Here is a 46,342-nt window from a genome sequence, read left to right as displayed (position 1 = left end):
TGAATCGCCACGGGTTTAACAGACACCTCGGAGTCATTTAAGATGACTTAAAGAGAGGTGCCCATGAGCGGTAAACGTTATCCCGAAGAGTTTAAAATTGAAGCAGTCAAACAGGTTATTGATCGCGGTCATTCTGTTTCCAGCGTTGCAACACGTCTCGATATCACCACCCACAGCCTTTACGCCTGGATAAAGAAGTACGGTCCGGACTCATCCACTAATAAAGAACAGTCAGATGCTCAGGCCGAGATCCGCCGACTCCAGAAGGAGTTGAAGCGGGTTACTGACGAACGAGACATATTAAAAAAAGCCGCGGCGTACTTCGCAAAGCTGTCCGACTGAGGTACGCCTTTATTCGTGACAACTCCCGTTGCTGGCCTGTTCGTCTGCTCTGCAGGGTGCTGGATGTTCATCCCAGTGGCTTTTACGCCTGGTTTAAGCAACCGTATTCTCAGCGCCACCAGGTAGATCTAAGACTGACGGGACAGATCAAACAGTTCTGGCTGGAGTCCGGTTGCGTTTATGGTTATCGCAAGATCCATCTGGACTTGCGGGATAGCGGTCAACAGTGCGGAGTGAACAGAGTCTGGCGACTGATGAATCGTGCCGGGATAAAGGCTCAGGTCGGGTACCGGAGCCCGCGGGCACGCAAAGGCGAGGCCAGTATCGTATCGCCCAACAGGCTCCAGCGACAGTTCAATCCGGATGCTCCGGATAAGCGTTGGGTAACGGACATAACCTACATCAGGACCCACGAAGGCTGGCTGTATCTTGCTGTGGTTGTTGATCTGTTCTCACGCAAAATTATCGGCTGGTCAATGCAATCCCGGATGACAAAGGACATTGTCCTGAACGCACTGCTGATGGCTGTATGGCGGCGTAATCCCCAAAAACAGGTGCTGGTTCATTCGGACCAGGGCAGTCAGTACACAAGCCATGAGTGGCAGTCGTTCCTGAAATCACACGGCCTGGAGGGGAGCATGAGCCGTCGCGGTAACTGTCACGATAATGCGGTTGCAGAAAGCTTTTTCCAGTTGCTGAAACGCGAACGGATAAAGAAAAAGATCTACGGAACGCGGGAAGAAGCCCGCAGCGATATTTTTGATTACATCGAAATGTTTTATAACAGTAAGCGTCGGCATGGTTCGAGCAATCAGATGTCACCGACAGAATATGAAAACCAGTATTATCAACGGCTCGGAAGTGTCTAGATTATCCGTGGCGATTCAAAAATTATCGTACGTAAAGGTTGATTTTTGTACTACTAGGCTGCGATAAGGGAGATAGACCACGTTGATAGGATGCTTTGAGCGAAGTGCAGACATTTTACTCATGGCAGTGGAGCGTTCCCGATTAATTAGACAGCACTTTCCAGTAACAAATTTAATTTGTATTTTTCGATCCCGGACAAGCAATACTTGTTGCAATTGATGATCGATGAATTCTTTTTTGAGTGCCTGCAACGATTAACATCATTGGTAATCACGGAAAGTAAGATGTCTTAATACTTGCATATCTTTAACAGAAAATTCATGTAGTTGATGACTATGATGGTCATCGCCTTTAATGAAATATCTACGTCCCAAAATCCCGTTCTAACCGCGAGTAAAATATCCGGCGTGGGGCATCAGGGAACAACGGCTGAAATTATCCCGCATTACGCTGGCGCCAGCTTAGCCCTGGCCACCAGCTTGAAGGGAGTTTCCGCTATTGATTTCTGAAGAACGCGGTCCTTGAAAGGGTCATTTGCGTCTGGCAGTCGACCATTTTCTTGACTTCAGCATCTGTTCCCTGCATTGAAACTTTACCGCACATAGCGTCCTTAGTTTTGATCCACTGGCGCTGAGAAGGCAGCAACTCTTTTTTCTTCTCTGGTGTTAATGTGCTCCAAGCGGTATTCAAATCAGAGTCAGCATTCGCAAAAGCCATTCGGGACTGATCAAGGTTGTCAGCTTTTTGTTGCTGAGGCTGCTGGTAGGATTGTTGTTGAATGGTTTGCTGAACCTGCTGCTCCGCCTCATATTTAGCCTGTTGCTGCGCCCTGAGTTGTGCCTGTTGTTCCGCTTCAATTTGACTTTGCTGGGCATCCTTAGCCTGCTGGATTTTCTGCTGCTCAACGATCGGGTTGATGATGGAAAGCGATGTCAGTGCAGCGGCACCCACTGATATTGGGTTATCAGAAGAAGCTTTCACAAAAACGTTTTTCTGATCGTCGGTTGCCTGTGCGGTGTAGGAGATGCGTTTTGAAAAGGCGTTTGCGTTGTTATCCAAAGACAGGCTTTCCATTTGCTTGTCGAGATTACGGTTAAAGTTCTTTCTGTAAGCATCAGAAAGCTGTGCGTACTCGTTCGCAGGTAGGGTCATCGTCACGGTTCCTTCACAAGTTTTCATTGTGCTGCCCGTGTCACTTGAAGTTGTGGAGATTTCAGAGATGGTCAGTTTAATCTTGTCCAAAGCGCTTCGTTTGGTCTGATTAGTGACGTCAGGGTATTTGTCGACCTGTTCAGAGAGACCTTCATAAGCAGATTTTTTTATTAAATCCATGAGAGCTGACTGGGTCATTTCAGAGGAACAACCGATCACGTCTTTTTTGTTATCACAGCCTGTAATGGCAACGGCGAGTAAGAGTGCTGAGTATTTTAATCTCATGAGTTCCCTTTAGAGTAAGGATTGGCTTTTAAGAGGCGGTCTGTAATCAGTCTGGAGGGCTATAGCAAACAGCGCTGAACACTGAACGCATCACAAGCAAGAACCAAGGTGGTATCGGCAAAGACTGTGGAATCTTTAATTCAACTGATGAGAACGGTATGCACAAGGTTCAGTATCGATTATCCCGATGCAGGAAACCTGCAAGGCAGGTTTTGCTGCTGAACTTAAAAAAAGCTAGGTAAAGTCGGTACTGGCGTACCATTTATGACCTTTCACCTCCGCGGTGCACGAAAAAAATTCCGCAGAAATTCGTTCTTGGCTCATGTGTTCTGCTCCCTTCAAATTAATGCAGACCAAACTTAGCAACTTCCGCTCCTGGCACGAAGCCGACTATACGCCTGAAGTATCATAGCTTAATTGGTTCGCTACACTCGCCACTGGGAGCGACTACCTACGTTCTCTTCCCCCGTCCCATCTTCAGTACCTCATAAAAGGTCCCTCGCCCAAGCCCGTCTGACAACAATTCTCGCTCCTGAGCCAGCGTTTTCAGCTTTCGAAGTATCCGATCCGAAGCCGGCTTATCAGACGTCCCGTAACGCCCGTCAGTCTCCTCAACCAGAAGCTGAACCAGTAGCCAGCAGAGTCGGGCTGTATTCTCCCGCGCTTTGTCACGCTTATGCATCCCACGCTGGGAAGGTTGTGCTGAAGCAGTGAGATCCGGTAGCGCATCGTCGCCGAGTGTCTTCAGCCACTTGCGGCCACGGCTGTTGCGTGACAGTTTCATCACCGCCTTAAGGCTGCGGGCCTTAATTTCTGGCGGCGTGAGTTCGTCATCAATAAGCCGCCAGGCCAGGGCAAACATTTCATCGGCATAGAACATGCGTTTATTCGCCGGGGCGCTGATCATGCCCGTTGCTTTGATGGTGCGGCTGATGGCGTCGTGCAGGATACGGTAATTTTCCTGATGTTCTTCCGGCAGGGCGTTTGCAGGTTGGGAAGCATCGAGGCCGAGAAGCAGAAGGGCGAGATGCCGCGCTTCCAGCAGCGGCATATCACATTCCCGTTCAAACAGATTCTGACTAATGGGGCTGGTCACATTATTCTCCTTTCACGATCTGCAGCGGTTCTTCTGCACCGAGCAGCGCCTGTCGTCTGGCAGCATCAACGTAGTTTCCCCACCACTGCATCAGCGGTCGCCTTTGTTCCAGGTAATCGCTGCGGTTATAGGCCGCTTCGATCTCGTCTTCTTTCTGGTGTGCCAGCGCAGATTCCAGAACTTCACGGGGGAAATGACCTGCGCCTGCGGTCCTGGCGATGCTGCGCATGCCGTGGGCGACCAGTTCACCGCCAAACCCCATACGGATAAGCGCGGCGTTCGCGGTCTGTTGGTGCATATGCTCCAGTGGTTTGCGAATGCTGGGGAAAACCCACGGACGATGGCGGCTGACTGGCTCCATGATCTGAAGAACGCGCAGTGCCTGTTTGCTGAGCGGCACCGTATGCGAACGGTTCATCTTCATAAAGGTGTCAGGGATACGCCATTCTGCTTTTTTCATATCGATGTCACACCAGCGGGCGCTAACGGCTTCGCCGGGGCGAACCCAGGTCAGTAGCTCCCATTCGATAAGGCAGCGGGTTTCCTTGCGGATAGAGGCGTTCTGTAGCGCCAGCATCAGCCTACCCAACTCGCTGGGGTGGAGTGCGGGCATGTTCTGCTTTTTCGGTTTCTTGAAGCGGGCGACCAGGTTGTCAGCCGGATTGAACTCGATGAGCTCTTCGGAGATGGCAAAGCGGAAGATTTCATTGAGCCGCGAGATAACCCGCCGCAGCGTTTCGAGGATGCCCTGTTCTTCCAGCGGTGTGAGGTGTTCCTTGAGTATTTTCGGGCGGATCTCGGTGACGGGCGTATGGCCCAGAGAAGGAAAGACGTGCATCTCCAGCGAACGCCAGATATCTTTGACGTGATCTTCGCTGAGTCCACAGGTCCGTTTTTTCTCTTCCAGCCACTGTCCGGCTACCTTTTCCAGCGTGCATTCATTCTGGATGCGTTTTTCTTCGGCTATTTCAGCTAAGTGTTGACGAGGATCGATGCCCTGCCAGAGCAGCCGTCTGTACTGCGTGCGAGTTTCGCGGGCCATCGCCAGTGTAACGACCGGGTAAGGGCCAAGGCTGGTTTTGGTGCGCTTTTTGGTGACGGGATGATAATACTCGAAATGCCAGGCCTTCCTCCCTGAAGTCTTAACCAGCAAGTACAGGCCTTCACCGTCCCGTAGTTCATAATCTGTGCTACGGGGCTTCGCGCCAGCGATCTCCACATTTGTTAATGGTTTCAGTTGCTTAGGCATGTTTTAGCACCACGCTTTTTTAGCCCCACGATACCGTGGTGCTAAATATGGTGCCAAAAGGTCAAGATTCATACAGAGATCATGACCACACATGCAACAAAAAAGCCTGCAACTCGTTGAAGTTACAGGCTTTTTTAAGGTTCATGATGCATCATGAATGAATGTTTGGTGGAGCTGGCGGGAGTTGAACCCGCGTCCGAAATTCCTACATCCTCGGCACTACATGCTTAGTCAGTCTTTACATTCGCCTGGCACCTGCGGACAGACACGCCACTACCAGACTAGCCTGATTAGTTTTAACGCTTCAACCCCAGGCAGGGCCTCCACGCGATCTCTTTTGGGTTTGACCTCTCTTTGATCCCCGTCTTAAGAGCGGAAGCTAGGGAGAGAGGGCTCAGAGCAGGTTATTAAGCTGCTAAAGCGTAGTTTTCGTCGTTTGCGACTATTTTTTTGCGGCTTTTTACGAGGCCAACCGCCCCTCGGCATGCACCTTGGGTTTCGCGAATCCCGTCGAATCCAGAATCAGCCCCAATGTGTTAGAGCAAGTATAACAGACTTGTGACACGCGTGACCAGCCCCCGCAACCCCTAATCCTCAAGGATTTAGCGCTCGCGTAGCGCTTCTTTTGCGCGATTAAACGGTTTGATTAAATAGTCGACGATGGTTTTTTCACCTGTTTTTATATCCACTGTGGCAATCATGCCAGGTACGATGGAGAAATGGCGTCCCAGTTTGTTCTGTAAGAAGTCCTGATGTGTGCGGATAAACACGCGGTAATAGAAGATTTCCGGTTTCACTTTGTCCTGAATGGTGTCCGGAGAGATGGTTTCGACTACGCCTTCCAGTCCGCCGTAAATGGCGTAGTCATAGGCGGTTATCTTTACCAGCGCCCGCTGGCCGGGATGGATGAAAGCGATATCACGCGGCGACAGGCGGGTTTCTATCAGCAGATGATCGTCCAGCGGCACAATCTCCATCATCTCGCCGTTGGGCGGGATAACGCCGCCGATGGTGGTGACCTGGATGTTTTTCACAATACCGCGCATCGGCGCGCGTACGGTCAGGCGGGTGACGGAATCCTCACGTCCTTTTAAAATCGCCGCCAGCATATCCACTTCGGCGTTGGCCTTTGACAGCGCTTCCCGCGCCTGCACGAAATATTGCGAGCGCAGATCGGTGATTTTTAATCCCAGATCGCTTTTTTGTCGTTGCAGGCGCAGCACTTCTACGTGGCTGGCAGCACCGCTTTTCTCCAGCCGTTGGGTGATGGCCAGTTCTTTATTTACTGAGATCAGTGCATCCTGAAGTTCTGCCATTGAATCCGCAAGCTGCGCGCGGCGGCTTTTATACAGGCGAGTTTCGGAGGCGATGAGATCCGGCCAGGCGCGCAGTGAATCGGGAAAGACCAGCGGCAGATCGTTAACTTCGGCATTAAGCCTTGCGCTGGAAGCCAGTGAGGCGCGATAACGGGCTGCACTCTCCCCAACGTTGGACTCAGAACGGGTGGGGTCGAGGCGGGCGACTATTTGATTGGCCTGCACTTTATCTCCCTCGCGTACCGTAAGCTCGGCGAGAATGCCGCCATCCAGCGACTGCAAGACCTGCTCTCGCGAGCTGGGGATCACTTTTCCGCTGCCGGTTGAGACTTCATCCAGCTTGCCGAAATATGCCCAGATACCCAGGACGGCAAACAGCAGCGTGCTGAGCAGAATAATACGGCTGGCCCCGGAAAAACGGTGCTCGCGGCGGATATCGAGGTCGTCCATGGCGGCATCATGCGGATTGGTTTTCATTTTTCCACTCCCGACCGTGAGTTGGGGCGGGTGCCCGGCTCGCATTTAATGCCTGCGCTTTCGGGGCATCCATGACCAGTTGACCTTCTTTTAATACCACCACGCGCTCGACCAGCTCCAGAACCGGTACGCGATGGGTGGCGACAATCAATGTGCGGTTGCCCAGCCACTGGTTCAGGCGCTGAATAAACTCCCGCTCGGTATGTTCATCCAGCGAGGCGCTGGGTTCGTCGAGCAGCACGATATTGGGCGATCGCAGCAGCATTCTTGCCAGCAGGATCGACTGCCGTTGTCCACCGGACAAACCGTTGCCGCCCTCCATAATGGGGTGCGCCAGCCCTTTGGCGAGCTGTTTAACGAAAGCTGCCGCGCCGCTGACCTCCAGCGCTTCGAAGATCTGCGCGTCGCTGGCATGCGGTGCGCCGAGGGTCAGGTTCTCGCGCAGGGTGCCGAAAAACAGCCGAGCGTTCTGGCTAAGAAAACCGATGTTGCGGCGTAAATCAGCCATATCGATCTGCGCCAGACTCAGGTTGTCGAGCCGGACATCGCCCTGGATAATCTCCACACCACCCGCCATGGCCTGCAGCAGGGTTGATTTCCCTGCACCGTTACGCCCGAGGATTGCCACGCGCTCGCCGGGCATGACCTCCAGGCGCGAGATGCGCAGCGGAACGCGCTGATCGTCGCTGTGGTAGCGAAATTGTGCGTTCTCAAACAGATAATGACCGTGAAAAATCTCCTGATGCACCCGGTCTTCATCGTACTCTGTTTCAGTGGGGAGCTGCATGATGCTATCCAACCCCATCTTCGCCGCCTTAACCTGTTGCCAGCGGGCTAGCACGCCGCACAGATTAGCCATTGGGGCAATCATTCTGGAACCGAGCATCGAAGCGGCCACCACGGCCCCGGTGGTCATCGTGCCTTCAATGACCATCGGCGCGCCGAACATAATGATGGCGGCGTAGACCAGACTTTGTACCGACATGCCCCAGCCAATCAGCCCCTGAGTCAGCCTGCGCGTGCGCAGCCCGGACTCTCCGGTAATGCGGATGTAGCTGTTCCACTGCTGTAAAAAGCGGTTTTCCGCCTGCATCAGCTTGATGTCTTCCAGCCCCTGAACGCTCTCGACCAGCACCGCGTTGCGCAGGGTGGATTCATGGGCAGCCTGGTTGGCGAGCACCGCCAGCTTCTTCTGTAACAGCAAACCGGGCAGGATCATCAGCAGGGCCGCGACGGGCGCTATCCATGCCAGCGGCGGGGCGATAAAAGCCAGCACTACGATAAACAAAAAGAAAAACGGCAGATCGACAATGGTCGACATGGTCGAGGAGGTGATCATCTCGCGAACCTGTTCCAGCTCGCGCAGTTGAGAAATGAAGCTCCCCGTCGAGCGGGGGACGGCGCTGTTGCGCAGGCGCAATGCATGGCTGAACACGCGATCGGAAATGCGCATATCGGCGCGTTTGCCGAGCAGGTCCATTATGTGGGTACGCGCTTCGCGCAGCAAAAAGCCAAACAGCACCGCCACCAGAACGCCAGTGGAGAGAACATACAGCGTTGGATAAGACTGGGCGGGGATCACCCGGTCATAAACCTGCATGGAAAAGATAATCCCGGCGAGCGACAGAACGTTAATCAGAAAGGCGGCAATCATGACCGGCAGATAAGGACTAATGTCTTTTAACACCAGTTCGCGCATCCAGTCGGGCTTGAAGCGCGAAATATAGCGGTCTACCCGACTGTCCTTCAGCGCCGACAGCGGGCGCATCGCGGTAATACTCACGATCTCCGGCAGAAGCTCTGCGACCGTGAGCCGGTTACGCTGGCCCTCTTCGGCGATGATAAACACATCCAGTGCATCTTCGCCGTTGAAATGTTCTATCACCATTAGCTGGCCGTCGCGCAGTTCCGCCACCACCGGCAGACGCCACTGACCGAACACCTGCGTGGCGGTATCCAGCGCATGAAATGACAGTCCCGCCTGACGCGCCAGTTGCGACAGGGCCGTTGCCCGGCTTTTTCCCGCAAACCACGGGGCGTTGGCCTGGATTGCGCCGGGAGAACAGGCCACGCGATAGTGATTGGCAATATGCGTCATCGCCTGCGCCCACTGGCTAAGAGCGTGTTCGCTAATCGCATCTTTTGCATGTGAATCGAGGTCGCTCATAGCTTGATCTCCACCGATTGAATGCTGCGATTATTTAAGGCGAACGCCTGGCGAAGCGAGCCAGTGTTATAGAGGCAGTTCAGCTGGAGCTGGCGCAGCTGGTTTTGAGTCTGGAGTTCGGCAAAACGGGCCTGATACACCTCTTGCTCGGCGTTAAGCACGTCGAGCAGCGGGCGCGAACCGAGGTCCAGATACTGCTGTTGATAAAGCTCGCGCGTTTGTTCACTCAGTCGCTGCTGGCGGCGCAGAATCTGCAGGGCGGTGGCGAGGCTCATTGCCTGGCTGCGGGACTCCAGTAATTTTTGTCGTACTTCGAGTCGGGTGCGCTGGATGGAGTATTGTGCAGACTCTACCGCATGGCTGGCGGCGTTGCGCCTGGCGGTGAGTCCGCCCCCCTGATACAGCGGCATCTCAACTTTTACCCACGTGGAGTACTGGGTTTTGTCGAGCACCTCATGGCTGGGGTATTTGTCGTTGAGATAATGCTGAACCGACGGTTCCAAAGAGATGGTGGGCGTCATCTGCGCGTTGGCGTAATCGAGATTTGCCTGTGCCACATTCGCTTGTGCCCAGGCCGCCAGAACCGCGGGAACCAGTTTATCTTCCGGTTTGACCACATCGCAGCTGCTGTCCAGTTTGGCCGGGAATTCGTTGCTGATGCCGTTAAGTGAGTTCCAGCCGAGAAAACTCATCAATGTGGCCTTACTGCTGTCGAGATTAGCCTGATACTGCGCCAGCTGAGAACGTGCAGACTCGATACGCGCATCGGTTTGCACCACGTCGGACAGCGAGGTTGCCCCTTCATCATTGCGTTGTCGGGTCAGTCGACCAATGTCGTTTAAGGCGGTGAGCTGTTCTTCGGCGGCGTCCACCATTTGCTGCCACGTCTGCACCTGGACTATCGCGTTGGCGGTTGCGTGGGCGATGGTATCAATACTGAGTAACACATTCGCCTGCTGTTGTGCGGCTCCGGCTGTCTCGGCGCGGACCTGGCTTGCCACTTTGCCGAAGTCGTACAGCATTTGTGACACCGAAATAACCAGCGCCGGGCTAAAGCCGTGGTCGGTATAGGTATTGCTGTAACCGTTATTCATTCCGGCAGAAACCTGCGGGTAATATTTCGATTTCGCCACGTCGATCTGTTCGTTTTGCGAAAGCAGTTTGCCGATCGATTCACGAATAGAAGGATGCCAGCTCACGGCACGACTTACCGCGTCGTTGAGCATCAGGTTGCCGGGGGCGGCAGCGCTCAGCGGCAGATCGGCAACCGCGCCGTCCAGCGAGGGAAGCATCTGGCTGGTGGCCAGTCCTTCCGGCGTAATAATTTGCGGTTCATCTTCGGCATTCACCCGCAGGGTACAGAGCGTTAATGCCAGAAGTAATGCAACAGGCGCGACATTTCTCATAGTTTATCCCTTACAAAATACGGCAGCGACGACTGTTATTGCCCCGGACGTCATGGCATCCGGGGCTGTAGTTATGGCGCTTTAACGCATTGCGTTAACGTCAGGGCACGATGTGATTTTGTTGCACCAGCTCATCGAGCGTGGTGTGTACGTTCTCCAGCGTTATGAGATTGGTTGAGTGATATGTGTTGCCCGTACCGTCGCGGTCGATGGCAATCACCGTGTTGTTACCGCTGGTGGTTACGGTGAGGTAGTTGCCGAGCGTAGCGTTCTGCCCGTTCCAGCCCACCAGCAGGTCGCCGATATCGATTTTGTCACCCTGGGCCAGTGAGAAGTTGGTCCAGGTGTCGGTAGCACCATTGCTAATGTTGCCGCCGGTAGCGTCGTTGGCGTTGAGCAGGTGATAAATCAGCGTATCGCCGTAGGCGCTGCCAGTCAGGCGATCGGCATCGACGGTACTCACCACTTGCGGATTCATATTGATGGTCAGCGTAGCGGTATCGGTATGGCCATTCTGGTCGTTAAGGGTGTAGGTAAATGTCTCTTTGGTGACGATGGTGGAGAGCGAGACATCGCTGTTGAGGGCATAGGTGTAATGACCATCAATGCCAATGGTCAGTTTGCCGTACAACCCGTTAATGATGGCGCTGGTCGTGCTACTCAGCGGATCAAGCGTGACGGTACTGCCGCCCGTGCCGTTCACCGTCAGCAAGGTATGCACGCTGGCAATATGATCTCCGTCATAAATATTGCCGGTGATACTGTTCGCTGTGGAAGTCTCGAAGTTTTGCAGGTCGATTATCGTACCTTTCACGCTGGGGGTGATGGTGATATTCCCCAGCCCCAGCCCCCCGACGCTTCCGGTATAGTCGAGGCGATAGTTGCCGGGGTGCAGTACGATCCCGCTCAAGGCTATATCGATATTGCCACCAACCAGCAATCCGCCATTGAAAGAGTTACCGGCAATCTTGATGTTGTTGCTGTCATACAGCGCCCAGGTGACGGTCAGCCCGCCCAGCGTCAGACCTGACGCGACGTTAAAATGCAGTATGGCGTTTTGCACTGCCGTTCCCGTAGCGATTTCAATGACGCCAGTACCACTTTTTGAGGTGGGTGAAAGGAGTTGGGCACTCCAGCTGGCGTTCCCGACGCTGTCGTCGGTAAACGACCGGGAAGTATCCGCCTGGGTACTAACCGCCATCGTGCTGCTGACGTCATTTACTGCATCCAGCGCCTGTGGGGTTGGTTTGATATTCAGCGATGCACTGCCGGTATCGCCGTTTGGCGCTTTGACCTTATACACGAAACTGTCCGGCGTATTGATACCGTCTGCGCCCAGTCCGCTTCTCAGCGTGTAGGTATAGTTCCCTTTCGCATCAATAGTCAGCGTGCCGTACTGCCCGTTAATGGTGGTAGTGCCCGTTCCGTTTACGGTGACACCGTTAACTTCGGTGATAACGGTATTGGCCGGAGCTGAGTCGTTGACCAGCAGGTTTCCATTGGTTGTCGCACTCAGGCTGTCGACGGCGTAGGTGTGATCGGCCTGGATATTCAGGGTATAGCTGGTCAGCAGCGTCAGACCGCCGGAGGCGTTAAGCAGGAACAGATAGTCACCGCCAGGCAGGGTGATGGTGTAATCCGTCGAGCTACCTCCTAGCAGCGCCGTGACCCAGTTGGGCTTCACGCGGAACTGCTCATACTGCTGAATGGACTCGTTGAAGCGATAAACATAGAGGTCAAAACCGCCAACCGTGACGCCGAGAACGCTGGCCTTGACGGTGAGCGTGCGGGTTGCGCCATCATCCACATTAAATTTGATCGGATTGGTTAAACCGTTAACCAGACTGACATCCAGCACATTACCCAGTCCGACGTTGGCGAGGGTGAAGCCGGTTTGCTGTGATGTGCCATGATCAACCGCGATGACCTGCGTCCCGTAAGTCAGCGCAGCCACATCGTCTGCCGCGGTTACCGTACTGGTGGTGGGCGCCTGACCGAACGTTACCACCAGTTTTGCCGAGGAGTGATCGCTGCCATGCGTCAGCGTGTAGGTGAAACTTTCGGAACGGCCATACACCGAGATTGACGTATCGGTCAGGGTATAGGTGTAGCTACCGTTCTGATTGATATGCAGGATGCCGTATTTCCCCTGCACATCAATGCCGCCCGACGGGATGTTCACGACGTTGCCGTTACCGTCGGTGATGGCGGTAACCAGTGTGCCGAAAGGGGCATTATCCTGCCCGTTGGCGGGATCGATATCGGTGATGATATTGCCAGACTCAGTAGTACCGCCGGTGATGGTTCCTGCGCTGGCTTTTACCACTGAGACATCAAGGCTGGTGTATGCCCCGGTCGCCAGCAGGTTGGTGTTGTAGCTGACCACGCGGTAATCACCACCAGTCAGTCCGCTGTAATTGAGCGTTACGCCTGAGGCGCCCAGAGTGAGGAGGCTGGCAAAGTCTGGTTTTCCGGTATCCACCACCGTCACCCAGGCATTCAGCGCGGTGTCAAAGCGCTGGATGACGACTTCAAGCGTGTTTAGCAGCGACAGCACTACGCCGGTCGCTGCGGCATTGATTGTAATGGATCCGCTGCCGCCAGAAGCGATGCTGAAATTCACGCTTGCCGTATCGTTCCCCAGCACGTTGGCGACATTTCCCAGCGCATTGACCAACAGGAAACCATAATCGCTTTGATGCTCGGTGCTGACAGTGACATCGGTTTGTAGCGGCAGGCTGGTGACATTGTCTTCAGCCAGCAGCGGCAATACTGGTGCGAGAGCGCTTGTCGGCGATGAGGTATTTCCCGCCGCATCGGTCGCCGTGGCGGACAGCGACTGCCCTTCAATCTGGCGAACCGGCAGGTTGACGCTGTAGACACCGCTGCTGTTGGCGATTGCCGTCACGCTGGTGCCGCCGGGCAGAGAAATGGTGACCGTGCTTCCCGCTTCGGCGACGCCGCTGACGGTACCGCCATCGGCGTTGATCAGGAGCGTTGGCGCGGTCGGTGGCGTGGTGTCCACAATCACGCTGAACGAACCGGATAACCCACTTGCGCCGTTGGCGTTGGTTGCCGTGGCGGTAAACGCATGGTTACCTTCGCTGAGTGCACCGGATGGGGTAAAGCTCCAGATCCCGTTACCGTCTGCGGTCGTGAAGCCCATTAGCACGCCGTTGTTGTACAGATTGATGACGGCGTTAGCCTGCGCCGTTCCGCTGAGCGTTGGCAGGGTGTCATTGGTGGTTTTACCGGGAGCGACGGGTCCCATGATAGTGCCGACGTCATCGAGCACGCTGGCAATAACAGGCGCAGGCGGTACGCCGGTAAACGGTGCCAGCACGTTACCCGCCGTACCGATGTTGCCTGCGGCATCCTGTGCGCTGACCAGCAGAGTTTGCCCACTGATTTGCGGTGGGTTCAGAGTGAAGGTGAAATTACCGGAGGCGTTGGCGGTTGCCGTGCCGAGCACCGTTCCGCCGCTGGAGGTAATAATGACCGTGCTGTTTGGTTCGGCTACGCCGGTGAGCGCGGTGCCGTTGGCGTTTACCGCCAGCCCGGTTGGGATACCCGGGGCAACGGTATCGACCACGATCGCTGCCGCAGACGATATGCCACTGGTATTACCCGCACTGTCCGTTGCAGTGATGGTAAACGAGTGGGTACCTTGTGCCAACGCGGTAGTCGGGGTGTAGCTCCAGTTGCCGCTGCCGTCCGCCGTTACGCTGGTGACAAAGCTGCCGTTATCATAAATATCAACTCGCGCGTTGGCTTCCGTGATGCCGTTTAACGTTGGGCGCGCGTCGTTGGTCGGCTGATTGCTGCCAATCGGCCCGGTGTTTGGCCCGACATCGTCAATAATGCTGCTGATTGAAGGCTGCGTCGGCGCCGTGGTGTCAACCACCACGCTAAAGCCTGCCGTCGCGCCGCTGGTGTTGCCCGCCGCATCAGTGGCGGTGACTGTGAAGGTGTGCGATCCATTAGCCAGCGGTGTGGTTGGGGTAAACGACCAACTGTTATTGCTTTGCACCAGCGCGGTACCCAACAGGGTGCTTCCGTCATAGATGCTGATGGTGCTGCCTGCCTCGGCGGTGCCGTTCAGCGTCGGGCGTGCATCGTTGGTCAGCTGTCCGTTGCTGAGCGCTGCATTGAACACGCCGCCTGCGATATCATCCACCACAGAGACCAGCAGCGGGATGGATGGTGCAATGGTGTCGACATTAATCGTAAACCCACCTGAGACAGGACTCACGTTCCCGGCGGCGTCGGTGGCGATGGCGGTAAACACATGCTGACCGTTGCCAAGTGTGGTGGTCAGATATTCCCAGGTGCCGTCTATCGCCGCAGTCACCGTTGCCAGCAGCGTGCCATTATCGTAGATGGCTACCCGGGCACCGGCTTCCGCTGAACCGCTGAGTACGGGACGGGTGTCGTTGGTGAAGGCTCCGTTCGATAGCGTTCCGGTTCCCGGCTGCACGTCATCAAACGCCTGGATAATCGTTGGCGCAAGCGGGGCGACGGTATCAACAACGATGTTAAATCCCGCAGACGTCGGGCTGACGTTTCCAGCCGCGTCGGTGGCTGTTACCGTCAGCGCGTGGTTACCGTTGCTAAGTGGGGTTCCCGGTGTGAAGGTCCAGGCGCCCGTACCATCTACAGGAGCAGATCCGATCAGCGCTCCGTTATCGTAAATTTTCACCATGGAATTGGCTTCTGCCGTACCGCTAAGCGTCGGAAGTGGATCGTTCGTGGCCTGACCGTTGTTCAGATTTCCAATCAGTGGGCCGACATCATCCGCAACCTGAGTAATCACTGGTGCTGTCGGTGCCAGAGTATCGACGGTGAAGGTAAAGCCACCAGAAGGCAGGCTGGTATTGCCTGCGCTATCTGTAGCCGTGACGGTCAGAGTATGCTGGCCGTTACCCAATGCCGCAGAGGGCGTAAAACTCCAGCTTCCGCCTGCGCCGACGATGGTGGTGCCAATCGGCTGACCATCGCTCAGCACGGTAATAGTTGCGCCAATTTCACCGGTACCGCTAAGCGCCGGGCGACTTTCGTTGCTGATTTGCCCATTGGAGATAGGCCCGGTTGTCGGCGCGGTATTGTCCTGCACCGAACTGATGACCGGTATTGACGGGGCAATAGAGTCCAGCTCAATAGTAAACGATGATGATACTCCGCCTGTGTTTCCCGCCTGATCTGTGGCAACGACGGTGAAATTATGTTGCCCCTGTCCCAGCGGGGCATCCGGAGTGAAGCTCCAGTTACCTGACTCGTCCACCTGAGTTGTACCTATTTCAGCGCCGTTATCACGGATCGTGATGATGGCGCCAATCTCGCCTTTGCCGTTCAGGGTAGGCTGCGCATCGTTTGTAAGCTGTCCGTTGGTCAGCGCGGTATTGCCGGGCTGATCGTCAATTACTGAGGTAATGCTCGGTGCGGCTGGCGCCAGCGTGTCGACGACGACCACAAATGGTGGCGTTGTCGGGCTAATGTTACCCGCGTTATCTGTAACACTGGCAGTCAGCGAGTGGCTTCCTTCTCCGAGAGCTGGGGCAGGCGTAAAGCTCCAGTTGCCATTTTCGTCGCTGGTGGTTGTGCCGATTACCGTGCCATTATCGCGGATGGTAACAACCGAATCCGCCTCGGTAACGCCAGCAAGCGTTGGGGTATTATCATTGGTCAACTGCCCTGAGGTCAGGGGCTGGATCGTACCAACGTTGTCCGTGACCGTCACAATAGATGGCGCATTCGGTACCAGGGTATCGACAATGATCCGGAAATCACTGGATGGATCTCCCTGGTTGCCAGCGGCGTCCGTTGCGCGGGCGGTAAAGAGATGATCGCCTTCTCCCAGCGGTGCTGTCGGGGTAAAGCTCCAGAATCCGTTACTGTTTACGGTCGTTGTGGCATAAGCGACACCGTTATCGTAGAGGGTAATGGTTGCCCCGGGTTCGCCAGTTCCGTTGAGCGTCGGACGTGAATCATTTGTAATTTGCCCTTTATCCAACGATCCAGTGCCGGGGGCAACATCGTCGATAATGCTGGTGATCGTTGGCGCTTGTGGTGCCGTCGTGTCGATGGTGATAGCGTAGTTGGGCGATAAACCGCTGGTGATGCCGCCTACAGTTTGTGACACCGTGAAGTTATAGGTTGTGCCGTTAGTCAGCGGGGTGGGTAACTGATAACTCCATGCGCCAGAGACGGCATCGGCGGTTACCGTGATGGGGGGCGTTCCGCCATCTATATAAATTTTAACAGTCGCCCCGGCAGTGGCCGTCCCTTGCAGCAGCGGTAAGGTGTCGTTGGTGGTTTTACCGTTGCCAATCACCCCCATGATGGGCGCAATGTCATCAACGATCTCAAGCGTTGGGGGATGCGGAACGCTGGAGGTAGCAGCGTTAAACGTTGTCGGGTCGCTTTGATTTCCGGCGGTATCCTGAGCGATGGCGTTGAGCGCCTGGCCGGCTGTTTGTGCCGGTGAAATTGTGACAGAGAAATTACCTGAACCGTCTGCCACCCCCTGGCCGAGAATGGTGCTACCGCTGCGAATGATGACGGTACTGCCTGCATCGGCGGTGCCGCTAACCAGCGTCCCGTTAGTGTCTACATTGGTAACCGTTGGTGTTGCAGGTGGCAGGGTATCGACAAACAACGTCAGCGGGTTATCTGCTGCCAGTGAGTTACCTGCGTTATCTACGGCGCCGAAAGTCAGTGTGTGAGTGACGTTGGGCGTGAGGGGAACATCCACACTCCAGATGCCGTTTGCGGCAACGGTAGCCGTCGCAATGGCGATGGGATTGTTGCCATCGTAAATTAACACCGTACTGCCCGGTGTGCCGGTCCCGCTAATGGTTGGCGTTGTATCGTCCGTGACGCTGCCGCTGGTTAGCGAACCGGTAAAGACGCCAACGTTATCCTGGATATCCGTTACCTGCGGCAGTGTCAGCTTCGTGCTGTTAACCGTAAACGAAATGCTGTTTGAATTGTTGCTGACGTTACCTGCGGGGTCTGTTGCGGTAGCGCTTAATGTGTAGTTCCCGTTTGCTAGTGCAGTCCCGGGAGTAATACTCCAGGTGCCGCCAGCCACCGTTGCAGTACCGATCACCGTACCGCCGTTATACAGAGTGATGATGTCCCCATCGATACCTGTACCGCGAATGGTTGGCGTGGTGTCATCGGTCACGGCGTTGGGCGCAAGGTCGCCCATGACATCGCCGACATTATCGTTGGCGGCGATAATCACCGGCGGCGCAGACGGCGTCGTGTCGATGTTCAGTGTGATGGCATTCGACGGCTGGCTGACGTTGCCCGCCGGATCGGTTGCGGTAAGGGTTACCTGGTAAGCACCAGGAGCAACTGGTGCTGGCGGAGTAAAGCTCCAGGTTCCGTCTGCACCTACTGTTGCGGTTCCCTGTAAAGGGGGAGTGCCGTTCAGATAAACGGTAATCAAATCCCCGACATTCCCCGTGCCGCTAAAGGTTGGCGTGGTATCGTTGGTGTTGCCGTTAGTGACCACACCCGTTACCGGAGCCACATTGTCGGTAATGATTGGCGCGGCTGGTTGTGCGGGAGGCGTATTGTCTACCGTCAGGGTAAAGCCGGCTGATGGGATCCCCGTGTTGCCCGCGACGTCGGTCGCCGTGGCGGTGAATTTATGCGACCCGTCGGCGAGTGAGGTTGGGGTAAATGTCCAGGTGCCGTCTGGTTGTACGGTGACGGTGCCAATAGGACCACCATTATCATAAATCGTAATCTTCGCGCCGGGCTCGCCGGTTCCGGAGAGTTCGGGATTCGAGCTCTTGGTACTGCTGCCGTTATTCAGCGTTTGTAGGTTTGTCCCTATCAGACCTTCTGCGGAGCTGATAACCGGGGCTGCTGGTGGAGTGGTATCAATCGTTAGCGTAAAGTTTCCGGCATTGCTGGCGTTGCCTGCAACGTCCGTGGCAATAGCGGATAAATTGTGTGTTCCTTCACTGAGCGGTTGGTCGAGTTGAATACTCCAGGTGCCTCCGGGCAAAACAGTCGTGCTTCCAATTGGCGTAGCTCCATCATAAAGAGTGATCTTAGAACCGTCTGTTCCGGTTCCTTTCAGCTCTGGCAAGGTATCGTTTGAACGGCTTCCGGTAGGCAGATCGATCAGTGCATTCCCAACGTCGTCGGTAGCAGCCAAAATGACAGGAGCGCCTGGCGGTTGGGTATCTACGGTAACGCTGACCACTGTGGGTGAGGTGATGACATTACCGGCGGCATCAGTTGCCGATACCGTAAACTGATGGGTGCGATCGCTGAGCACCTGATTCCCCGGAACGGTATAACTCCAGGTACCCGAGCTGTCGACAAGAATAACCGTCAATAACTGAATGCCATCGTACAGGTTTACCAGTGAACCTGGCTCACCGGTACCCGAGATGGTTGGCGTATTGTCGTTGGTGACCCAACCGTTATTTGCAACGCTGCCCGTAATGCTGCCAACGTCATCGTTAACCAACGTTATCACTGGAACAGTTGGCGCAATTGTATCGACAATTATTTTCCAGCTTGCCGCGCTGCTGGTGTTATTCGCGGCGTCTGTGGAGGTCACCGTGAAGATGTGAGCGCCCTCGCTTAGCGCCGAGACTGGCGTATAGTTCCAGTTACCGTTGATATCAGCGACAACGGTCGTCAGCAGGGTGCCGTTATCGTAAATTTTGACCTGAGAACCTGCTTCGGCGGTGCCTTCCAGCTTAGGTTTGCTATCGTTGGTGACATCGCCGTTATTGAGAGGGCCCTGATACATGGGCTGGTCATCCGTCACGGCGGTGATGATGGGCGTTCCAGGGGCGGTAATATCCGGAGCCACCGCGGAAGTTGGCTGACTCTCGTTATTGCTACTGTCCGTTGCGGTAACTTTTACCGTTTCGCCGTTCATTTTCGACGGCGTAATCGACACCGTGAAGTTGCCGCCGCTGTCTGCCTGGCCTGTGCCGATCTGAATACCATTGCTGTCTTTTACAGTGACGGTGCTTCCCGCTTCAGCATGTCCGCTTACAGAACCACCGTCCCCGGCGACGGTGACGCCGGTTGGCGCGTCAGGCGCCGTGGTATCCGGGGCGGTAATCGCGCTGTTGCCGCTGGTATTGCCAGCAGCATCCGTCGCGTTGGCGACAAGATGTTCTCCGTTGGTCTGCGGCGGAACCAGCGTGGCGGTGAATTCTCCGTTCGAGCCGGCGGTTACTGTTCCAATTATCGCGCCACCAGGATCCAGAATATGTACCGTACTGTTGGGTTCCGCCATGCCGGTAACCTGATCGCCTGTAGGATTAATCACCAGATTAGCTGGCGGCAGCGGGGCCGTGATGTCTGGCGCGAGCGCGGTTTCCGGTAGGCTTGGGTTCCCGGCAGGATCGGTGGCGATAGCGGTAATGGTTTCACCATTGGTCTGAGGCGGGTTAATGGTGATGGTAAATGAGCCATCCGTTCCGGCGACGCCGCTGCCGATCTGAAGACCGTTATTATTATTGATGGTCACGGTACTTCCTGGTTCGGCTGTACCGGTGACGACAGAGCCGTCGGCAGATACGTTCAGATCGTCCGGCGCTGACGGTGGCTGAGTATCGATAGTGATATTGAATGCCGCTGACGTTCCTCCCGTGCCCAGGTGGTTGGTTGCTGTGGTGGTGAAGGAGTATGAGTCGTCCTGCAAGTTGGTGTTGGAGGTCCAGGTCCAGTTGCCGCTGGAATCGGCAAGCACGCTTACAACAAGCGCGCCGTTGTTATAAATGTTAACCGTGCTGTTGGCGTCTGCGGTACCCGAGATCGTAGGCGTTGGGTCGTTGGTGGCCTGATTATTGTTCAATGGCCCAGTTGAGGGTGTAACATCATCCACAATGCTGATGATAACAGGCACGCCCGGGTAGCCAGAGTTGGTGGCATTGAAGGACGTGTCTGGCCCGACGTTGCCTGCCTGGTCCTGAATCTTCGCGATCAGCGCTTCACCGTGCGTCTGTGAAGGTGAAATCGCGATGACGAAATTGCCGGTTTGATCAACGGTAGTTGAACCCAAAACCTGATTATTACTACCGATGATAATGACCTGGCTTCCTACCTCAGCACTACCGGTTACCTCGGTGCCTTGCAGGTTTACGGAGGAAATGACCGCGCCTTCAGGCGGGGTGGTATCAACGGTGAATGTCGGTACACTCGTTTCCGTGCTCACGTTACCCGCATCGTCTGTTTGCGTCAGCGTCAGATTGTGAACACCGTCGCTAAGCGGCGTGTCAGGTGTAAACGTCCAGTTACCATTGTCATCCACCTGAACCATGCCAATCAGAATGCCATTATCAGAAATGCTGATGTAAGAGCCCGCTTCACCAGTGCCTGTGAGGGTTGGCGTGGCATCGTCGGTTACACCGTTATTACCTATCAAGCCTTTAATGGAACCTGAATCGTCAGTTACTTCTGTGACCACAGGGGCGTCGGGGGCAAGCGTATCGACAATAATCTCCCAACTGTCCGACATGTCGCTGCTGCCCGTACCGTCTGATGCACTGACGGTAAACTTGTGGGTACCGTCTGCGAGTGGAGAGGATGGCGTAAACGACCAGTTGCCGTTGGCATCGATAGTGACCTGGCCTATTTCGACGCCGTTATCAAAAATATGCAATGTGGCATTTGCGGGGCCGGTGCCCTGGAGAGTAGGCGTATTATCGTTGGTGGATTCCTGCTGATTAACAGGGCCAGTAATCAGCTCCTGGTTATCGATTACGCTGGTGATAATGGGTACGTCAGGCATGTTAGGGGTTGTTGTTGGCGGTGAACCACCATCCCCATTACCACCGTTGCCATTTCCGCCATTTCCGCCATTTCCGTTGCCGGCGTTATTATCACTCCCGCCGCCACCACCGCCGCCACCACCGCCGCCCGCCGCGAGGCCAATTCCGCCTGCGACCGCGATCCCACCAAGAACCCACGGCCAGACGGCGCCGCCTTCATGGCTTCCCTCGGCAGTCATTAGCGGAGTGAGATCGTCCAGATGCTGGAAATGGAATGCCCCATCAGTATCCTGAACCCACCACAGCGCGCCATTACTGTCTTCCAGAACAAGCTGGTTTTGTGCATCACCTTTTCCGACATAGAAGTTCTTAATGGTGATGGTTTCACCTGAGCGGAGAGTGACAACCAGATCCTGATTCACGCGAGTCAGTTGACTTACCTCCTCACGTGACACCGACAGTTTCACGATAGAAGGCGAACTGAGCGTAACTTCAGAGGATTCAACATTTGTGGAAACGCCAGTTAATTTTGATACAACGGCGAGTAGACGCATATGTTCACTCCTGATGGCATGTCGGGAGTATTAATCCGCAACAGCGCGCTGGGAAAATGAGCAGACAGGGGCCCCGTTCACCATAAAGATGAATTTACACATGTAATTACATTGATTAGGTCATGCAGAGGTTCATTTACTTATCAAATACGTTCGGGCCCTGTTAGCTGAATAGTTCTTTCGTATTAGATGATATAGTCAGAAAGAATGTATTCTGCAACTTATCCATATTAAAAATATATTTGGCTAATTGAAAAGTATACTTTCCGGTGTGTATTTAATGATTTATTTTTAGTTAACTTGTTGTATTTAAAGATTTTGTATTTTAATTGAAATGAGAGGTGATATAATAAACAACAGTAATAATAGTGTTATTAAATAAGTTTGAATATAGGTGACATGGTCTTGAAGTTTTATTTTATTAGACTATGGGGCGCTACGGTGATGCCAGGGGAGTTTATTTCATACCTGAACGATTCAGCACAAATAAACCATAAACCTGATGAATGTATTGGGTGGGTTTCAATAACTAAAAAATAAGAACCAGTCTCAGGATGAGAGACTGGTCACAGGAGAATAGCGTTTAGCGACCAGCATTTTTCATAATACGCGCTTTATCTAACTGCCATTCGCGTTCTTTCACATCGGAGCGCTTGTCGTGCTGTTTCTTACCTTTCGCGACGCCAATTTTCACTTTGCACCAGGCATTTTTCCAGTACAGTGAAAGCGCAACAACGGTATAACCGTCACGATTCATTCGACCATACAGGGAGTCGAGCTCACGTTGGTTTAACAACAGCTTACGGGTACGGGTGGGGTCACATACCACATGCGTTGAGGCAACAGCCATTGGCGTGAAGTTGGCGCCAAACAGGAACGCTTCGCTGTCTTTAAGGATGACGTAGCTGTCGCCGATGTTAGCTTTACCCGCCCGCAGGGATTTGACTTCCCAACCTTGCAGAGCGAGTCCTGCTTCGAACTCTTCTTCAATAAAGTATTCGTGTCGTGCGCGCTTGTTAAGCGCGATTGTGGCTGAGCCAGGTTTGTGTGCTTTTTTCTTCGTCATAATGCCGCTCAGTATAGGTAATCTGGAATCGAAAAACACCCCATTTCATCCAGCGGGGCGCAAGGCGCTATCTTAGCACGAGTTAGGCTATAGCGTTTTTTTTAGCGGGGGATAAATGGTATTATTTGTGTGATTGATATTGATGGAAATTGTTATGCCTCAGATTAGCCGGACCGCTTTAGTACCTTACAGTGCGGAACAGATGTATCAGCTAGTGAATGATGTTAAATCCTATCCCCAGTTTTTACCGGGATGCACCGGTAGCCGTGTGCTGGAGTCGACTCCGGGACAGATGACCGCAGCGGTGGATGTCTCGAAAGCAGGGATTAGCAAAACGTTCACCACGCGCAATCAATTGACCAGTAACCAGAGCATCCTGATGCATCTGGTCGACGGACCGTTCAAGAAACTCATTGGCGGATGGAAGTTTACGCCACTGAGTCATGAAGCGTGCCGCATTGAATTTCATCTCGATTTTGAGTTTACCAATAAGTTAATCGAGCTGGCATTTGGTCGTATCTTTAAAGAGCTGGCTTCGAACATGGTGCAGGCCTTCACAGTCCGCGCGAAAGAGGTTTACAGTGTCAGCGTCAGCTAAAATTGTCGTTGAAGTGGCGTATGCGCTACCCGAGAAACAGTATCTACAGCGTGTGACGCTGCAACAGGGCGCTACGGTGGAAGAGGCTATCCGCGCTTCCGGGCTGCTGGAATTGCGTACCGATATCGATCTCAGCAAAAATAAAGTGGGCATTTACAGCCGTCCGGTAAAGCTTGCTGATGTTCTCCAGGACGGTGATAGGGTGGAAATTTACCGGCCACTGATTGCTGATCCGAAAGAGCTGCGCAGACAGCGAGCAGAGAAATCTGCTAAAAAATAGCAGACAATAAAAAAGGTGCTCATTGAGCACCTTTTTTTGATCTGTTAATCCTACTTGTTGTCGGTCAAAGCAAGTTTGTTATCAATGTTCGTCAAAATGCCGCTGCTGTTAAAGGTCAGCGTCAGTGTTTGCTGGGTTACGCCTTCATGACCAGGTTGCTGACGGAACACATAAAACCAGGTGTTAGTGCCAAAAGGATCGGACATCATTGGTGTACCCAGAGCATAAGCAACCTGCTGTTGCGTCATACCCGTGCGCACTTTGGCGACATCGGTAGGTGTCAGATAATTTCCCTGGTTGATGTCAGGGCGGTAAACCACTCGCTCCAGAGTGGAACAGCCTGCAGTCAACATCAGTAGTACTGCTGCAGCAGCAGTCAGCGTTTTACAGCGCATAGTGATTTGATTCCTTTTCGGGCCCGAGCAGTACGCGGCTCATATGTAATATGCCGATGATAATAGACCTTTCACCACTTTAAAACCTTTTGCTGTCGGGTCGGTCGGCGATTTTATGTTGAACTCAGACCTTAATAAGGTAAAAAAGTTTATGCCGCCAGCAGTTCTTTTGCATTTGCGAGGGTATTGCGCGTCACTTCGCTACCGCCAAGCAGGCGGGCTAATTCCTGCAGGCGAGCGCGTTTATCAAGCGGCTGCATGTGTGTTTCGGTCATCGCGCCATCCGTTTCTTTGCTGACGTAGAAGTGTTGATGACCACAGCCAGCAACCTGCGGCAAGTGAGTAACGCACATTACCTGAGTTGACTCGCCCAACTGACGCAGCATTTTTCCCACTACCGCAGCAGTCGGGCCGCTGATACCGACATCCACTTCATCGAAAATCAGCGCCGGTGTTTCCATTTTGCGTGCGGTAATAACCTGAATAGCCAGCGCAATGCGCGACAGTTCCCCACCTGAAGCCACTTTCGCAATCGGCTGCAACGGCTGGCCTGGGTTAGTGGTCACTTTAAACTCTACGCGATCGGCACCGTCTGCGCTCAAATGATGTTTCTCAAATTTCACATCAATGCAAAAGACACCGTGCGGCATTGAGAGAGTATGCATGCTCTCTGTAATCAGTTGTCCCAGCTCCTGAGCATAATGCTGGCGCTGTTTGTGCAGCATTTTTGCCGTTTCCAGAGCCTGCTGGTGGTGATTGTTCACCGCCAGGGTTAAGGTTTCGAGCGAGTCGGCCTGATCGTCTAACTGCTGTTGTTCATCCAGCAATGACTGATAGAACTGTGGCAGCGCTTCAGGGGCAACATGATGCTTGCGGGCCAATGAGATTTGTTTGGAAATACGCTGTTCAAGTTCGAACAAACGGTTAGGGTCCAAATCCAGACGATCGCAATAGTGGCGCAGCTCGTCGCTGGCTTCGCTGAGTTGGATCGTGGCCTCTTCCAGCATATCCAGGATACCGGAAAGTTTGCCGTCCATGCCTGCCAGTTCAGTGACCAGCTGCTTTGCAGTGTACAGCTGGCTTTGCAGGTTGATGTCTTCGCCATCCGCCAGGATAGCCAGCGCCTGTTGGCTGGTGGTGAGCAATTGCCCGCTGTTAGCCAGACGCTTGTACTCTTCATCAATTTGCTCAAATTCACCCGGCTGCGGGTTGAATTCGTTCAGTTCTTTTAACTGGTATTGCAACAGTTCCGCCCGGGCTGCGCGTTCCTGACTCTGTTGTTGATGATGCGCCAGGTCACGGCAGCTTTGGTGCCACAGCTGGTAGCGCGCAGCCATTTCCTGAGTCAGGGGCGCTTCATTGGCGTAACCATCCAGCAGAGACTTTTGGTGTTCTGATTTTGTCAGGAGCTGATGCGCATGCTGACCGTGGATTTGAATAAGCAACTGGCCCAGCTCGCGCAGCTGTGACAACGGTACGGCAGTGCCGTTAATGAAGCCGCGTGAACGTCCATCGCTGCTGATAACACGACGCAGCAAACATTCACGGCCTTCCTCAAGCTGGTTTTCTTCCAGCCAGCGCAGAGCCGCGGGGGCGTCTTTTAAGGCGAATCGCGCGCAGAGGTCGGCTCGCGTAGCGCCTGCACGTACCATGTCGGCGTCTGCGCGTCCGCCCAGGCACAAACCGAGAGCATCAATGGCAATGGACTTACCCGCACCGGTTTCACCGGTAATAACGGTCATTCCGTTCTGGAAATCGATCTCAAGTTCACGAACGATAGCAAAATTGCTGATGGTCAGTTGTGCCAACATAGCTGTTTTCCTGTATGAAAAACCATAACTGTAATTACATACAGTATAAACTGGTTTTTTATACAGTAAAGAGGTTGGCGTTAAATTAAAATAATTTTTTTGACCAGCCTAGTTTAGTGCTTAATGTATTGAAATAGCTGTAATCTTTTGGGTGTATCAGGTTCAGATGATAATCACAGCGGCGAATTAATACGTCTTCACCTTCCTGTATAGGCAGGGCGATCTGGCTGTCGCAACTGATTTCCAGATCGTTTCGGCGATGAGAGAAGCGCAGGCGAATGGTGCTGCTACTGTTGATCACCAGCGGTCGTGCGGAAAGCGTATGCGGGAACATCGGGACCAGCGTAATAGCATCCAGTGAAGGCGTCAGGATCGGACCTCCGGCAGAGAGCGAGTAGGCGGTAGAGCCGGTCGGTGTGGAAATAATCAAGCCGTCCGAACGCTGGGAGAAGGCAAAAATTTCATCGATATAGACTTCAAATTCAATCATGTGCGCCACTTTTCCGGGGTGCAACACAACTTCATTGATCGCAGTGCTAATGCGCTTTTGGCAATCCTGTTGGCACACTTGGGCTTCAAGTAAAAAGCGCTTTTCGCTGATGTAGTGGCCTTCCAGCACGTCAGCTAACTGTTGGTGGGCATTGTCTGGGTCAAGGTCGGTCAGAAAACCAAGATTACCGCGGTTAATGCCAATAACCTTGATGTCATAACGTGCCAGGGTGCGTGCGGCGCCCAGCATATTGCCGTCGCCGCCGACTACTACGGCGAGGTCTGCCTGCTGGCCAATCTCTGCAAGCGTACCGGTTTTCACATTTTTCAGCTGCAGCTCGTGGGCGATTTGTTGCTCAACGATAACCTCATAACCTTTGGCGCACAGCCAACGGTAGAGCATTTCATGTGTGGTCAGTGCAGTGGGGTGACGTGGATGCCCCACAATGCCAATACACTTGAAATGTTTGTTCATTTTCTCGAGGTCCTTGTAACGAAGATTAGTGACAATGTGAGTACTTCCCTTGAATCCCTGAATCTGATCCCCATAATAAGCCAAGTTAGCGAGATGAATGCGAAAAAAACGCGGAGAAATTCATGAGTAGTAAAGAACAGAAAACGCCTGAGGGGCAAGCCCCGGAAGAAATTATCATGGATCAGCACGAAGAAGTTGAGGCGGTTGAACCAGACGCTTCTGCTGAGCAGGTGGATCCGCGCGATGAAAAAATTGCGAATCTGGAAGCTCAGCTTGCTGAAGCCGAAACGCGCGAGCGCGACAGCGTGTTGCGTATCAAAGCGGAAATGGAAAACCTGCGTCGTCGTACCGAACTGGACGTAGAAAAAGCGCATAAGTTTGCACTGGAAAAATTCGTCAACGAACTGCTGCCGGTGCTGGATAGCCTGGACCGTGCGCTGGAAGTTGCGGACAAAGACAATGACGCTATGGCGGCTATGGTCGAAGGTATTGAGCTGACTCGTAAGTCAATGCTGGATGTTGTGGCGAAGTTCGGCGTACAGGTAGTTGCGGATATCGACGTGCCGATGGACCCGAACGTGCACCAGGCGATTGCAATGGTAGAGTCTGACGACGTTGCTGCCGGTAATGTGCTGATGGTTATGCAGAAAGGCTATACCCTGAACGGACGTACCATCCGTGCGGCGATGGTCTCTGTGGCGAAAGCCAAAGGCTAATCAGCCTCAGACCGGGTAATGCTGATGCGCTACCCGGTCTGGATTACTCTCACTGGTCCGATACGCTTTCCCGCAGCGGTTTGACGGGCAACACCTGCACCTGTTTAATCATATTATCCTGCACGTCGAGAATATCGATATCGTACTGCCCAATACGCACACGTGTGCCAGCAACCGGGATCTCTTCCAGCGCTTCAAGAATAATACCGTTCACGGTACGAGCGTCATCTTCCGGCAGGTGCCAGTTAAACGCCTTATTGATTTCACGAACGTTGGCGCTACCGTCAATGATCACCGAACCGTCATTCTGCGGCGTGACTTCTTCGGCAAGCGTCGGTGACATTGAGGTCGTGAAGTCACCAACAATCTCTTCCAGAATATCCTCGACCGTAACCAGTCCTTGAATATCGCCATATTCATTAACGACCAGGCCCACTTTCTTCTTATTGCGCTGAAATTTAATGAGCTGGGTGCTGAGTGGTGTGCCTTCCGGAACGTAATAAATTTCGTCGGCGGCGCGTAACATGGTCTCTTTGGTGAACTCTTTTTTCTCGGCCATCAATCGCCAGGCTTCACGTACGCGCAGCATACTGATGGCATCGTCGAGCGAGTCGCGATACAGCACAATACGACCGTGCGGGGAGTGCGAAAGCTGACGCACGATTGATTTCCAGTCATCGTTAATATCAATGCCGATGATTTCATTACGCGGGATCATGATGTCATCGACGCTGACTTTTTCCAGGTCCAGCACTGACAGCAGCATATCCTGGTTACGGCGTGAGATTTGCGAGCGCGATTCATTCACCAGCGTTCGCAGTTCATCTTTACTCAGCGAACCGCTCACTACGATATCCGTTTTGATGCCCATCATGCGCATCAGAAGCCGCGTAATGGTGTTGAGTAGCCATACTAACGGCATCATCAGAATCTGCAGCGGAGCCAGCAGGACGCTGCTCGGATAGGCAACTTTTTCCGGATATAGCGCGGCAATCGTCTTTGGCAGCACTTCGGCAAAAACCAGCACCACAAACGTCAGTACCCCGGTGGCAATGGCGACGCCAGCATCGCCATACAGGCGCATACCGACAATGGTGCCGAGTGCGGAGGCCAGAATATTCACCAGATTATTACCGATGAGCACCAGGCTTATCAGGCGATCCGGCTTGCGAAGTAACTTTTCAACGCGTTTTGCCTGGCGATTTCCCTGTTTGGCCCGATGGCGTAGGCGGTAGCGATTCAGGGTCATCATTCCGGTTTCAGAACCGGAAAAATAGGCGGAAATGACCACCATGATGAGGAGCGTGATAATGAGCGTGGTGGTGGAGATGTGTTCCACGTAGGGTTCCTTAAAGATTTAACTCACGAACTGCTGCAGGATACGGCTGCCGAAATAGGCCAGCGTCAGAATGCCAGCGCCTGCGACGTTAAACCATACGACGCGACGTCCGCGCCAACCTTCATGGTAATGTCCCCACAACAGAACGATATAGACAAACCATGCCACGATAGAGAGAACGGCTTTATCAATGTTCTCGGTACTGAACAGGTTATGCATGTAAAACAGGCCAGTGCACAGGGTGAGCGTCAGCAGAACCACGCCAATTTGGGTGATATGAAACATCTTCCGCTCAATACTCATCAGTGGCGGCATCTCATTGCTGAAGGCCAGTTTTTTGTTTTTCAGTTGGTAATCGATCCATGCCAACTGTAGCGCGTAGAGCGCGGCGATAATCAGCGTGGCGTAAGCGAACAGTGATAGCCCGATGTGAATCATCATGCCTGGCGTAGCTTCGAGATGGGTGATGAACTCGTTAGGCATAAATGTGGCGAAGGCCAGGTTTATCAGCGCAAAGGCGTAGACAATGGGCAGCAATAGCCAGCCACGATTGCGGGAAGCGACGATAGTCATTACCGTACAGATCATCAGGCTTACCAGCGAGCCGACGTTCAACAGACTCAGGTTTTGTCCGCTTTCACCGCCGGGTAGGATACGCGCTTCCAGGGCGATAGCATGGCTTACCAGCGCAACGACCGCAGAGAGAATAGCCATACGCCGCCAGCCGCTGTTTTTTTGCAGCAGAGCGGGAATAATCAGCGCGAGGCTGACTGAGTAGGCGACAAGGGCGAGCAGAGCAAAAACGGGCATATAGGTGTCGACAGTTGGCCAGTGATAAAGAAAAGCAGTATAGCGTTACGTGACCGCTGCTCCAACCGTTGCATAACAACAAAGGCGGCTTCATGTTATACTGCGACAAATTTCTGTTGATGTGTCGCTGTCGCGACCGACCGTTTCCACCCCAGGCGAGAGACAATGTTTGATAATTTAACCGATCGTTTGTCGCGCACGCTGCGCAATATCAGTGGCCGTGGACGCCTTACTGAAGACAACGTTAAAGAGACGCTGCGCGAAGTGCGCATGGCGCTGCTGGAGGCTGACGTAGCGCTGCCGGTAGTGCGTGAGTTTATCAATCGCGTAAAAGAGAAAGCGGTTGGTCATGAAGTTAACAAAAGCCTGACGCCGGGTCAGGAGTTCGTCAAGATTGTCCGTAACGAACTGGTTGCGGCAATGGGCGAAGAAAACCAGACCCTGAATCTGGCTGCACAGCCGCCAGCCGTGGTGCTGATGGCGGGCCTGCAGGGTGCGGGTAAAACGACCAGCGTCGGTAAGTTGGGTAAATTCCTGCGCGAGAAGCACAAGAAGAAAGTGCTGGTGGTCTCCGCGGACGTTTATCGCCCGGCGGCGATCAAACAGCTGGAAACGCTGGCCGAGCAGGTCGGTGTCGATTTCTTCCCGTCGGATGTCGGCCAGAAGCCGGTCGATATCGTTAACGCCGCGCTGAAAGAAGCCAAACTCAAATTCTACGACGTGCTGCTGGTGGATACCGCCGGTCGTCTGCACGTTGACGAAGCGATGATGGACGAAATCAAACAGGTCCACGCTTCTATCAAGCCGGTAGAAACGCTGTTTGTGGTCGACGCCATGACCGGTCAAGATGCCGCGAATACCGCAAAAGCCTTTAACGAAGCGCTGCCGTTAACCGGCGTAGTGCTGACAAAAGTTGATGGTGATGCCCGTGGCGGTGCGGCGCTCTCTATTCGTCATATTACCGGTAAGCCGATTAAATTCCTCGGCGTCGGCGAGAAAACCGAAGCACTGGAGCCGTTCCATCCGGACAGGATTGCTTCGCGCATTCTCGGCATGGGCGACGTGCTGTCGCTGATCGAAGATATCGAAAGCAAGGTTGACCGCGCACAGGCAGAAAAATTAGCCAGCAAGCTGAAAAAAGGCGATGGCTTCGATCTCAACGATTTCCTTGAACAGCTTAACCAGATGAAAAACATGGGCGGTATGGCAAGCCTGATGGGCAAGCTGCCGGGCATGGGTCAGATCCCTGACAATGTGAAATCGCAGATGGACGATAAAGTGCTGGTGCGTATGGAAGCCATCATCAACTCGATGACGATGAAAGAACGCGCTAAGCCGGAAATTATCAAAGGTTCCCGTAAACGCCGTATCGCTGCCGGTTGCGGTATGCAGGTACAGGACGTAAACCGCCTTCTGAAACAGTTCGACGACATGCAGCGCATGATGAAGAAAATGAAGAAGGGCGGAATGGCGAAGATGATGCGTGGTATGAAGGGGATGATGCCCCCAGGATTCCCAGGCCGCTAATCGGCCTGGCTTGTTTGCCATTTCGGCACCGGGGTGTGCTCGCCATCCTCACGTACTGCGTGTACGCTCCGGTGGCTGCGCGCACGCCGGCACCGAACTGATGGCACCGCCAACGGCCTTTTATAGCAGAGTTATCAACTGCTGATTGCATTTTCCCCAGAAATCAGTAAAATTTTCGGGCTTTTAATATGACACCCGGGCTCCGTTCCTCGATGGGGCCTGGGTGTTTTATTCACACAAGAGGATGTTATGGTTACTATTCGTTTAGCTCGTCACGGCGCTAAAAAGCGTCCGTTCTACCAGGTTGTTGTTACCGACAGCCGTAATGCACGCAACGGTCGCTTCATCGAGCGCGTTGGCTTCTTTAACCCAATCGCTAGCGAAAAAGAAGAAGGCACTCGCCTGGATCTGGATCGCATCGCTCACTGGGTTGGCCAGGGCGCGACTATTTCTGATCGCGTAGCTACGCTGATCAAAGCAGCAAACAAAGCAGCTTAATCTGTCACGGTGGTCATGATGAGCAAGCAACTCGCCGCACAGGCTCCTGTGGAACCCATCGTTTTGGGGAAAATGGGGTCTTCTTACGGTATCCGTGGTTGGCTCAGAGTGTTTTCTTCCACTGAAGACGCCGAAAGCATTTTTGACTATCAGCCCTGGTTTATCCAGAAGGCGGGTCAGTGGCAGCAAGTACAGCTGGAAAGCTGGAAGCACCACAATCAGGATCTGATCATCAAGCTGAAAGGCGTTGACGATCGTGATTCGGCGAATCTACTGACTAATTGCGAAATTGTCGTGGATTCCTCGCAGTTGCCAGCGCTGGAAGATGGTTCCTACTACTGGAAAGACCTTATGGGCTGCCAGGTAGTGACTACTGAAGGCTACGATCTCGGTAAAGTCGTCGATATGATGGAAACCGGTTCGAATGACGTCATCGTCATCAAGGCAAACCTGAAAGATGCGTTTGGTATCAAGGAACGTCTTGTGCCGTTCCTCGATGGGCAGGTTATCAAGAAAGTCGATCTCGCTACTCGTACTATCGAAGTAGATTGGGATCCTGGTTTTTAAACCACCGGATAAACGGTAAAAGTCGGCGTTATGGGGATTGGCTTGTGTTTATAGGTATCGTTAGCCTGTTTCCAGAAATGTTCCGCGCAATTACCGATTACGGGGTAACTGGCCGGGCAGTAAAAAATGGCCTGCTGAACATCCAGAGTTGGAGTCCTCGTGACTTTACTCATGACCGGCACCGTACCGTGGACGATCGTCCTTACGGCGGCGGACCGGGGATGTTAATGATGGTGCAACCTTTACGGGACGCCATTCATGCAGCAAAAGCTGCGGCTGGTGAAGGCGCAAAGGTGATTTATCTGTCACCTCAGGGACGCAAGCTTGATCAAGCGGGCGTTAGCGAACTGGCCACGAATCAAAAGCTGATTCTGGTATGTGGTCGCTATGAAGGAATAGATGAGCGCGTGATTCAAACCGAAATTGACGAAGAATGGTCAATCGGCGATTACGTACTCAGCGGTGGTGAGTTACCAGCAATGACGCTGATCGACTCCGTGTCCCGGTTTATTCCGGGGGTACTGGGTCATGAAGCTTCGGCAATCGAAGATTCGTTTGCTGATGGGTTGCTGGATTGCCCGCACTATACCCGACCTGAAGTGTTAGAGCAGATGGAAGTACCGGCGGTGTTACTGTCGGGGAACCACGCTGAGATACGTCGCTGGCGTTTGAAGCAGTCGCTGGGCCGGACCTGGCTTAGAAGACCTGAACTTCTGGAAAACCTGGCTCTGACTGAAGAGCAAGCAAGGTTGCTGGCGGAGTTCAAAAAGGAACACGCACAACAGCAACATAAACATGATGGGCAGGCGTAAGCCCCCAATATCAGTTTACCCAGGATAAGAGATTAAATTATGAGCAACATTATTAAGCAACTTGAACAAGAACAGATGAAGCAGGACGTACCTTCCTTCCGTCCGGGTGATACCGTGGAAGTGAAAGTATGGGTTGTTGAAGGTTCCAAAAAACGTCTGCAGGCATTCGAGGGCGTGGTTATCGCTATTCGTAACCGCGGTCTGCACTCTGCATTCACTGTTCGTAAAATTTCCAACGGCGAAGGCGTTGAGCGTGTCTTCCAGACTCACTCTCCGGTAGTTGACAGCATTGCTGTTAAACGTCGTGGTGCTGTTCGTAAAGCTAAACTGTACTACCTGCGTGAGCGCACTGGTAAGTCTGCTCGTATCAAAGAGCGTCTTAACTAAGATTCGCGCAAGCGACATCCTGTTAGAAAAGGGCTGGCCGAAAGGCTGGCCCTTTTTTTATCCCGACGTTTACTCTTTTGTTCTTTATGGCAATGGAAGGACTGCGCGGCGCGCAGCCAGTTGGGGGACGATTATGGTGTCGTGATCACGACCGCCACGCGGCGGTTTTCAGCGCGACCTTTTGATGTCTGGTTGCTGGCAATGGGATATTTCTTCCCGAGTCCCTGAGTCGTCAGGTTGCTGCGGGGTATATTAGCGCCCTGAGCCCAGGCATCGGCAACGACATTAGCTCGTTTGAGTGACAGAGCTTCGTTATAGCTGTCTTCACCGTAGTTATCAGTATGACCATCCAGGCGAGCATGATTTAGCCCGGTAGCTGCCAGTTTGGATGCCATTTCCTTGATCTGTTTTTCACTTTCAGGACGGAGTTTATAGTCATTTTTGTCAAACAGGATGGTGTCAGACAGGCCGAGAGACCAGTCTCCTGATGCTTCAGTAAATCCGTATGATTTCATGGCTGCAATTTGCTCTGGGGTAAATTTTCCCTGAGGTGCCTGACAGCCAGCCAGAATCAGTAAAAGCAGAAGAAACGGGGATAATAAACGTTTTAGCATGTGTGTAATTCCTTATTTTTTAATAATGCGTTCAGAACGCAAATGTTTAGCCTGATACATATTTTGATCGGCAAGTTCTTGTAATTTTTCGGCAGAGGCATGTTCCCACGTCAGCGCAAACCCAATGCTGAGCGTCATGCTTGCCAGATGACCATTATGCAGGTCAAAAGGTCGGTTAAACTCTTGTGACAGTGCCGCGCAGATCCGCTGAACCTCATATTCAGAATGAACGCTATACAGCACCATGGCGAACTCATCGCCGCCAAGTCTGTATGGGTAATGGCGACTCCCCCCAAACTCGGATAACCTTTTTGCGACTTCAATCAGGACCCGATCCCCCGCTGCGTGGCCCCAGGTATCATTAATAAATTTAAAATTGTCGCCATCAAGGAATAACAATGCCGAGCTGCTGTGGGCGGCATCATCATTCATTAGGGCATTTATGCTGCTGCGAAATGCGGCGCGATTTGCCAGACCCGTCAGAGGATCATGTAGTGCAGTACGCAAAAGCTGAGCGTTTTTTGCCTGCAGTTTAAGTTGCCACTCCTCCATCTCGTCCAGCAGACTATTAAAGTCCAGGGCAAAGAGATGAAACTCTTCAATGCGTTCCTCTGATACGCGCCGTGAAAAGTTACGGTTGGTACGAACATCATGTACCACCTCGGTAATGTTTTGCAGTGCATCCACAACGCCATTGTGTAAATAGCGAGTGAGCATTAATGCAATACCGGATGCCAACAGAATGCACCCGGTAAGGACGGCCAGCGACAAATAGATGAAATGACTAATAACGCTATCGCGCGCAGTCAATCGTACTTCGCCGATGACGTTGCCATTGTGCAAAATCGGCTGAGTGACCGGTTGTGGGAACAGCCAGTGGCTGATCATCCCGCTAATCTTTTCAGTGGTATCCTGCGCGTTATAGCGCCAGGTGGCGATCACCTTCTGGTTTTTATTACGAACTTCTGCAACGGAAAATTGCCCCTGCTGACCCAGTGCCGCCAGCGTTTCAGTTGCTGCAACACTATCAGAAAAGACTAATGCAGCTTCGAGCGTACGGGTCATGGTAGCGGCAGTCAGATCCAGATTCTTTTGCGCATACTGTCTTAATGCCAGCACGGAAGAAATGCTGAGCAGCAGCCAGATCAGCATCATGGTTACCAGAACGCTGATTATGCTGATACGCCGTAATGTTCGCTTAAACGTCGGGCGTGCTATGGGAGAATGGCCCTTATCCATGCTTATTATTCCGTGCAAGCATCAATACGTCTGGACTGACCCTTACGCCGCTGCGTGAAAGGGAATCCATATTTACGGAAAATCTCACATCTTCGTCTTTAATTATGAGGCAAAAGGCGCTGCCAATAACGCATTCGGGGTTCTGTTCAGCAATTAATAACAATGCCTTAGTTGGATATTTATTCTTTAACTCCACCTGATAAGTAGGGGATTCTTTTCCAAAATAAAAACCGTCACACTGCGAAACTAATATTTCTTGTTCCGTACGGATGATGACGGGAAGATAGGGTAATGCGCCTGCACTGGTATCTTTCAGGACACTGGAAAAACGCGATGAAGAGAAAATACACAGTTTTGGGGGCCCGGAAAGTGCAGGCCAGCGTGTATAACTGACGATGCCGGAAACCATAGCGCGTACCGATTTTGCTTCTTCCGTAACGCTTTGGGCATACAGCGGTAATCCGGTCAGGAGCAGTGCCAGTAGAAGTATGAGTCGGTAAGAATAGCTCATGAATAGTTACCTACCAGCGTTTGCTGTAAAACGTCGAAATACATTCAAGATTGTTTGCAACAAAATAACATTATTTTCCTAAGCCGTCATTATTCCTGGGATAATGCTATTGGTGATTTAAGTTAAATCTTAATGGTTTATAAAATATAAACCATTGTTTAATTTAACCTTATCGAGGCAGCGCCCTCGTTTGCCCCTTGCTGCCAGGCGCTGTGTAACTGGTCAACATTTTCGACAGTATCGCAACTGGGCGGAAAAGTTTTCCCGGTCAGGCCTCTGGCATAAACAAAATCCTGCTGGCAGGTTTTACGTTGCCCCTCGGCGTAACCCTTAAGGTATTCCGTACGATCGACGTCGGGGTCATTGTAGTTGTCGGCAAGCGTTTCATTATCTTTAACGGCATAACCCGAAATGGCATCTTGTATCCCGGCGTCGTACCAGTCGGTACCAGTCCAGGTAGGGGCATGGGTGTAGGGGTCTATCTGACATCCGCTAAGAAGTAATAGAAACAAGATGCTGATGAGTTGCTTCATTGCCTGTGCTCCTTCGTTTTTTTAAGCATAGTGGATCTGAAAACTTGGTGGTGTAAATTTAAATGTACACTCATAAGGGCTGTTTTTGCCTTAAAATAACACCATGTAAATTAAAATTTACGGATTGTGGATTGAAATCTTTACCTGTTGTGATATCGTTATTTCCTCCTCGCTGAGGATCAACTATCGCAAACGAGCTAAACAGGATCACCATCATGCAAAAAGACGCGCTGAACAACGTACATATTACCGACGAACAGGTTCTGATGACTCCGGAGCAGCTGAAAGCTGAATTTCCGCTGAGCCAGGAGCAAGAGGCGCAAATCGCCCAGTCGCGTAAAACCATCTCAGATATTATCTCCGGTCGCGATCCGCGCCTGCTGGTCGTATGTGGCCCATGCTCCATTCACGATCCTGAAATGGCGATTGAGTATGCTCGTCGATTTAAAGCCCTTGCCGCAGAGGTCAGCGATAGCCTCTACCTGGTGATGCGCGTCTATTTTGAAAAACCCCGTACCACTGTCGGCTGGAAAGGGTTAATTAACGATCCTCATATGGATGGCTCTTTTGATGTTGAAGCAGGTCTGAAAATTGCGCGTCAGCTGCTGCTTGAACTGGTAAATATGGGACTGCCGCTGGCAACTGAAGCGCTGGATCCAAATAGCCCGCAATACCTGGGCGATCTGTTTAGCTGGTCCGCAATCGGTGCCCGTACTACGGAATCGCAGACTCACCGTGAAATGGCTTCCGGTCTTTCGATGCCGGTTGGCTTTAAGAATGGTACCGACGGTAGCCTGGCGACCGCCATTAACGCCATGCGCGCGGCCGCGCAGTCGCACCGCTTTGTCGGTATTAACCAGGCCGGGCAGGTTGCACTGCTGCAAACACAGGGGAATCCGGACGGTCACGTGATCTTGCGCGGAGGTAAAGCGCCGAACTACAGCCCGGCAGATGTCGCCCAGTGCGAAAAAGAGATGGAGCAGGCGGGACTACGACCTTCTCTGATGGTAGATTGCAGTCATGGTAATTCCAATAAAGATTACCGCCGTCAGCCTGCCGTGGCTGAATCCGTGATTGCACAAATCAAAGATGGCAATCGCTCAATCATTGGCTTGATGATTGAAAGTAATATTCACGAAGGCAACCAGTCTTCCGAACAGCCGCGCAGCGAAATGAAATACGGCGTATCCGTAACTGACGCCTGCATTAGTTGGGAAATGACGGATGCGCTGCTGCGTGAAATTAGCCAGGATTTAAGCGGCCAGCTGTCGGCGCGTGTAGCATAAGAGGTTGGTTATGGTTGCTGAATTGACCGCATTACGCGATCAAATTGATGAAGTCGACAAGGCGCTGCTGGATTTACTGGCACGCCGCCTGGAGCTGGTTGCCGAAGTAGGTGAAGTAAAAAGCCGCTTTGGGCTGCCGATCTACGTGCCGGAACGGGAAGCCTCTATGCTGGCCTCTCGCCGGGCGGAAGCTGAAGCCCTGGGTGTGCCGCCGGACCTGATTGAAGATGTGCTACGCCGCGTTATGCGTGAGTCCTACTCCAGTGAGAACGACAAAGGGTTTAAAACGCTTTGTCCTTCTCTGCGGCCGGTGGTGATTGTCGGCGGCGGCGGTCAGATGGGGCGTCTGTTTGAAAAAATGCTCACCCTGTCAGGTTACCAGGTGCGGATCCTGGAACAGCAGGACTGGGATCGCGCGCCGGAGATCGTCTCTGATGCCGGCATGGTGATCGTCAGCGTGCCGATCCACGTCACCGAGGAGGTGATCGCCAAACTACCGCGTCTGCCGTCTGACTGCATCCTGGTGGATCTGGCTTCGGTGAAAAATGGTCCTTTACAGGCGATGCTGGCTGCACATGATGGCCCGGTGGTGGGGTTACACCCAATGTTTGGTCCGGACAGCGGCAGTCTGGCCAAGCAGGTCGTCGTTTGGTGTGACGGACGTCAGCCGGAAGCTTATCAGTGGTTTCTGGAACAGATTCAGGTATGGGGTGCGCGACTGCATCGGATCAGCGCCGTTGAACATGACCAGAACATGGCGTTTATTCAGGCACTGCGTCACTTTGCGACCTTTGCTTACGGTCTGCATTTAGCGGAAGAGAACGTTCAACTGGAGCAGCTGCTGGCGCTCTCTTCGCCGATTTACCGCCTTGAACTGGCGATGGTTGGCCGTCTGTTTGCCCAGGATCCGCAGCTCTATGCCGATATTATTATGTCGTCTGAGAGCAACCTTGCGCTGATTAAACGCTACTACCAACGTTTTGGCGAGGCGATCGGTTTGCTGGAGCAGGGAGATAAGCAAGCGTTTATTGACAGCTTCCGTAAGGTGGAGCACTGGTTTGGCGATTATGCGAAACGCTTCCAGAGTGAAAGCCGTACTTTGTTACGTCAGGCGAATGACAGCCGTCCTTAATTAAGATGCCGGATGGCGGCTTCGCCTTATCCGGCCTTCAAAAATCGTATGAACCGTAGGCCGGATAAGCGTAGCGCCATCCGGCATTGCCAAACGTTAGCTCGGATCGACTGGCACCACGTTCTCACTTGGATAGCATCCCAGTACTTTCATCGAACGCGTAATCTCACCCAGCTCTTTCAATGCTTTTTGCATCTGGGGCGATTCCAGGTTGGCCTGGATATCAAGATAAAACATCTCTTCCCACGGATTGCCGTGAATCGGGCGTGACTCCAGTTTAGTCATAATCAGATTATGGTTACGCAGCACCAGCAGCGCCTCAACCAGCGCACCGGCTTGTTGCCCCGTCGCCATCAACAGGGTTGTTTTTGCCGGAACCTGATCGGAAACATTGATTGCTTTGCGTGCCAACACCACGAAGCGGGTGATGTTTTGCGACTGGTTAGCCTCAATATGCTCGAGAACCTGCAATCCATACAGTACGCCTCCGGCTTCGCTCCCCAGGGCCGCCACGCGCGGTGAGTTAGCCTGCGCAACTTTTTCCATCGCCGCAGAGGTGCTTTCAGTGTACTCAATCTTCCAGTGCGGGTAGCGATTCAGGAACTTGCTGCACTGCTGGAACGGCTGCGGATGGCTATATACCGTTTCAATGGTCTCAAGATCCGTCGTGCCAGACACCAGTACACAGTGGTCTATCGTAATGGTCATCTCGCCAACGATAGACAGGCTGGTGTGCTGCAGCAGGTCGTAAACGTCGTTAATCCCACCTGAGCTGGTGTTTTCAATCGGTACCACAGCATAGTCAGCCTGTCCGGTTTCGACCTGATTAAAGATATCGGCAAATTTTGCGCAGCCGCTTTCAATAAATTGTTCAAAATGGCGAGCGGCGTACTGACGTGCGGCGAGATGGGAATATGACCCTTTTGGCCCAAGGAAGGCCACGCGCGCGGAGTGTGGGTTAATTTTGTTCAGGTGCTGCTGGAGCAGAGCCTGTTGAGTCAGGACGGAATCTTCGATTATGAGCTGGAACAGGCGAGTAATGTAGTGAGCATCAAGATGATGTGTTTTGCCAAGCTGAATGAGTCGGTCCAAAAGGTCACGTTCACGATCGATATCACGAACCGGACGATGCGAAAGCAGTTTGGCTTTACCAACTTCTACGGCCAGTCCACGTCGCTCAGCCAGCAGGGCCAGTAATTTTTCATCCAGCGTGCTGATCTTATCGCGCAGCGCCAGCAATGGGTTTTCCGATGTCATAGTGTTGCCTTTCTTGTTATCAATAAAAAAGGCCTCCCGTGTGGGGAGGCCTTATTGTTCGTCTTCGCATTCTTTATCACACGACGAAACGCCTCCCATTCAGGGGAAGGTAAAAAAGAATGCGAAGAAGAACGGGACAAGTTTCATGTAATTTTCCTTTGGCTACGTCAGTAAAGTACCCGTACTGTTTTCACCCTGTCAACAAAAAACGCGCCCGAAGGCGCGTTGGCGATACACTCAATGTAAGGGACTACTCTTCTTCTGCTTCGACGAAGTTGGCGTCTTTGACTGAAGTTGTTGCACGACGGGCTTCGCCTTTGTGCTGCACTTTATTGAGCTGCCGTTCCAGCTTGTTGATCAAATCGTTAATTGCGGTGTACATATCCTCGTGTTTTGCGCTGGCGACCAGATGTCCGTTCGGTGTATTGATGGTGGCATCAGCAATGAAACCCTGTGGCTCCTTAGACAGAATGATATGTGGATTAATCAGATGAGTTTGCCATTTTTCTAGTTTGGCGAGACGGTCTGCGACATGCTGGCGAATTGCCGGAGTAATTTCCATTTGTTTACTGGTAATGTTCATTGTCATAAATTTTACCTCTTGTCTTTCCCGTCTTGGTGATTCCAGCATACCGTTCCTAATGTCAAAATGTGTGATCTAAATCACATTATTTTGTCGCTTTTTGTCAAGAAAACCTTTTTGTGAGGCACCGCAGGAACAGGCGATTTTTTACTTGAGGAATACCTGAAAGCAGGCCATATTTGATGGGATGCGTTGGAGCTAAATCGCTTCAGTTGTGGCGTTAACGGATAAAAAAACGGCAGCCCTTGGGCTGCCGTTTTGCATTCTGAGGCAAATCAGGTATTGCTGTTGTTGGCGGCAATGATTTTCGCGACTTTTTCAGCCTGCGCATTCATCTGCATCTGGCGATAAGCGTTTTCCATCAACGGCAGGGCATTACGTGTTGCCTGGGTATCCGGGTAGTCGCGCAGCATGCCTTCCACACGGTTTACCACGGCAACCCATGCGCCGCGGGCAGTGTAGTATTCTGCAACGGAGTATTCATACTTCGCCAGGCGGTCTTTCAGGAACACCAGACGTTTGGTGGCGTCAGTGGTGTACTGGCTATTCGGATACCCACGCACCAGTTTGGAAAAGTCATTAAACGCAGCTCGGGCATGTTGCGGATCGCGATCGCTACGATCAACACCAAAGAATCCTTGCAGTGCGCTATCATCCAACGCCATATTGGTCAGGCCACGCATATACATGACATAATCAATGTTAGGGTGTGTCGGGTTAAGACGGATAAAACGATCGATGGCAGCCTGAGCAAGTGGCAGATCGGCGTTTTTGTAGTAGGCGTAGATGAGATCTAATTGCACCTGCTGAGAATACGGTCCAAATGGATAACGGTTATCCAACGCTTCCAATTGCGTTATTGCCTGTTTCCAGTTACCGTCCTGCAGCTTTTGCTGAGCAGTCGCGTAGATTTCATTTGGCGGATTATCGGGCACCTCTTCCTTTGAACCAGAGCAACCCGCCAAAAACAGGCTCAACGTGGCTGCTGCCACCAGATATTTCATGCGCGTCATGACGTTTTGACTTTCCTCAAAATGTAATACGGGAGATTCTCTGTTCCTGCTCCCGGTTAAGACCAGCTACAATAGCACACTATATTAAACGGCAAAGCCGTAAAACCCAACGTTAAACGAAGAAGCAGTTTATGGCACAACGAGTAGAACTCACCGCAACAGTCTCCGAAAATCAGCTCGGTCAACGCTTAGATCAGGCTTTGGCCGAATTGTTCCCTGATTATTCGCGATCGCGCATAAAAGAATGGATCCTCGACCAGCGCGTACTGGTAAATGACCAACTTTGCGATAAACCGAAAGAAAAAGTGCTGGGTGGAGAGCGTGTCTCCATCAATGCAGAAATTGATGAAGAGGTTCGTTTTGAACCTCAGGATATCCCACTGGATATCGTTTATGAAGATGACGACATTCTTGTCATCAACAAACCCCGTGACCTTGTAGTGCATCCGGGCGCCGGGAATCCCGATGGTACGGTATTGAATGCGTTACTGCATTACTACCCGCCAATCGCGGATGTTCCTCGTGCAGGTATCGTGCACCGTCTGGATAAAGACACGACCGGATTAATGGTGGTGGCAAAAACGGTTCCGGCGCAAACACGTTTAGTGGAGTCGTTGCAGCTGCGCGAAATTACCCGTGAGTACGAAGCCGTGGCAATTGGTCACATGACTGCTGGCGGAACCGTTGAGGAACCGATTAGCCGTCACCCGACCAAGCGTACGCACATGGCGGTACACCCAATGGGGAAACCGGCGGTAACGCACTATCGCATTATGGAACACTTCCGTGTGCACACGCGTCTGCGGTTGCGTCTGGAAACCGGACGTACGCACCAGATCCGCGTGCACATGGCACATATCACTCATCCGCTGGTGGGCGATCAGGTTTACGGCGGTCGTCCACGTCCACCGAAAGGCGCTTCTGACGAATTTATCTCCGTACTGCGTAAGTTCGACCGTCAAGCGTTGCACGCGACCATGCTGCGTTTGTATCACCCGATTTCCGGTATCGAAATGGAATGGCATGCGCCGATCCCACAAGATATGGTGCAGTTGATTGAAGTGATGCGCGCTGATTTCGAAGAACATAAGGATGATATTGCCTGGCTATGAGTAAGCTAATTGTCCCGCAGTGGCCGATACCGCAAGGTGTCGCGGCGTGTAGTTCTACTCGTATTGGCGGAGTCAGTATGCCGCCTTACGATTCGCTGAATCTGGGCGCCCATTGCGGCGATAACCCGGAGCATGTTGAAGAGAACCGCAAACGACTGTTTGCTGCGGGCAATCTGCCGTCAAAGCCAGTCTGGCTGGAGCAGGTCCACGGTAAGGATGTCCTGAAACTGACCGGCGAGCCTTACGCCTGCAAACGCGCAGATGCGTCGTACAGCAACACGCCGGGTACCGTGTGTGCGGTGATGACCGCTGATTGTTTGCCGGTGTTGTTTTGCAATCGTGCCGGAACGGAAGTTGCTGCGGCCCATGCGGGTTGGCGCGGATTATGCGCCGGCGTGCTGGAAGAGACGGTGGCGTGTTTTGCCGACAAACCTGAAAACATTATTGCCTGGCTAGGCCCGGCGATAGGTCCAAACGCGTTTGAAGTTGGACCAGAAGTCCGCGAGGCGTTCATGACGAAAGATCCGCAAGCGGACCTTGCATTTGTACCGCGCAGCGATAAGTATCTGGCGGATATCTACCAGCTTGCGCGCCAGCGTCTGTCCAGTGTCGGGGTAGAGAACATCCACGGCGGCGACCGTTGCACCTTCAGCGAAAGTGAGACGTTCTTCTCTTATCGTCGCGACAATACCACGGGTCGTATGGCAAGTTTTATTTGGCTGATATAACCTAAAGAATCAAGACGATCCGGTACGTGTAATTTTCTTTTCACATAATTCAGGTCATTCACCTTGAATAATTGAGGGATGACCTCATTTAATCTCCAGTAGCAATTTTGACCTGTTATGGGAGGAGTTATGCGTCTGGATCGTCTTACTAATAAATTCCAGCTTGCTCTTGCCGATGCCCAGTCACTCGCATTGGGGCACGACAATCAATTCATCGAACCACTTCATCTAATGAGCGCCTTGCTGAATCAGGAAGGGGGATCGGTACGTCCTTTATTAACGTCTGCTGGCATTAATGCTGGCCAGTTACGTACAGCCATTGACCAGGCGTTGAGCCGTTTGCCACAGGTAGAAGGTACCGGTGGCGATGTGCAGCCTTCTCAGGAACTGGTGCGTGTACTGAATCTTTGCGACAAGCTGGCGCAAAAACGTGGGGACAACTTTATTTCGTCAGAACTGTTCGTTCTGGCGGCGCTTGAGTCACGCGGTACGCTGACCGACTTATTAAAATCAGCAGGCGCGACGACCGCCAATATCACTCAGGCAATTGAACAAATGCGTGGAGGTGAAAGCGTGAATGACCAGGGGGCTGAAGACCAACGTCAGGCCTTGAAAAAATATACCGTCGATCTGACCGAACGTGCCGAACAGGGCAAACTCGATCCGGTCATCGGCCGTGATGAAGAAATTCGCCGTACCATTCAGGTGCTGCAACGTCGTACTAAAAATAACCCGGTGTTAATCGGTGAACCCGGTGTCGGTAAAACCGCCATCGTTGAAGGGCTGGCCCAACGCATCATCAATGGTGAAGTGCCGGAAGGCTTAAAAGGCCGTCGTGTACTGGCGCTGGATATGGGCGCGCTGGTTGCTGGGGCCAAATATCGTGGTGAGTTCGAAGAACGTTTAAAAGGTGTGCTGAACGATCTCTCGAAACAGGAAGGCAACGTCATTCTGTTTATCGACGAATTGCATACCATGGTTGGGGCGGGTAAAGCCGATGGCGCAATGGACGCCGGGAACATGCTGAAACCAGCACTGGCTCGCGGGGAACTGCACTGCGTAGGCGCAACAACGCTTGATGAGTATCGCCAGTACATCGAAAAAGATGCGGCGCTGGAACGTCGTTTCCAGAAAGTGTTTGTGGCTGAACCTTCAGTGGAAGACACCATCGCAATCTTGCGTGGCCTGAAAGAACGTTATGAACTGCACCATCATGTGCAGATTACTGACCCGGCGATTGTTGCGGCAGCTACGCTGTCTCACCGCTATATTGCCGATCGTCAGTTGCCGGATAAAGCTATCGACCTTATTGACGAAGCGGCATCCAGCATTCGTATGCAGATTGACTCCAAGCCGGAGGAACTCGACAGACTCGACCGCCGTATTATCCAGCTCAAACTGGAACAGCAGGCATTAATGAAAGAGTCTGATGAGGCAAGTAAAAAACGTCTCGATATGCTCAACGAAGAGCTGGACGACAAAGAACGCCAGTATTCTGAGTTAGAGGAAGAGTGGAAAGCTGAAAAAGCTTCCCTCTCGGGAACGCAAACTATCAAGGCTGAGCTGGAGCAGGCAAAAATCGCCATCGAACAGGCGCGCCGCGTTGGCGACCTGGCGCGGATGTCTGAACTGCAGTACGGCAAAATTCCTGAACTGGAAAAACAGCTGGAAGCAGCCACCCAGTCTGAAGGCAAAACCATGCGTCTGCTGCGTAATAAAGTTACGGATGCAGAAATTGCTGAGGTGCTGGCGCGCTGGACCGGGATCCCAGTTGCTCGCATGCTGGAAGGCGAACGAGAAAAACTGTTGCGTATGGAGCAGGAGCTGCACAGCCGCGTGATTGGTCAGAACGAAGCGGTGGAAGCCGTTTCTAATGCCATCCGTCGTAGCCGAGCGGGCTTGTCCGATCCGAATCGTCCGATTGGTTCATTCCTGTTCCTTGGTCCAACCGGTGTCGGTAAAACCGAACTGTGCAAAGCGCTGGCAAACTTTATGTTCGACAGTGACGATGCAATGGTGCGTATCGATATGTCCGAGTTTATGGAGAAACACTCGGTGTCTCGTCTGGTCGGGGCACCTCCGGGATATGTCGGTTATGAAGAGGGGGGTTACCTGACGGAAGCAGTACGTCGTCGTCCGTACTCTGTCATCTTGTTGGATGAAGTGGAGAAAGCACACCCGGATGTGTTCAACATTCTGCTGCAGGTGCTTGACGATGGTCGTTTGACTGACGGACAGGGGAGAACGGTCGACTTCCGTAATACGGTTGTCATCATGACCTCGAACCTGGGGTCCGATCTGATCCAGGAACGCTTCGGCGAGTTGGATTACGGTCACATGAAAGATATGGTGCTGGGCGTCGTGAGCCACAACTTCCGCCCGGAATTCATCAACCGTATAGATGAGGTTGTTGTGTTCCATCCGCTGGGTGAGCAGCATATTGCTTCTATTGCTCAGATCCAGTTGCAGCGTCTGTACAAACGTCTGGAAGAGCGTGGCTATGAAATCCATATTTCTGACGAGGCGCTTAAACTGCTGAGCGCGAATGGTTACGATCCGGTGTATGGCGCGCGTCCATTGAAACGTGCTATCCAGCAGCAGATCGAAAACCCGCTGGCGCAGCAAATTCTGTCTGGTGAACTGATTCCGGGCAAAACGATTCGTCTGGAAGTGAATGACGATCGCATAGTGGCAGTGCAGTAAGTCACAAAACAACAATAAACGGGCCCTGCGGGGCTCGTTTTTGTATAAAATCCAGGCATAAATGAACGTATTGATTGAAAAGTAATCGCTTGATAAGTTTTTTATATTTTTAACTTGTCAGCCTGAAATAACTCCCTATAATGCGCCTCCACTGACACGGAACAACGGATTACAAGCCGCCGGGTCAGCGGGG

At 52.7% G+C, this 46,342-nt stretch carries 35 protein-coding genes, 1 other RNA gene and 1 other annotated feature; of the genes, 14 read left to right on the top strand and 22 right to left on the bottom strand.

Annotated features, from left to right (window positions below; genetic code table 11):
* Positions 1-63: 63 nt before the first annotated feature.
* Positions 64-1,211 (top strand): IS3 family transposase gene (locus tag OGX90_RS02250; RefSeq protein ID WP_155959297.1). Its coding sequence is split into 2 segments (ribosomal slippage): positions 64-301 and positions 301-1,211, totalling 1,149 coding nucleotides; the frame shifts between segments, so codons are not numbered across the junction.
* Between the two features lie 496 nt (positions 1,212-1,707).
* On the opposite strand, the gene OGX90_RS02245 is transcribed toward OGX90_RS02250, so the two are convergent.
* The 9 genes from OGX90_RS02245 to smpB all read right to left on the bottom strand — a co-directional run bounded on the left by OGX90_RS02245 (position 1,708) and on the right by smpB (position 22,734).
* A complete protein-coding gene (locus tag OGX90_RS02245; protein WP_071692583.1) occupies positions 1,708-2,649 on the bottom strand; it encodes a lysozyme inhibitor LprI family protein in 942 nt (313 codons plus the stop codon).
* Positions 2,650-3,100: 451 nt separating this feature from the next.
* On the bottom strand, positions 3,101-3,745 hold the full coding sequence (locus OGX90_RS02240; protein WP_267445780.1) for a hypothetical protein: 645 nt from the start codon (positions 3,743-3,745) through the stop codon (positions 3,101-3,103).
* A 1-nt stretch (position 3,746) separates the two neighbouring features.
* The gene (locus tag OGX90_RS02235; protein WP_267439498.1) at positions 3,747-4,994 is read right to left on the bottom strand and encodes an integrase domain-containing protein; all 1,248 of its coding nucleotides are present in this window, start codon (positions 4,992-4,994) and stop codon (positions 3,747-3,749) included.
* 166 nt (positions 4,995-5,160) lie between these two features.
* Positions 5,161-5,524: a transfer-messenger RNA gene (ssrA, locus tag OGX90_RS02230) on the bottom strand.
* Positions 5,525-5,596: 72 nt separating this feature from the next.
* Positions 5,597-6,760, bottom strand: coding sequence for a beta-barrel domain-containing protein (locus tag OGX90_RS02225; RefSeq protein WP_156183273.1), 1,164 nt, complete (start codon positions 6,758-6,760; stop codon positions 5,597-5,599).
* A gap of 7 nt (positions 6,761-6,767) precedes the next feature.
* Positions 6,768-8,954 carry a type I secretion system permease/ATPase gene (locus OGX90_RS02220; RefSeq protein ID WP_057066723.1) on the bottom strand — a complete coding sequence of 729 codons (2,187 nt, stop codon included), beginning with the start codon at positions 8,952-8,954 and terminating at the stop codon, positions 6,768-6,770.
* Entirely contained in the window at positions 8,951-10,360 is a 1,410-nt protein-coding gene (locus OGX90_RS02215; protein ID WP_204192417.1) for a TolC family outer membrane protein, read from the bottom strand. The genes OGX90_RS02220 and OGX90_RS02215 overlap by 4 nt, the downstream gene beginning before the upstream one ends.
* A 100-nt stretch (positions 10,361-10,460) precedes the next feature.
* Entirely contained in the window at positions 10,461-21,668 is an 11,208-nt protein-coding gene (locus OGX90_RS02210) for a BapA/Bap/LapF family large adhesin (protein WP_286623054.1), read from the bottom strand.
* A 583-nt stretch (positions 21,669-22,251) separates the two neighbouring features.
* The gene (smpB, locus tag OGX90_RS02205; RefSeq protein ID WP_199969833.1) at positions 22,252-22,734 is read right to left on the bottom strand and encodes an SsrA-binding protein SmpB; all 483 of its coding nucleotides are present in this window, start codon (positions 22,732-22,734) and stop codon (positions 22,252-22,254) included.
* A 154-nt stretch (positions 22,735-22,888) separates the two neighbouring features.
* Here smpB and ratA point away from each other — a divergent pair, with 154 nt between their 5' ends.
* The gene (ratA, locus tag OGX90_RS02200; RefSeq protein ID WP_003826396.1) at positions 22,889-23,332 is read left to right on the top strand and encodes a type II toxin-antitoxin system toxin RatA; all 444 of its coding nucleotides are present in this window, start codon (positions 22,889-22,891) and stop codon (positions 23,330-23,332) included.
* Positions 23,316-23,612 carry an RnfH family protein gene (locus OGX90_RS02195; protein ID WP_008785525.1) on the top strand — a complete coding sequence of 99 codons (297 nt, stop codon included), beginning with the start codon at positions 23,316-23,318 and terminating at the stop codon, positions 23,610-23,612. Before ratA ends, OGX90_RS02195 begins: the two co-directional genes overlap by 17 nt.
* Before the next feature lie 50 nt (positions 23,613-23,662).
* Here the strand turns inward: OGX90_RS02195 and bamE are convergent, their stop codons facing one another.
* The 3 genes from bamE to nadK form a co-directional block, all read right to left on the bottom strand.
* Positions 23,663-24,007, bottom strand: coding sequence for an outer membrane protein assembly factor BamE (gene bamE / locus OGX90_RS02190; protein ID WP_286623049.1), 345 nt, complete (start codon positions 24,005-24,007; stop codon positions 23,663-23,665).
* A 149-nt stretch (positions 24,008-24,156) separates the two neighbouring features.
* Positions 24,157-25,818 (bottom strand): DNA repair protein RecN, encoded by a 1,662-nt coding sequence (recN, locus tag OGX90_RS02185; RefSeq protein WP_286623047.1) that lies wholly within the window; start codon positions 25,816-25,818, stop codon positions 24,157-24,159.
* 85 nt (positions 25,819-25,903) lie between these two features.
* Entirely contained in the window at positions 25,904-26,782 is an 879-nt protein-coding gene (gene nadK, locus OGX90_RS02180) for an NAD(+) kinase (protein ID WP_003826406.1), read from the bottom strand.
* Positions 26,783-26,904: 122 nt separating this feature from the next.
* Here nadK and grpE point away from each other — a divergent pair, with 122 nt between their 5' ends.
* Entirely contained in the window at positions 26,905-27,498 is a 594-nt protein-coding gene (gene grpE, locus OGX90_RS02175) for a nucleotide exchange factor GrpE (RefSeq protein ID WP_003826408.1), read from the top strand.
* A gap of 49 nt (positions 27,499-27,547) precedes the next feature.
* Here grpE and OGX90_RS02170 read toward each other — a convergent pair whose 3' ends face one another.
* Complete coding sequence (locus OGX90_RS02170) at positions 27,548-28,837, bottom strand: HlyC/CorC family transporter (protein WP_008785520.1); 1,290 nt, start codon at positions 28,835-28,837, stop codon at positions 27,548-27,550.
* Between the two features lie 18 nt (positions 28,838-28,855).
* Positions 28,856-29,647, bottom strand: coding sequence for a cytochrome C assembly family protein (locus tag OGX90_RS02165; protein WP_003031224.1), 792 nt, complete (start codon positions 29,645-29,647; stop codon positions 28,856-28,858).
* Between the two features lie 165 nt (positions 29,648-29,812).
* On the opposite strand from OGX90_RS02165, the gene ffh reads away from it, so the two are divergent.
* The 5 genes from ffh to rplS all read left to right on the top strand — a co-directional run bounded on the left by ffh (position 29,813) and on the right by rplS (position 33,438).
* A complete protein-coding gene (gene ffh / locus OGX90_RS02160; RefSeq protein ID WP_003031226.1) occupies positions 29,813-31,174 on the top strand; it encodes a signal recognition particle protein in 1,362 nt (453 codons plus the stop codon).
* Between the two features lie 249 nt (positions 31,175-31,423).
* Positions 31,424-31,672: a 30S ribosomal protein S16 gene (gene rpsP, locus OGX90_RS02155; protein WP_003031228.1), complete on the top strand. Its 249-nt coding sequence runs from the start codon at positions 31,424-31,426 to the stop codon at positions 31,670-31,672.
* Between the two features lie 18 nt (positions 31,673-31,690).
* Positions 31,691-32,239 carry a ribosome maturation factor RimM gene (gene rimM / locus OGX90_RS02150; RefSeq protein WP_003031230.1) on the top strand — a complete coding sequence of 183 codons (549 nt, stop codon included), beginning with the start codon at positions 31,691-31,693 and terminating at the stop codon, positions 32,237-32,239.
* Positions 32,240-32,283: 44 nt separating this feature from the next.
* Positions 32,284-33,051 (top strand): tRNA (guanosine(37)-N1)-methyltransferase TrmD, encoded by a 768-nt coding sequence (gene trmD, locus OGX90_RS02145; protein ID WP_003031232.1) that lies wholly within the window; start codon positions 32,284-32,286, stop codon positions 33,049-33,051.
* A gap of 39 nt (positions 33,052-33,090) precedes the next feature.
* Positions 33,091-33,438, top strand: coding sequence for a 50S ribosomal protein L19 (rplS, locus tag OGX90_RS02140; RefSeq protein ID WP_002914145.1), 348 nt, complete (start codon positions 33,091-33,093; stop codon positions 33,436-33,438).
* 131 nt (positions 33,439-33,569) lie between these two features.
* On the opposite strand, the gene OGX90_RS02135 is transcribed toward rplS, so the two are convergent.
* The 4 genes from OGX90_RS02135 to OGX90_RS02120 all read right to left on the bottom strand — a co-directional run bounded on the left by OGX90_RS02135 (position 33,570) and on the right by OGX90_RS02120 (position 36,335).
* Positions 33,570-34,052: an OmpA family protein gene (locus tag OGX90_RS02135; RefSeq protein ID WP_032944605.1), complete on the bottom strand. Its 483-nt coding sequence runs from the start codon at positions 34,050-34,052 to the stop codon at positions 33,570-33,572.
* Between the two features lie 12 nt (positions 34,053-34,064).
* Complete coding sequence (dgcN, locus tag OGX90_RS02130; protein ID WP_003826449.1) at positions 34,065-35,291, bottom strand: diguanylate cyclase DgcN/YfiN; 1,227 nt, start codon at positions 35,289-35,291, stop codon at positions 34,065-34,067.
* A complete protein-coding gene (gene yfiR, locus OGX90_RS02125) occupies positions 35,284-35,802 on the bottom strand; it encodes a regulatory sequestration protein YfiR (protein WP_003826451.1) in 519 nt (172 codons plus the stop codon). Before yfiR ends, dgcN begins: the two co-directional genes overlap by 8 nt.
* 158 nt (positions 35,803-35,960) lie before the next feature.
* The gene (locus OGX90_RS02120; RefSeq protein ID WP_008785516.1) at positions 35,961-36,335 is read right to left on the bottom strand and encodes a DUF2799 domain-containing protein; all 375 of its coding nucleotides are present in this window, start codon (positions 36,333-36,335) and stop codon (positions 35,961-35,963) included.
* Positions 36,336-36,550: 215 nt separating this feature from the next.
* Between OGX90_RS02120 and aroF the strand changes: the two genes are divergently transcribed.
* The gene (gene aroF / locus OGX90_RS02115; RefSeq protein WP_032944601.1) at positions 36,551-37,621 is read left to right on the top strand and encodes a 3-deoxy-7-phosphoheptulonate synthase AroF; all 1,071 of its coding nucleotides are present in this window, start codon (positions 36,551-36,553) and stop codon (positions 37,619-37,621) included.
* Positions 37,622-37,631: 10 nt separating this feature from the next.
* Entirely contained in the window at positions 37,632-38,753 is a 1,122-nt protein-coding gene (gene tyrA, locus OGX90_RS02110) for a bifunctional chorismate mutase/prephenate dehydrogenase (RefSeq protein ID WP_286623045.1), read from the top strand.
* 96 nt (positions 38,754-38,849) lie between these two features.
* On the opposite strand, the gene pheA is transcribed toward tyrA, so the two are convergent.
* The 4 genes from pheA to bamD all read right to left on the bottom strand — a co-directional run bounded on the left by pheA (position 38,850) and on the right by bamD (position 41,606).
* On the bottom strand, positions 38,850-40,010 hold the full coding sequence (gene pheA, locus OGX90_RS02105; protein WP_048236504.1) for a bifunctional chorismate mutase/prephenate dehydratase: 1,161 nt from the start codon (positions 40,008-40,010) through the stop codon (positions 38,850-38,852).
* A gap of 22 nt (positions 40,011-40,032) precedes the next feature.
* Positions 40,033-40,158, bottom strand: a sequence feature (Phe leader region).
* Complete coding sequence (gene pheL, locus OGX90_RS02100) at positions 40,110-40,157, bottom strand: pheA operon leader peptide PheL (protein ID WP_100250063.1); 48 nt, start codon at positions 40,155-40,157, stop codon at positions 40,110-40,112. It overlaps the preceding feature by 48 nt.
* Before the next feature lie 102 nt (positions 40,159-40,260).
* The gene (gene raiA / locus OGX90_RS02095) at positions 40,261-40,599 is read right to left on the bottom strand and encodes a ribosome-associated translation inhibitor RaiA (RefSeq protein WP_003031244.1); all 339 of its coding nucleotides are present in this window, start codon (positions 40,597-40,599) and stop codon (positions 40,261-40,263) included.
* A gap of 269 nt (positions 40,600-40,868) precedes the next feature.
* Positions 40,869-41,606 (bottom strand): outer membrane protein assembly factor BamD, encoded by a 738-nt coding sequence (gene bamD, locus OGX90_RS02090; protein WP_048236503.1) that lies wholly within the window; start codon positions 41,604-41,606, stop codon positions 40,869-40,871.
* A gap of 131 nt (positions 41,607-41,737) precedes the next feature.
* Between bamD and rluD the strand changes: the two genes are divergently transcribed.
* From rluD to clpB, 3 genes are all read left to right on the top strand, one after another.
* The gene (rluD, locus tag OGX90_RS02085) at positions 41,738-42,718 is read left to right on the top strand and encodes a 23S rRNA pseudouridine(1911/1915/1917) synthase RluD (RefSeq protein ID WP_003826464.1); all 981 of its coding nucleotides are present in this window, start codon (positions 41,738-41,740) and stop codon (positions 42,716-42,718) included.
* A complete protein-coding gene (gene yfiH, locus OGX90_RS02080) occupies positions 42,715-43,446 on the top strand; it encodes a purine nucleoside phosphorylase YfiH (RefSeq protein ID WP_234691968.1) in 732 nt (243 codons plus the stop codon). Before rluD ends, yfiH begins: the two co-directional genes overlap by 4 nt.
* A 129-nt stretch (positions 43,447-43,575) precedes the next feature.
* Positions 43,576-46,149, top strand: coding sequence for an ATP-dependent chaperone ClpB (clpB, locus tag OGX90_RS02075; RefSeq protein WP_020996274.1), 2,574 nt, complete (start codon positions 43,576-43,578; stop codon positions 46,147-46,149).
* The last annotated feature ends 193 nt before the right edge of the window (positions 46,150-46,342 follow it).

This window comes from Citrobacter sp. Cpo012 (genome assembly GCF_030333015.1).
Taxonomy (GTDB): Bacteria; Pseudomonadota; Gammaproteobacteria; order Enterobacterales; family Enterobacteriaceae; genus Citrobacter; species Citrobacter portucalensis.
This window is presented reverse-complemented; position numbering and strand designations above follow the sequence as displayed.

Coding starts and splice junctions, on each gene's coding strand:
- OGX90_RS02245 (WP_071692583.1), bottom strand. CDS start 2,649: ATGAGATTAAAATACTCAGCACTCTTACTCGCCGTTGCCATTACAGGC.
- OGX90_RS02235 (WP_267439498.1), bottom strand. CDS start 4,994: ATGCCTAAGCAACTGAAACCATTAACAAATGTGGAGATCGCTGGCGCG.
- OGX90_RS02225 (WP_156183273.1), bottom strand. CDS start 6,760: ATGGACGACCTCGATATCCGCCGCGAGCACCGTTTTTCCGGGGCCAGC.
- OGX90_RS02220 (WP_057066723.1), bottom strand. CDS start 8,954: ATGAGCGACCTCGATTCACATGCAAAAGATGCGATTAGCGAACACGCT.
- OGX90_RS02215 (WP_204192417.1), bottom strand. CDS start 10,360: ATGAGAAATGTCGCGCCTGTTGCATTACTTCTGGCATTAACGCTCTGT.
- OGX90_RS02210 (WP_286623054.1), bottom strand. CDS start 21,668: ATGCGTCTACTCGCCGTTGTATCAAAATTAACTGGCGTTTCCACAAAT.
- smpB (WP_199969833.1), bottom strand. CDS start 22,734: ATGACGAAGAAAAAAGCACACAAACCTGGCTCAGCCACAATCGCGCTT.
- ratA (WP_003826396.1), top strand. CDS start 22,889: ATGCCTCAGATTAGCCGGACCGCTTTAGTACCTTACAGTGCGGAACAG.
- bamE (WP_286623049.1), bottom strand. CDS start 24,007: ATGCGCTGTAAAACGCTGACTGCTGCTGCAGCAGTACTACTGATGTTG.
- recN (WP_286623047.1), bottom strand. CDS start 25,818: ATGTTGGCACAACTGACCATCAGCAATTTTGCTATCGTTCGTGAACTT.
- nadK (WP_003826406.1), bottom strand. CDS start 26,782: ATGAACAAACATTTCAAGTGTATTGGCATTGTGGGGCATCCACGTCAC.
- grpE (WP_003826408.1), top strand. CDS start 26,905: ATGAGTAGTAAAGAACAGAAAACGCCTGAGGGGCAAGCCCCGGAAGAA.
- OGX90_RS02165 (WP_003031224.1), bottom strand. CDS start 29,647: ATGCCCGTTTTTGCTCTGCTCGCCCTTGTCGCCTACTCAGTCAGCCTC.
- ffh (WP_003031226.1), top strand. CDS start 29,813: ATGTTTGATAATTTAACCGATCGTTTGTCGCGCACGCTGCGCAATATC.
- rpsP (WP_003031228.1), top strand. CDS start 31,424: ATGGTTACTATTCGTTTAGCTCGTCACGGCGCTAAAAAGCGTCCGTTC.
- rimM (WP_003031230.1), top strand. CDS start 31,691: ATGAGCAAGCAACTCGCCGCACAGGCTCCTGTGGAACCCATCGTTTTG.
- rplS (WP_002914145.1), top strand. CDS start 33,091: ATGAGCAACATTATTAAGCAACTTGAACAAGAACAGATGAAGCAGGAC.
- OGX90_RS02135 (WP_032944605.1), bottom strand. CDS start 34,052: ATGCTAAAACGTTTATTATCCCCGTTTCTTCTGCTTTTACTGATTCTG.
- dgcN (WP_003826449.1), bottom strand. CDS start 35,291: ATGGATAAGGGCCATTCTCCCATAGCACGCCCGACGTTTAAGCGAACA.
- yfiR (WP_003826451.1), bottom strand. CDS start 35,802: ATGAGCTATTCTTACCGACTCATACTTCTACTGGCACTGCTCCTGACC.
- OGX90_RS02120 (WP_008785516.1), bottom strand. CDS start 36,335: ATGAAGCAACTCATCAGCATCTTGTTTCTATTACTTCTTAGCGGATGT.
- aroF (WP_032944601.1), top strand. CDS start 36,551: ATGCAAAAAGACGCGCTGAACAACGTACATATTACCGACGAACAGGTT.
- tyrA (WP_286623045.1), top strand. CDS start 37,632: ATGGTTGCTGAATTGACCGCATTACGCGATCAAATTGATGAAGTCGAC.
- pheA (WP_048236504.1), bottom strand. CDS start 40,010: ATGACATCGGAAAACCCATTGCTGGCGCTGCGCGATAAGATCAGCACG.
- raiA (WP_003031244.1), bottom strand. CDS start 40,599: ATGACAATGAACATTACCAGTAAACAAATGGAAATTACTCCGGCAATT.
- bamD (WP_048236503.1), bottom strand. CDS start 41,606: ATGACGCGCATGAAATATCTGGTGGCAGCAGCCACGTTGAGCCTGTTT.
- rluD (WP_003826464.1), top strand. CDS start 41,738: ATGGCACAACGAGTAGAACTCACCGCAACAGTCTCCGAAAATCAGCTC.
- yfiH (WP_234691968.1), top strand. CDS start 42,715: ATGAGTAAGCTAATTGTCCCGCAGTGGCCGATACCGCAAGGTGTCGCG.
- clpB (WP_020996274.1), top strand. CDS start 43,576: ATGCGTCTGGATCGTCTTACTAATAAATTCCAGCTTGCTCTTGCCGAT.